Source organism: Comamonas odontotermitis (genome assembly GCF_040396735.1).
Classification (GTDB): Bacteria; Pseudomonadota; Gammaproteobacteria; order Burkholderiales; family Burkholderiaceae_C; genus Comamonas; species Comamonas odontotermitis_C.
This window is the reverse complement of record NZ_JBEBNZ010000015.1, coordinates 55,536-110,106: the sequence shown is the minus strand read 5'-3', so window position 1 is coordinate 110,106 and position 54,571 is coordinate 55,536. Positions and strand designations below refer to the sequence as shown.

55 protein-coding genes (2 of these 55 only partly in view) are annotated in these 54,571 nt (G+C 61.9%); 31 read left to right on the top strand and 24 right to left on the bottom strand.

Annotation, left to right across the window (positions count from 1 at the left end; translation table 11 throughout):
• The 3 genes from ACH2DG_RS14235 to ACH2DG_RS14225 all read right to left on the bottom strand — a co-directional run.
• A protein-coding gene (locus ACH2DG_RS14235; protein WP_395026928.1) for a YcjF family protein crosses the window boundary here: on the bottom strand, window positions 1-537 show its 5' portion. Its footprint begins 522 nt before the window's first position; 537 of the gene's 1,059 nt are visible here — the first part of the coding sequence; the start codon lies at window positions 535-537; the stop codon falls past the left edge of the window.
• Between the two features lie 201 nt (window positions 538-738).
• Window positions 739-2,292 carry a fumarate hydratase gene (locus ACH2DG_RS14230; protein ID WP_395026927.1) on the bottom strand — a complete coding sequence of 518 codons (1,554 nt, stop codon included), beginning with the start codon at window positions 2,290-2,292 and terminating at the stop codon, window positions 739-741.
• 228 nt (window positions 2,293-2,520) lie between these two features.
• On the bottom strand, window positions 2,521-3,063 hold the full coding sequence (locus ACH2DG_RS14225; RefSeq protein ID WP_395026926.1) for a DUF3617 domain-containing protein: 543 nt from the start codon (window positions 3,061-3,063) through the stop codon (window positions 2,521-2,523).
• Window positions 3,064-3,326: 263 nt separating this feature from the next.
• Here ACH2DG_RS14225 and ACH2DG_RS14220 point away from each other — a divergent pair, with 263 nt between their 5' ends.
• Together ACH2DG_RS14220 and fumC are read left to right on the top strand one after the other, a co-directional pair.
• Window positions 3,327-3,569 (top strand): DUF6582 domain-containing protein, encoded by a 243-nt coding sequence (locus ACH2DG_RS14220; RefSeq protein ID WP_395026925.1) that lies wholly within the window; start codon window positions 3,327-3,329, stop codon window positions 3,567-3,569.
• 41 nt (window positions 3,570-3,610) lie between these two features.
• Complete coding sequence (gene fumC / locus ACH2DG_RS14215; protein ID WP_395026924.1) at window positions 3,611-5,002, top strand: class II fumarate hydratase; 1,392 nt, start codon at window positions 3,611-3,613, stop codon at window positions 5,000-5,002.
• 87 nt (window positions 5,003-5,089) lie between these two features.
• Here fumC and ACH2DG_RS14210 read toward each other — a convergent pair whose 3' ends face one another.
• Window positions 5,090-5,989, bottom strand: coding sequence for an alpha/beta hydrolase (locus ACH2DG_RS14210; RefSeq protein ID WP_395026923.1), 900 nt, complete (start codon window positions 5,987-5,989; stop codon window positions 5,090-5,092).
• A 309-nt stretch (window positions 5,990-6,298) separates the two neighbouring features.
• On the opposite strand from ACH2DG_RS14210, the gene ACH2DG_RS14205 reads away from it, so the two are divergent.
• Window positions 6,299-7,186: an alpha/beta hydrolase gene (locus ACH2DG_RS14205; protein WP_395026921.1), complete on the top strand. Its 888-nt coding sequence runs from the start codon at window positions 6,299-6,301 to the stop codon at window positions 7,184-7,186.
• 18 nt (window positions 7,187-7,204) lie between these two features.
• Here ACH2DG_RS14205 and ACH2DG_RS14200 read toward each other — a convergent pair whose 3' ends face one another.
• Both ACH2DG_RS14200 and ACH2DG_RS14195 read right to left on the bottom strand, forming a co-directional pair.
• The gene (locus tag ACH2DG_RS14200; RefSeq protein WP_395026920.1) at window positions 7,205-8,395 is read right to left on the bottom strand and encodes an MFS transporter; all 1,191 of its coding nucleotides are present in this window, start codon (window positions 8,393-8,395) and stop codon (window positions 7,205-7,207) included.
• Between the two features lie 93 nt (window positions 8,396-8,488).
• Window positions 8,489-9,532 (bottom strand): GlxA family transcriptional regulator, encoded by a 1,044-nt coding sequence (locus tag ACH2DG_RS14195; protein WP_395026918.1) that lies wholly within the window; start codon window positions 9,530-9,532, stop codon window positions 8,489-8,491.
• Window positions 9,533-9,779: 247 nt separating this feature from the next.
• On the opposite strand from ACH2DG_RS14195, the gene ACH2DG_RS14190 reads away from it, so the two are divergent.
• Together ACH2DG_RS14190 and ACH2DG_RS14185 are read left to right on the top strand one after the other, a co-directional pair.
• The gene (locus tag ACH2DG_RS14190) at window positions 9,780-10,469 is read left to right on the top strand and encodes a YceH family protein (protein WP_395026917.1); all 690 of its coding nucleotides are present in this window, start codon (window positions 9,780-9,782) and stop codon (window positions 10,467-10,469) included.
• A gap of 139 nt (window positions 10,470-10,608) precedes the next feature.
• Window positions 10,609-11,526, top strand: coding sequence for a Dyp-type peroxidase (locus ACH2DG_RS14185; RefSeq protein ID WP_395026916.1), 918 nt, complete (start codon window positions 10,609-10,611; stop codon window positions 11,524-11,526).
• Window positions 11,527-11,636: 110 nt separating this feature from the next.
• On the opposite strand, the gene paaN is transcribed toward ACH2DG_RS14185, so the two are convergent.
• Window positions 11,637-13,292 (bottom strand): phenylacetic acid degradation protein PaaN, encoded by a 1,656-nt coding sequence (gene paaN, locus ACH2DG_RS14180; RefSeq protein WP_395026914.1) that lies wholly within the window; start codon window positions 13,290-13,292, stop codon window positions 11,637-11,639.
• A gap of 240 nt (window positions 13,293-13,532) precedes the next feature.
• Between paaN and ACH2DG_RS14175 the strand changes: the two genes are divergently transcribed.
• The 14 genes from ACH2DG_RS14175 (at window position 13,533) to ACH2DG_RS14110 (ending at window position 28,256) form a co-directional block, all read left to right on the top strand.
• Window positions 13,533-14,363, top strand: coding sequence for an enoyl-CoA hydratase-related protein (locus ACH2DG_RS14175; protein WP_395026912.1), 831 nt, complete (start codon window positions 13,533-13,535; stop codon window positions 14,361-14,363).
• Between the two features lie 28 nt (window positions 14,364-14,391).
• Window positions 14,392-14,850, top strand: a complete 459-nt coding sequence (gene paaI, locus ACH2DG_RS14170) for a hydroxyphenylacetyl-CoA thioesterase PaaI (protein WP_395026911.1) — start codon at window positions 14,392-14,394, stop codon at window positions 14,848-14,850.
• A gap of 27 nt (window positions 14,851-14,877) precedes the next feature.
• The gene (gene paaK, locus ACH2DG_RS14165; protein ID WP_395026909.1) at window positions 14,878-16,194 is read left to right on the top strand and encodes a phenylacetate--CoA ligase PaaK; all 1,317 of its coding nucleotides are present in this window, start codon (window positions 14,878-14,880) and stop codon (window positions 16,192-16,194) included.
• A gap of 50 nt (window positions 16,195-16,244) precedes the next feature.
• Complete coding sequence (locus ACH2DG_RS14160) at window positions 16,245-18,701, top strand: penicillin acylase family protein (protein ID WP_395026907.1); 2,457 nt, start codon at window positions 16,245-16,247, stop codon at window positions 18,699-18,701.
• 39 nt (window positions 18,702-18,740) lie between these two features.
• Window positions 18,741-19,757, top strand: coding sequence for a 1,2-phenylacetyl-CoA epoxidase subunit PaaA (gene paaA / locus ACH2DG_RS14155; RefSeq protein WP_395026905.1), 1,017 nt, complete (start codon window positions 18,741-18,743; stop codon window positions 19,755-19,757).
• A complete protein-coding gene (gene paaB, locus ACH2DG_RS14150; RefSeq protein ID WP_395026903.1) occupies window positions 19,754-20,050 on the top strand; it encodes a 1,2-phenylacetyl-CoA epoxidase subunit PaaB in 297 nt (98 codons plus the stop codon). Before paaA ends, paaB begins: the two co-directional genes overlap by 4 nt.
• A 14-nt stretch (window positions 20,051-20,064) precedes the next feature.
• Window positions 20,065-20,844 carry a 1,2-phenylacetyl-CoA epoxidase subunit PaaC gene (gene paaC, locus ACH2DG_RS14145; RefSeq protein WP_395026901.1) on the top strand — a complete coding sequence of 260 codons (780 nt, stop codon included), beginning with the start codon at window positions 20,065-20,067 and terminating at the stop codon, window positions 20,842-20,844.
• Window positions 20,844-21,371 carry a 1,2-phenylacetyl-CoA epoxidase subunit PaaD gene (gene paaD, locus ACH2DG_RS14140; RefSeq protein ID WP_395026900.1) on the top strand — a complete coding sequence of 176 codons (528 nt, stop codon included), beginning with the start codon at window positions 20,844-20,846 and terminating at the stop codon, window positions 21,369-21,371. The genes paaC and paaD overlap by 1 nt, the downstream gene beginning before the upstream one ends.
• A 15-nt stretch (window positions 21,372-21,386) precedes the next feature.
• Window positions 21,387-22,472 (top strand): 1,2-phenylacetyl-CoA epoxidase subunit PaaE, encoded by a 1,086-nt coding sequence (gene paaE, locus ACH2DG_RS14135; protein ID WP_395026898.1) that lies wholly within the window; start codon window positions 21,387-21,389, stop codon window positions 22,470-22,472.
• 65 nt (window positions 22,473-22,537) lie between these two features.
• Entirely contained in the window at window positions 22,538-23,146 is a 609-nt protein-coding gene (locus ACH2DG_RS14130) for a TetR/AcrR family transcriptional regulator (protein ID WP_395026897.1), read from the top strand.
• Window positions 23,147-23,294: 148 nt separating this feature from the next.
• Complete coding sequence (locus tag ACH2DG_RS14125) at window positions 23,295-24,443, top strand: ABC transporter substrate-binding protein (protein ID WP_395026896.1); 1,149 nt, start codon at window positions 23,295-23,297, stop codon at window positions 24,441-24,443.
• A gap of 149 nt (window positions 24,444-24,592) precedes the next feature.
• Window positions 24,593-25,621 (top strand): branched-chain amino acid ABC transporter permease, encoded by a 1,029-nt coding sequence (locus ACH2DG_RS14120; RefSeq protein ID WP_395026894.1) that lies wholly within the window; start codon window positions 24,593-24,595, stop codon window positions 25,619-25,621.
• Window positions 25,618-27,510: an ATP-binding cassette domain-containing protein gene (locus ACH2DG_RS14115; protein ID WP_395026893.1), complete on the top strand. Its 1,893-nt coding sequence runs from the start codon at window positions 25,618-25,620 to the stop codon at window positions 27,508-27,510. The genes ACH2DG_RS14120 and ACH2DG_RS14115 overlap by 4 nt, the downstream gene beginning before the upstream one ends.
• Window positions 27,507-28,256 (top strand): ABC transporter ATP-binding protein, encoded by a 750-nt coding sequence (locus tag ACH2DG_RS14110; protein WP_395026891.1) that lies wholly within the window; start codon window positions 27,507-27,509, stop codon window positions 28,254-28,256. The genes ACH2DG_RS14115 and ACH2DG_RS14110 overlap by 4 nt, the downstream gene beginning before the upstream one ends.
• Before the next feature lie 120 nt (window positions 28,257-28,376).
• On the opposite strand, the gene hpaH is transcribed toward ACH2DG_RS14110, so the two are convergent.
• From hpaH to ACH2DG_RS14050, 12 genes are all read right to left on the bottom strand, one after another.
• Window positions 28,377-29,210: a 2-oxo-hept-4-ene-1,7-dioate hydratase gene (gene hpaH / locus ACH2DG_RS14105; protein WP_395026890.1), complete on the bottom strand. Its 834-nt coding sequence runs from the start codon at window positions 29,208-29,210 to the stop codon at window positions 28,377-28,379.
• A gap of 56 nt (window positions 29,211-29,266) precedes the next feature.
• Window positions 29,267-29,695, bottom strand: a complete 429-nt coding sequence (locus tag ACH2DG_RS14100; protein WP_395026888.1) for a 5-carboxymethyl-2-hydroxymuconate isomerase — start codon at window positions 29,693-29,695, stop codon at window positions 29,267-29,269.
• Complete coding sequence (locus ACH2DG_RS14095; RefSeq protein ID WP_395026886.1) at window positions 29,695-30,513, bottom strand: extradiol ring-cleavage dioxygenase; 819 nt, start codon at window positions 30,511-30,513, stop codon at window positions 29,695-29,697. Before ACH2DG_RS14095 ends, ACH2DG_RS14100 begins: the two co-directional genes overlap by 1 nt.
• Window position 30,514: 1 nt before the next feature.
• Entirely contained in the window at window positions 30,515-30,841 is a 327-nt protein-coding gene (locus ACH2DG_RS14090) for an aromatic ring-opening dioxygenase subunit LigA (protein ID WP_395026885.1), read from the bottom strand.
• Between the two features lie 8 nt (window positions 30,842-30,849).
• Window positions 30,850-31,821, bottom strand: coding sequence for a tripartite tricarboxylate transporter substrate binding protein (locus ACH2DG_RS14085; RefSeq protein WP_395026883.1), 972 nt, complete (start codon window positions 31,819-31,821; stop codon window positions 30,850-30,852).
• A gap of 73 nt (window positions 31,822-31,894) precedes the next feature.
• Window positions 31,895-33,352: a 5-carboxymethyl-2-hydroxymuconate semialdehyde dehydrogenase gene (gene hpaE / locus ACH2DG_RS14080; RefSeq protein WP_395026882.1), complete on the bottom strand. Its 1,458-nt coding sequence runs from the start codon at window positions 33,350-33,352 to the stop codon at window positions 31,895-31,897.
• A 42-nt stretch (window positions 33,353-33,394) separates the two neighbouring features.
• Window positions 33,395-34,159 carry a fumarylacetoacetate hydrolase family protein gene (locus tag ACH2DG_RS14075; protein WP_395026881.1) on the bottom strand — a complete coding sequence of 255 codons (765 nt, stop codon included), beginning with the start codon at window positions 34,157-34,159 and terminating at the stop codon, window positions 33,395-33,397.
• On the bottom strand, window positions 34,156-34,815 hold the full coding sequence (locus tag ACH2DG_RS14070; protein ID WP_395026879.1) for a fumarylacetoacetate hydrolase family protein: 660 nt from the start codon (window positions 34,813-34,815) through the stop codon (window positions 34,156-34,158). The genes ACH2DG_RS14075 and ACH2DG_RS14070 overlap by 4 nt, the downstream gene beginning before the upstream one ends.
• Window positions 34,812-35,243: a homoprotocatechuate degradation operon regulator HpaR gene (gene hpaR, locus ACH2DG_RS14065; protein ID WP_395026877.1), complete on the bottom strand. Its 432-nt coding sequence runs from the start codon at window positions 35,241-35,243 to the stop codon at window positions 34,812-34,814. The genes ACH2DG_RS14070 and hpaR overlap by 4 nt, the downstream gene beginning before the upstream one ends.
• A 151-nt stretch (window positions 35,244-35,394) precedes the next feature.
• On the bottom strand, window positions 35,395-36,315 hold the full coding sequence (locus tag ACH2DG_RS14060; protein ID WP_395026875.1) for an NAD-dependent epimerase/dehydratase family protein: 921 nt from the start codon (window positions 36,313-36,315) through the stop codon (window positions 35,395-35,397).
• 18 nt (window positions 36,316-36,333) lie between these two features.
• Window positions 36,334-36,810: a thiol-disulfide oxidoreductase DCC family protein gene (locus tag ACH2DG_RS14055; protein ID WP_395026874.1), complete on the bottom strand. Its 477-nt coding sequence runs from the start codon at window positions 36,808-36,810 to the stop codon at window positions 36,334-36,336.
• Between the two features lie 80 nt (window positions 36,811-36,890).
• On the bottom strand, window positions 36,891-37,457 hold the full coding sequence (locus ACH2DG_RS14050; protein ID WP_395026873.1) for a GbsR/MarR family transcriptional regulator: 567 nt from the start codon (window positions 37,455-37,457) through the stop codon (window positions 36,891-36,893).
• Between the two features lie 262 nt (window positions 37,458-37,719).
• Between ACH2DG_RS14050 and ACH2DG_RS14045 the strand changes: the two genes are divergently transcribed.
• On the top strand, window positions 37,720-38,928 hold the full coding sequence (locus ACH2DG_RS14045; protein WP_395026872.1) for a hypothetical protein: 1,209 nt from the start codon (window positions 37,720-37,722) through the stop codon (window positions 38,926-38,928).
• Window positions 38,844-39,491, top strand: a complete 648-nt coding sequence (locus tag ACH2DG_RS14040) for a C13 family peptidase (RefSeq protein ID WP_395026870.1) — start codon at window positions 38,844-38,846, stop codon at window positions 39,489-39,491. Before ACH2DG_RS14045 ends, ACH2DG_RS14040 begins: the two co-directional genes overlap by 85 nt.
• A gap of 220 nt (window positions 39,492-39,711) precedes the next feature.
• Here ACH2DG_RS14040 and ACH2DG_RS14035 read toward each other — a convergent pair whose 3' ends face one another.
• The gene (locus ACH2DG_RS14035; protein WP_377779330.1) at window positions 39,712-40,236 is read right to left on the bottom strand and encodes a peptidylprolyl isomerase; all 525 of its coding nucleotides are present in this window, start codon (window positions 40,234-40,236) and stop codon (window positions 39,712-39,714) included.
• Window positions 40,237-40,289: 53 nt separating this feature from the next.
• Here ACH2DG_RS14035 and ACH2DG_RS14030 point away from each other — a divergent pair, with 53 nt between their 5' ends.
• From ACH2DG_RS14030 to ACH2DG_RS14020, 3 genes are all read left to right on the top strand, one after another.
• The gene (locus ACH2DG_RS14030; RefSeq protein ID WP_395026869.1) at window positions 40,290-41,444 is read left to right on the top strand and encodes a JmjC domain-containing protein; all 1,155 of its coding nucleotides are present in this window, start codon (window positions 40,290-40,292) and stop codon (window positions 41,442-41,444) included.
• Between the two features lie 136 nt (window positions 41,445-41,580).
• The gene (locus ACH2DG_RS14025) at window positions 41,581-42,012 is read left to right on the top strand and encodes a hypothetical protein (protein ID WP_395026868.1); all 432 of its coding nucleotides are present in this window, start codon (window positions 41,581-41,583) and stop codon (window positions 42,010-42,012) included.
• 203 nt (window positions 42,013-42,215) lie between these two features.
• Entirely contained in the window at window positions 42,216-42,626 is a 411-nt protein-coding gene (locus ACH2DG_RS14020) for a hypothetical protein (protein ID WP_395026866.1), read from the top strand.
• Between the two features lie 386 nt (window positions 42,627-43,012).
• Here the strand turns inward: ACH2DG_RS14020 and bamC are convergent, their stop codons facing one another.
• Together bamC and dapA are read right to left on the bottom strand one after the other, a co-directional pair.
• Window positions 43,013-44,119: an outer membrane protein assembly factor BamC gene (gene bamC / locus ACH2DG_RS14015; protein ID WP_395026864.1), complete on the bottom strand. Its 1,107-nt coding sequence runs from the start codon at window positions 44,117-44,119 to the stop codon at window positions 43,013-43,015.
• Between the two features lie 39 nt (window positions 44,120-44,158).
• Window positions 44,159-45,055, bottom strand: a complete 897-nt coding sequence (gene dapA, locus ACH2DG_RS14010; protein ID WP_224149916.1) for a 4-hydroxy-tetrahydrodipicolinate synthase — start codon at window positions 45,053-45,055, stop codon at window positions 44,159-44,161.
• Between the two features lie 357 nt (window positions 45,056-45,412).
• Between dapA and lgt the strand changes: the two genes are divergently transcribed.
• The 7 genes from lgt (at window position 45,413) to ACH2DG_RS13975 (ending at window position 53,387) form a co-directional block, all read left to right on the top strand.
• On the top strand, window positions 45,413-46,234 hold the full coding sequence (gene lgt / locus ACH2DG_RS14005) for a prolipoprotein diacylglyceryl transferase (protein ID WP_395026863.1): 822 nt from the start codon (window positions 45,413-45,415) through the stop codon (window positions 46,232-46,234).
• A gap of 131 nt (window positions 46,235-46,365) precedes the next feature.
• Window positions 46,366-47,145 carry a transporter substrate-binding domain-containing protein gene (locus ACH2DG_RS14000; RefSeq protein WP_395026861.1) on the top strand — a complete coding sequence of 260 codons (780 nt, stop codon included), beginning with the start codon at window positions 46,366-46,368 and terminating at the stop codon, window positions 47,143-47,145.
• 276 nt (window positions 47,146-47,421) lie between these two features.
• Window positions 47,422-48,090, top strand: coding sequence for a GntR family transcriptional regulator (locus ACH2DG_RS13995; protein ID WP_395026860.1), 669 nt, complete (start codon window positions 47,422-47,424; stop codon window positions 48,088-48,090).
• A gap of 56 nt (window positions 48,091-48,146) precedes the next feature.
• Window positions 48,147-49,577, top strand: coding sequence for a malonyl-CoA decarboxylase (locus tag ACH2DG_RS13990; protein ID WP_395026936.1), 1,431 nt, complete (start codon window positions 48,147-48,149; stop codon window positions 49,575-49,577).
• A 265-nt stretch (window positions 49,578-49,842) separates the two neighbouring features.
• Complete coding sequence (locus ACH2DG_RS13985; protein ID WP_395026859.1) at window positions 49,843-50,865, top strand: Bug family tripartite tricarboxylate transporter substrate binding protein; 1,023 nt, start codon at window positions 49,843-49,845, stop codon at window positions 50,863-50,865.
• Between the two features lie 127 nt (window positions 50,866-50,992).
• Window positions 50,993-51,784, top strand: a complete 792-nt coding sequence (locus ACH2DG_RS13980; RefSeq protein WP_395026857.1) for an enoyl-CoA hydratase/isomerase family protein — start codon at window positions 50,993-50,995, stop codon at window positions 51,782-51,784.
• Window positions 51,785-51,830: 46 nt separating this feature from the next.
• A complete protein-coding gene (locus tag ACH2DG_RS13975) occupies window positions 51,831-53,387 on the top strand; it encodes a malonyl-CoA synthase (RefSeq protein WP_395026855.1) in 1,557 nt (518 codons plus the stop codon).
• 186 nt (window positions 53,388-53,573) lie between these two features.
• On the opposite strand, the gene ACH2DG_RS13970 is transcribed toward ACH2DG_RS13975, so the two are convergent.
• Window positions 53,574-54,017 (bottom strand): universal stress protein, encoded by a 444-nt coding sequence (locus ACH2DG_RS13970; protein ID WP_395026854.1) that lies wholly within the window; start codon window positions 54,015-54,017, stop codon window positions 53,574-53,576.
• Window positions 54,018-54,150: 133 nt separating this feature from the next.
• A protein-coding gene (gene fnr / locus ACH2DG_RS13965) for a fumarate/nitrate reduction transcriptional regulator Fnr (protein WP_395026852.1) crosses the window boundary here: on the bottom strand, window positions 54,151-54,571 show its 3' portion. It continues 302 nt past the right edge of the window; 421 of the gene's 723 nt are visible here — the last part of the coding sequence; the start codon falls outside the window, past its right edge; its stop codon occupies window positions 54,151-54,153.

Genomic DNA, 54,571 nt, shown 5'->3' with positions numbered 1-54,571 from the left:
GCTGGGGCGGCGCTGGTCGGCTCCGCTGGGCAGGGTATCGACAGCTGCCGGGTGCGGAACCGGGCCACTGCCGATGGCAACAGGCACAGCCCCTTCGGGTGCGGCTGCCCTGAGCGGAGCCTCGGCAATGGTTTGGGCCTCGCGCTCAAAAGTCGGGGGCGTCATTGGCGCAGGGCTTGCTGCCGTTGTAGCGGCCGCGCTAGCAGTATTGCCACCGAGCTGCCAGGCTTGCCGCAGCGATGCGAGAAAGGCTTCTTCCTTGGCGCTGGTCTGGCCGTCAGCCTCGCACACGCACACGGCCATTTCGTATGCCAGCTGGCGCGAATCGGCACTGGTGAGCTGTGCTTGCACATCGGCCAATTGCACCCGGCGCAGCAGTACATCCTGGTACAGGCTGGGCAGGTTCACCTGATGGTCACCGGCCAATCCTTCCGCTACCTGGCGGATCTGCTCGCGTTCGCGGTCATGTTTCTCGCCATCGGCAAAGGATGCCAGCAGGCAAATCGTCAATGTAGCGCGGATTTCGTCAGCGGTCATGGGCGGTGATCCTGGTCGTGAAAGAGCCTATTGGACAAGGCGTTGTACCGCAGGTTCCCTCCTGTTGCGTAACCGGGTGCAATTCAGCGTGCTGGCTCTGCGACGGCATGGGCTGGCTGCAGGCGCCTGGCACATCCTCCAAAAAGAACAAAACCGCCCAAAGGCGGTCCTGTTCACTCCGGTGCTGGGCAGCTCAGCGCATCAGGCGCCGGCCAGGGCAATGCCCTTGAACTCGCCCGAGGCGATGCGCTTGCTCCACTCGGCGGGGCCGGTATTGTGGGCGCTGGTGCCGCCGGCATCGACAGCCACGGTCACGGGCATGTCGACCACGTCAAATTCGTAGATGGCTTCCATGCCCAGGTCTTCAAAGCCCACGACCTTGGCGTGCTTGATGGCCTTGGAGACGAGGTAGGCGGCACCGCCCACGGCCATCAGGTAGGCACTCTTGTGGTTTTTGATGGCCTCGATGGCGACCGGGCCGCGCTCGGACTTGCCGATCATCGCGATCAGGCCGGTCTTGGACAGCATCATGTCGGTGAATTTGTCCATGCGGGTGGCGGTGGTGGGGCCTGCAGGGCCGACGACTTCATCACGTACGGGGTCTACGGGGCCCACGTAGTAGATCACGCGGTTGGTGAAGTCCACAGGCAGCTTTTCGCCCTTGGCCAGCATGTCCTGGATGCGCTTGTGCGCTGCGTCGCGGCCGGTGAGCATCTTGCCGTTGAGCAAGATGGTGTCGCCGGGTTTCCAGCTGGCCACTTCTTCCTTGGTCAGGGTGTTCAGATCGACGCGCTTGGACTTGTTGTAGTCGGGGGCCCATTCGATCTTGGGCCACAGGTCCAGCGAAGGTGCTTCCAGGTACACGGGGCCCGAGCCGTCCATCACGAAATGGGCGTGGCGCGTGGCTGCACAGTTGGGGATCATGGCCACGGGCTTGGAGGCCGCGTGCGTGGGGTACATGGCGATCTTGACGTCCAGCACCGTGGTCAGGCCACCCAGGCCTTGCGCGCCAATGCCCAGGGCATTGACCTTTTCGAAGAGTTCCAGACGCAGTTCCTCGACCTGATCGAGCTTTTCACCCCGGGCCGCCTTTTGCTGCAGTTCGTACATGTCCAGGTCTTCCATCAGGCTTTCCTTGGCCAAGAGGACAGCCTTCTCTGCAGTACCTCCGATGCCGATGCCCAGCATGCCCGGTGGGCACCAGCCAGCGCCCATGGTGGGTACGGTTTTCAGAACCCAGTCGACGAGGTTGTCGCTCGGGTTCATCATGATCATCTTGGACTTGTTCTCCGAGCCGCCGCCCTTGGCTGCCACGGTCACGTCGAGCTTGTCGCCGGGCACGATCTGCACATTGATGACGGCAGGCGTGTTGTCCTTGGTGTTCTTGCGGGCGAACTGCGGGTCGGCCACGACCGAGGCGCGCAGCGTGTTGTCGGGGTGGTTGTAGCCGCGGCGCACGCCTTCGTTGATGGCGTCTTCCAGCCCCATGGTGAAGCCTTCCCATTTGACACCCATGCCCACCTTGAGGAACACGTTCACGATACCGGTGTCCTGGCAGATGGGGCGCTGGCCGGTGGCGCTCATCTTCGAGTTGGTCAGGATCTGCGCCATCGCGTCCTTGGCAGCGGGGCTCTGCTCGCGCTCATAGGCGCGGGCCAGGTGCTGAATGAAGTCGGGCGTGTGGTAGTAGCTGATGTACTGGAGGGCGCCTGCGATCGAGTCGATCAGGTCCTGCTGACGGATGGAGGTGGTCATCGTGAAGCTTCTCGGGTTATGGGGGCGCCTGGCTGGCGCGGGAAAACCCGCTAATTATCGGCGCTACTCGGATTCCCGTGCAGACAAAGCCCGACAACTCTTCTATAAGACTGTCAGGAATACATGGCACGAAATGTGGCCTGCGGCGGGCTGCCGGCTGGTATAGGTGACAAAAAAGGACACCCGGAGGTGTCCTGTGCTGTGTCCCGGCGGCGTCTGCCGCGGGCTTCACTGCTTGCCGCCCATGTTCAGCAGGTTCATCTTTTGTCCATTGACGATCACGTCCCCCGGCTTCTGGTCTGCCTTGCAGGGCCCGATCCATTTGGCAGCCATGGTGGTCTTGCTGCCTGAGATGCCGGCCATTGGCGGGCTGAAGGTCGATTCGGCAGTCATCGTGTATTCCTGCTCGAAATCGCCGGACATCACGCTTTTGGATTCCAGCTTGGAAGGTCCCATCTGGCAGATGGAGTGGCCCACATACTTGTTGCCTTCCTTGGCGCTGTCATTTTTCTCGCATTTCATGCCGGCCATCATGCCTGCCCCCATCTTCTGGAGTGCCTGGTCGCTGGCCTTGTCCACACACTGCAGCGTTACCTGCTCGGGGTTCTTGGTGGCCCCGGTGGTGCCATTGGTGGTGATCTGCCACAGGCCCGCCTTGCGGGCGGGGTAGTCGAGTGCGGACGCGGTCAGCGGTATGGCTGCTGCAATCAGACAAGCTGCAACGGCGCGGGCGGTATACCGGGAGGCGATGGATGAACGAGAACTGCGCATGAAATTCCTTGATTTGGGGCTGAGTATGGCTAGTGCCCTAGGGGCAGGTGGTGCAGCCGATTATTCATGGATGACGCCATGCGCAGGTCGAAATTTGTAACCGACGTTGGTCTCCTGGATTGGCGGATGGGAGATCAGTACTGTTTGAATTGACGGCATTTCCTGTCAGGCGGGCTCGCCCAGGACATGGTGCAATGGGAAGGAGTCGCCAGTGGTGATGGCTGCGATAGCTGCCCCGCGGCTCAAGGACCAGGGAGGTTGCCATGAGTGAACTGGATACCAGGCACCGCAATGCGTTGCCCGCTGGCGAATTCGCCTTTTCCCGCCAGCGGAAATTGCCGCTGGAAGACGCATCCCATGTGCGCAACGCGGTTGCCCGTTTCAACCAGGTGGACGATGTCAGCGATGATGAGCGTGACCGTGCATGGTCGCGCATACGGAGTGCGGCCAGAAAGTTCGGTGTTGCCATCAGCGAAAAGAGCTGGCGTGAGTTGGGCAAGGGCTGAGCACAGGGTCAGGAATCATCATTTTCATCAGGAGTCATTTCATGGCGGCGGTTCGGCAGGAAAAAGATACGTTCGGTTTGATTGATGTGCCCAGCAACAAGCTATGGGGCGCGCAGACACAGCGCTCGATCCAGAACTTCAACATCAGTGGTGAACATCAGCCGCGCGAGATCATTCACGCGCTGGCCCAGGTGAAGAGGGCTTCTGCCACGGTCAACCACAAGCTGGGCCTGCTGGACGAAAGGAAAACCCAGGCCATCGTGGCTGCTGCCGATGAAGTGATTGCAGGCCAGCACCCGGATGAGTTTCCGCTGGTGGTGTGGCAGACGGGCTCGGGTACGCAGACCAACATGAATGTCAACGAGGTGCTGGCCAACCGTGCGAGCGAGCTGCTCGGCGGTGAGCGCGGCGAATCACGCCTGGTGCACCCCAATGACGATGTGAACAAGAGCCAGTCGAGCAACGACGTCTATCCCACGGCCATGCATGTGGCGGCGGTGACGGCCATTGAGCAAAAGCTGCTGCCTGCGATTGCGCAACTGCACCGTACACTCAAGGCCAAGAGCACCGAATTTGCCGACATCGTCAAGATCGGCCGCACCCATCTGCAGGATGCCACGCCATTGACACTGGGGCAGGAGATTTCAGGGTGGGTGGCGCAGCTGGAGCACGGCGAGCGCCACATCAAGGCTGCACTGCCGCATTTGTACGAGCTGGCGCTGGGCGGCACGGCGGTGGGCACGGGCTTGAATGCGCCCAAGGGCTATGCGGAAGGCGTGGCCCAGGAGCTGGCGGCCATCACCGGCTACCCCTTCATCACCTCACCCAACAAGTTTGAATCGCTGGCCAGTTGCGATGGCCTGGTGCATGCGCATGGCGCCCTCAAGACTTTGGCTGCCAGCCTGATGAAGATTGCTAACGATGTGCGGTGGCTGGCCAGTGGCCCGCGTAGCGGCCTGGGCGAGCTCTCCATTCCCGAGAACGAACCGGGCTCCTCCATCATGCCCGGCAAGGTCAACCCCACGCAGTGCGAAGCCATGACCATGCTGTGCGCCCAGGTGTTTGGCAACGACGTGGCCATCAACTTTGGGGGCGCATCGGGCAATTTCGAACTCAATGTGTTCCGTCCGCTGGTGGCGCACAACTTCCTGCAAAGCGTGCGGCTGCTGGCCGATGGCATGGTCAGCTTCAATGACCATTGCGCCGTGGGGATCGAGCCCAACCGCGAGCGCATTGCAGAGCTGGTCGGGCGTTCGCTGATGCTGGTGACGGCGCTGAACACCCACATCGGCTACGACAAGGCAGCTTTCATCGCCAAGAAGGCGCACAAGGAAGGCTCCAGCCTGCGTGATGCGGCGATTGCCAGCGGCCATGTGACGGCCGAGCAGTTCGACCAGTGGGTGGTGCCGGAGCAGATGGTCGGCAATCTGTAAGCCCCACTGGGGTGCAGCAAAGGGATCCGGGCCGGATCCCTTTTTGCATGGCCGCTTCAGGTCGGCAAGCCGTTGGGGGCGAGGTGACTATTGGTCTGCCTGCGGGCGACGTACGGTGCGGAACACATACTTCAGCGCATCACCCACGGTGCTTTCCCACACGGGCCATTCATGCTTGCCGTTGACGATGCGCAGCTCCGCAGGCTGCTTGTTCTTGCGCAGCAGGCTGTAGAGCTGGGTGGCTTCGGATTCGATCATGAATTCATCGTCATCACCGCTGTTGATGTACATCGGCACGCTGACCTTTTTGGCCAGGAACTGCTCCCACAGCACCGGGTAGTTGTAGCTTTGCCAAACCGTTCGGCTGTACGCGCCGTCGGTGTTGGGCTCGGCAAATACCTTCACAAACCGGGCTGAGGAATCCGCGGGCGGCTCAGGGTTGTAGATGGCCGGGCTCAGCAGCGCTGCGGCCTGGAACTTCTCGGGGTACTTGAGCACGTAGCGCAGCGCACCGTATCCGCCCATCGACAGGCCGCCAATCACGCGGCCGTCACGGGTCTTGAGGGTACGGTACCTGCCTTCGACATGCGGCACCAGGTCGTTGAAGAAGGCGGTTTCCATCTTTTCCTTCAGATCGACATACCAGGTGGTGCCAGCATCGGGCATCACGATGATGGCGGGCGGAATCTGGCCGGTCTGGATCAACTGGTCGGCCGTCTGCAGCAGGTTGCCTTTGACGGGCCAGTCGTTGCGCGCGCCATCATTGCCGTGCAACAGATACATCACCGGGTAGCGCAGCTTGCTGTTGGCGTCATAGCCGGTAGGCAGATAGACGTTGTAGGTCCAGCTGCGTTGCAAGGTCGGGCTGTTGAAGTCGGCAGCCTCGATGCTGCCAGCCCACACCGGTGCTGCGCACAAAGCAATGCCTGCTGCCGCTATCCATCCAGTGATGCGGTGTGGGCGGTATGAAGGGGATGGGGTGTACATGGTGTCTCCTGGTGATGTGATTGCCAACGCACTGTAGAGCGCGCAACTCCCCCGGCAAGCCCCTCCGGGCGGGCTGCCAGTCGCTCGCGCGACGCGGGGGCCGCCGTCTGGTATCAGTCTGTTGGCGATACCTGCTATTGAATTTGATGCCTCTGCGCTTTCCTAATGGCCGCGGCAGGCCTATTGCTTGATCAAGATCAGTATGGGTCAGGCGTTTTGAGGCGACAAGCTATCCAGGCTGGCATTGGCTGCTTTCCACGGGCGTACAAGCGGCAGATCGGTGACGGGCCTGATCACAAGGAGGTGGATTTGTATCGCTATTTCAGAATGTCGATGGCCGTCTGTGCTGTGGCCGTACTGTCGGCTTGCGCATTGAACGGATCGCTCACCACGCAGGAGTCGTCGTCTCCAAAGCAGGCTACGTCAACGGGCGCCATCCAGGGCTCAGCCTGGGTGCATACCGATGCCAGCCTGAAAGCGGCTGTTGAAAACGCCTGGGTGGTACTGCCTGCTTCCGTAGCCGGTGGTGCGATGTACGAAGGCCTGCTCAAGAGTGCGCCACCAACGCGCGGCAAGGCGCCATTGGTGGTGTTTGTGCATGGCTCCTCGGGGGTGACTGCAGCCGTCAAGACATGGCAGCACTGGCTCGCAGATTCGCTGGGCATTGCGAGCTTGACCGCCGACTCCATGCAACTGGCCGACCGAATGACTTACAAGTCACCCGTCGCGCCGGAAATTTATGAAAAGATTCACGCCATGCGCGCGCAGGAACTGGCTGCTGCGGTTGCTGCCATACCTGGGCTGCCTTGGGCCGATCCGCAGCAGCTGGTGATTGCCGGTACCAGCGAGGGCGCGGTGGCGGTAGCGCGTTACCAGGCAGCATTTGCGCCACAGGAGAAGGGCCGAATGATCTTCAGCTGGAGTTGTGAGGACAACTACCATGTGCAGACCCACCGCTCGCAGTTGCCGCAGGCGCTGCCGGTGCTCAACATCATGAGCAGCACCGACATGTATTTTTCCAAGGCCAACCCATGGTTGGACAACCCGGATGCAAAAGGCCATTGCGCCGAGGCCTTGGCCATGAACAAAGTCTCAAGCATTGTCTTGATTCCGGGCGCGCCACATACGCTGTTCAACTTGCCCCAAGCCCGGCAGGCCCAGGCGGGGTTTTTGCGTGGCGTTCTCGAGTTGCGCTGAGCAACCGCATCGCGCGCCTCACTCGGCCAACGCAGGCTGACGGGCCTGGCGCAGCAAAGAATAGGCCAGCGCTGCCAGCACCAGCAGCATGACCGCGTTGATCGCGGGCCAGCCCAGGGTCTGGACCAGTACGCCGCAACTGAAGGACATGGCCGCCGCACTGCCATTGTTGGCCCATTCCATCAATGGCTGGGCTTGCGGTGCCTCTTGCGGCGTGCAGGCCTGCGACAGCAGGGTCGTGCCTGCAAGAATCATCAGGTTCCAGCCCGCACCCAACAGCAAGGAGCTGACAAGAAACGGAAGGAACGCCTGTCCTGTCAGCGCCACCGTAGCGCTGATGGCCAGCAGTACTGCACCCAGCCAGGCGATGCGACGCGGGCCAAACCGATCCACCGCCTTGCCAGCAACGAGTGACGGCACAAACATGCCCAGCACATGCCACTGGATGACATGGGTGGAGTTTGCCAACGAGTGTCCCGCGCCATGCATGGCCAGCGGTGTGGCGTTCATCACCAGAATCATCAAGCCGTGACCGCAGGCGCTGAGCATGATGGCCTGGCGAATGGCGGGGCGCTGCCACAACTGGCGACGCGAAAGGCTGGTATTGGAGGCAGAGGATGCTGCACCAGCCATAGGCGCTTTCAGGCTGGCGGGAAGAAGCTGCAGCAGCGCGCAAGCCAGCAGTGCGAGGGTTGCAATCGCCACATAGGCACCCGCCATCGGCGTGGAGAGTGCCCCTGAGGCATGAATGGCCAGACTGGGAGCGAGCAGGGCGGCAGCAATGCCGCCGGCCAGTACCCAGGCTGCGGCGCTGCCCTTGTGCTGTGGCTCCATGCCATCGAGCGCCGCAAAACGGTAGAAGCCGGCTGATGCCTGGTAGCAGCCCAGCAGCACCATGGCGCCGCAAAACAGCGCAAAGCTGCCGATGCACACCGCCCAGGCAGCCAGCAGGCCAGCGGCCACACCTATCAGCGCGCCATATTGCAGGCCGCGTGCGCGGCCATGGCGTTGCATCCAGCGCGAGAGGCGGCCAATGGCCAGCAGGTTGCCGGCGACGAGCAAGGTCAGTGGTACGGTGGCGAGCACCGGCCATGGAGCCAGGCGCTGCCCCACCAGTGCTGTAAGCGCAATGCCGATGATGGAGCACGACCAGTACAGCGCCTGGGCAATGCTGAGCGTGAGCAGTTGGGGGTGGCGGCGCACGAGCATACGGAGCTTTCCTTGTTATCAAAAAATGAGCGTTTTGCGCCCTGGTGGTGGGCTCTAAGGCAGGTTTCAGCAGAAAGAGGAAGCGCCAGCCGCCTAGCCTGCGCCAAAACGCTCGGCAAAGGCCTGCGGACTGACTGCCAGCGTCTTGTGAAAGCTGCGGCGCAGGTTTTCCGGGTGACCGAAACCGCACAGTCGCGCCACCGTGGCAATCGACGCCTGCCGCTGGCTCAGCAAGGTGGCAGCGGCCTCGACCCGCACACGCTCCACATACCTGCCGGGCGAGGTTCCCAATTCCTGCTGGAACACGCGGGCCAGGGTGCGCGGCGGCAGGCAGGCCTGGGCCGCGAGTTGCTCGACGCCCAGGTCGTCGCCCAGGCGGCTGGGAATCCATTCCAGCAGGCGCGCGAGACGCGGCGCCTGGGTGGTTTCGGCGGCCAGCAATGGGCTGAACTGGGCTTGCCCGCCCGGCCTGCGCACAAACATCACCAACTGCCGCGCTACGGCGAGCGCCATGGCACGGCCCAGATCAGCCTCCACCAGGCTGATGGCCAGATCAATACCCGAGGTGACTCCGGCCGAGGTGAAGATGTGCCGCTGCTGTGGATGCGCGGCATCGTAGGTGTGGAGCCGGTCACCATCGATATGGATGTCGCGTGCGAGCCCCGCCAGATCCTGCAGGCGACACCAGTGTGTGGTGGCAGGCAGGCCATCGAGCAGGCCCGCGCGCGCCAGTACCAGGGCACCCGAGCACACCGAGCCGAGCCGCTGCACCCTGGGTGCCACGCGCTGCACCCACTGGCGCAGCGCTGCGTTGTGCTGGGCGTCCTCGATGCCGTCTCCGCCAGGAATCAGCACCGTGGTATTGGCCGCAAGGCGCAACTGGCGCAGGCCGTGGCTGGCAACCATCTGCAGTCCGCAAGACAGCATGACCGGCCCCGCATTCAGCCCCGCAAAAGTCAGCTGGTAGAAGGCTGGCATGCCCTGGCGCCTGCGCACATCGTTGGCGGTGGCAAACACCTGCATGGGGCCGGTGATGTCCAGGCTCATTGCGCGCGGGTAGGCCACGCAGACCACGCGGTGGCCTGGTTGGGCGGCACAGGTGGCGGCGTTTGAGGCGGACGGCTGGGGGGAAGGCATGCCGCCAGTGTGCGTAAAAAATGCCTTGGCAGCAATGCCATTGATCGCACAGATTCTGCCATTTTCTGAAAGCAGGTAGGCACAGTTCTGCCGCTGCTCAACAGGGTGACGGCGTTGCAGCGGCCACACACCATCGGAAAAGTGCGGTGAGAAAGAGCCGGTTGGCAATGCCTACAAAGCAGTCGGGTGGAGCAGGAATGGAATCAGAACCTGTTTACGATGTGCGCAATATTTCAGGAAACTCTTTATGCCCTTCGATCACCGCTCAAACCCGTTGACTCCTGTCAAGGCTCGTGTGCTTGCCACCCTGATGGAAAAAGCCCGGACCGTGCCGGACAGCTACCCGCTCACGCTCAATGCCCTGGTCACCGGCTGCAACCAGAAATCCAGCCGCGACCCCGTGATGGAGGTGACCGAAGGCGAAGCCGCAGAGGCGCTGGACGAGCTGCGCCAGCAGGGGCTGGCAGTGCAGATCAGCGGCAGCCGAGCCACCCGCTGGGAGCACAACTTTCCGCGCGGCGTGGGGGTGCCCGATCAATCGGCGGTGCTGCTGTCGCTCCTCATGCTGCGCGGCCCGCAGACTGCCGGGGAGCTGCGCATCAATTCCGAGCGCTGGCACCGCTTTGCAGACATTTCTTCGGTCGAGGCCTTTCTGGACGAACTGCGCGAGCGCAGCGAAGAAAAAGGCGGTCCGCTGGTGCAGCAGCTTCCACGCGCTGCAGGCGCGCGCGAGCAGCGCTGGGCACATCTGCTGTGTGGTCCCATTGATATAGCTGCGCTGCAAAGCGCAGCCGGCAGCGCACCTGCACCTGCCGGCCTGCAGCATCGTGTGGAAACCCTGGAGGCGGAAGTTGCCCAACTGCGTGCCACCGTGCAGCAGCTGTGTGACGCGCTGGGCGTGGAGAGCCCCCCGCAACGCGCGGGCGACGAGGCCTGAATGCTCTATCGACGGTAAGACAGCGCAAAGCCGAAGAAGCCGCTCGTGATGCCAGACTGGTACACAATGGGCGGTTGGAAATCACCACTGCGGGTGTGCACAAAGAGGATGCATGCCGGCCAATTCACTTGAAGATGCCATGAAGCCATTACACCAGCCAGGAATCCTGCAAGATCTGCCAGCGGTCAGCCGCTACCAATTTTGGAACGTGTCCGGTGACGCGGCAGCCGTGCGCACGGCGCTTGGCCAACTGCAGAACTGGGCCGATGGCGTGAATGCCGTGGTGGCCCTGGGCGAGCCGCTGGCGCAATTGCTGGGCGTGCAGGTACCGGGGCTGCGCAACTTTCCCTCCATCAAGGGGCCCAAGGGCGAGTTGCCGCTGACGCCGCACGCGCTGTGCCTGTGGCTGCGCGGCGGTGAGCAGGGCGACCTGCTCAAGGCGTCGCGCGAGGCGGCTGCTTTTCTGGCGCCTGCATTCACCTGCGTTCAGGTGCTCGATTGCTTCCGCCACGGATGGAATGGCAAGGATGTGGTGCGCGATCTGACGGGCTATGAAGACGGCACCGAAAACCCGAAGGATGGCGAGGCCGTGCACGCAGCCATTGCAGATGGCATGGGGCAGGGGCTGGATGGCGGCAGCTACTTTGCGGTGCAGGAATGGCTGCACGACCAGGAAGCCTTTGCACGCATGACGGCCCTGCAGAAGGACCACATGATTGGCCGCCGCCTGTCGGACAACGAGGAGCTGGAAGATGCGCCCGAGTCCGCCCACGTCAAGCGCACCGCACAGGAGAGCTTTACGCCCGAGGCGTTCATTTTGCGGCGCAACATGCCCTGGTGGCGAGTCAAGGCGGATGGCAGCGACGAGATCGGCACCATCTTTGCGGGCTTCGGCCGCAGTTTCTACGCTTTTGAGGCGCAGATGCGCCGCATGGCAGGTGAGGAGGATGGCATTGTCGATGGCCTGTTCCAGATGTCCAATCCGGTGAAGAATTCGTACTACTGGTGTCCACCCATGAAGGATGGCAAGCCGGACCTGCGCGCGCTGGGCCTGTAAGCGCCAGGCAATATGCACCGGCCATCATGGCCGTGATAGCCAAATCAAAAATGATAGCTGCCAGCGCCTGATTAGTGAGCGCTGGCAGCTTTTTTCATTGATAGACCGCGTTACACGTGAGCGCGGCGTTGCACCACCACAAAGCGGTCTGCCACAAAGGCCAGGTTGGTGTAGCTGGCGTTGGCAGCCGGATTGCCGCCGGTGGCATGGAAATCGGAGAACGCCGCCGACTGGTTGACGTAAATGCCCTGTGTCAGATTGATGGACAGCGCCACCCTGCCGCGCAGGCTGACCCGCACGGCTTGATCGATATATGCCGGGTCCTGAGAGTACACGCCCAGCGTGAGCGCGCCATGCTGCTGCAGGGTATTCTGCGCAACGGACAGGGCTGCTGCACCATCCTTGACCGCCACCAGATACGCCACCGGGCCAAAGCATTCCTGGTTGTAGATGGCGCCGTCGGCCTCGGTCAGCGCGACCAGTTGCGGCGTCTGCAATACCGCTTGCGGAAACTGCGGGTGCGCTATCTTTTGTGAAGCGTGTACCACGCGGCCTACTTGCGCAGAAGCCGCAATTCGCTCGGATGTGGCAGGCGATGCAATCGCCCCCAGTACCGCAGTGGCCACGCGCGGATCGTCCAGCAGGGAGGCCAGCGCTGCGCCCAGGTCCTGGCCGATCTGGTCAAAGCTCTTGTGCCCTTCGTTGGTGGCGATACCGTCCTGCGGAATCAGGATGTTCTGCGTGGTGGTGCACATCTGTCCGCTGTACAGCGCCAGCGTGAAGGCGAGGTTCTTCATGGTGGCCGCGTAATCGCTGGCCGATTCGAGGATGACAGTGTTGACCCCAGCCATTTCCGCATACACGCGTGCCTGCTTGGCATTGTCCAGCAGCCAGTTGCCAAAGGCGGTGCTGCCGGTAAAGTCGATCAGCGCCACCGCAGGATTGGTTGCGAGCGCCTGCGTGTCTTCGTTATGGGGACACAGGCCCAGTTGTACCACGTTGGGGTCCAGGCCTTGCTCGCGCAGCACATCACGCAGGATGGCAATGGTGACCGCCATGGGCAGCACGGCATTGGGGTGCGGCTTGACGATGACCGGGTTGCCGGTCGCCAGGCTGGCGAACAGGCCGGGATAGGTGTTCCAGGTGGGGAAGGTGGCGCAACCCAGCACCAGGCCGATGCCGCGTCCCACCACCTCGAAATGCTTTTGCATGACCAGGGGCGGGTTCTTGCCCTGCGGCTTTTCCCAGTGCGCGGATGCAGGAATGTCAGCTTGCGCCATCCATGCATAGGCAATGGCTTCGAGTGCGCGGTCCTGCGCATGCGGGCCACCTGCCTGGAAGGCCATCATCGGGCCCTGGCCACTGGTCAGCATGACGGCATGGGTGATCTCATGCGTGCGCTGGTGGATGCGGGTGAGCGCCTCCAGCAGCAGGCCGACACGGCCTTGCGCGCCCAGCGCCTGCCAGCCGGGCTCCGCCGCCTGTGCCGCAGCCACGAGATCTGCTGGTGCGCAATCGGGGTAGCGCACATCCAACGCCACGCCGTACGGCGATTGCTCGGTCGCCACCCAGCCGCGTGTAGCGGTCTGCTCAAGCGGAAAGTCGCTGTTGAAATATGCCTGGGCGGCGGCCTGGCCGTCAGCCTGCGCCGTTTCGCCATACACCTTGGGCGAAGGGTTTTCGGGAAAGGCGCTCCAGTATTCGCGGGTCTTGGCGGCGCGGACGGCTTGGTCCAGCAAGGCTTGGTGCTTGTCAAACAAGGTCATGCATGTCTCCGGGTGGGTGGTGGTGGGGTGCGAATGCTGCAATGGACGCCAGAAGGCCACCGCATGAGCCAAGGCAAATTATTTGGCGACTGCGGGTTTTCTCTGAGTCTTTTATGACTTGCATCAACACCTGAGAATCAGTATATTATTTACCGAACGGTCGGTCAAAGAGATTTGCTGAATTTTGATCGACATCAACGACAAAAGCCAGCCAGGTACCACGTTGTAGAAAGCACGGACATGCCAGAAGCGAGCCCAACCACGAATCCATCCGGCGAACCGCTGGTGCTGCAGGAGCGCCGGGGCAGCGTATGCATCATTACGCTCAATCGCCCGCAGGCGCTCAACAGCTTCACGCAGGCCATGCACCGCGCGCTGGCCTCTGCCTTGCAGGCAGCGGCTGCCGATGCCGACGTGCGCTGCGTGGTGCTGACTGGGGCCGGGCGCGGTTTCTGCGCAGGGCAGGATCTGGCCGATGAGGGTGCGGCACCAGCGCCCGCAGGCCAGGAGCCTACGGATTTGAGCGTGCTGATCGAGCGCCACTACCGGCCCCTGTGCGAGCAGTTGCGCGCCATGCCTGTTCCGGTGATTGCAGCGGTCAATGGCGTGGCGGCTGGCGCGGGCGCCAATATCGCGCTGTGCTGTGATCTGGTGGTGGCGGCAGAGTCGGCCAATTTCATCCAGGCGTTTACCAAGATTGGCTTGCTGCCCGACAGTGGCGGCACCTGGCTGCTGCCGCGCCTGGTGGGACGCCAGCGCGCACTGGGCCTGGCATTGCTGGGTGACAAGCTGCCCGCAGCCGAGGCAGAGCGCATCGGCTTGATATGGCGGTGTGTGCCGGATACCGCCTTTCTGGCGGAGGTGGAAATCCTTGCCAGCCGCCTTGCTTCCATGCCGACCCAGGCCCTCGTGACCACGCGCCGCGCCATGGATGCGGCGCAAGACCTCGAATTTTCCGCATCGCTCGCACTGGAAGCGCGCGAGCAAAAGCGGCTGGGCAGCGCCCACGACTACCTGGAAGGGGTTGCGGCCTTCATGGCCAAGCGCGCACCTGCTTTCAGCGACCGCTGATGCGTCCTGCTTGTTTTGGAGATTGACCATGGATGCCAACGCTTCCAACATGATGACTTCGCAACAGCTCGCCGAGCGCGTGCGCGACGGGATGTTTGCCCGTGACCGTGCTGCGCAGGGGCTGGGCATGCGCGTCACCCACATGGCGCCGGGCGAGGCCACCATCGAGATGGCGGTGCGCAGCGACATGCTCAATGGCTTTGACATCTGCCATGGGGGCTATATCACGACCTTGGGCGACACCGCCTTTGCCTACGCCTGCAACAGCTACAACGAAATGACGGTGGCATCGGGCCTGTCGGTGGATTTTGTAGCGCCCGGCAAGCCGGGCGACGTGCTGGTGGCCGAAGCCAGAGAGGTTTCACAGGCGGGTCGGACCGGTGTGTACGACGTACGGATCTGCAATGGGGCGGGAGAGGTGATCGCCCTGTTCCGGGGGCGTTCATACCGCATGAAGGGCAAGCAGACCGTACCCGCCCAAGACTGATTGTCAAGATGCCTAGAGGTTCCCAACATGAATGACCGAGTTTCCCCAGCCAGCGTGTTCGACCCCATAGAGACGGCCAGCCGCGACGAAATCGAGGCCTTGCAGCTGCAGCGCCTGCGCTGGTCGCTGCAGCATGCCTATGACAACGTACCGCACTACCGCCAGGCCTTTGATGCCAAAGGCGTGCATCCGTCGGATCTGAAGAGTCTCCAGGACCTGGCCAAGTTTCCATTCACCACCAAGAAAGAGTTGCGCGACAACTACCCCTTCGGGATGTTTGCCGTGCCACGCAACGAGGTGGCACGTGTGCATGCCTCCAGCGGCACGACAGGAAAGCCGACCGTAGTGGGCTACACGCTCAAGGACATCAATACCTGGGCTGACCTGGTGGCGCGTTCCATTCGTGCAGCCGGTGGGCGCCAGGGCGACATGGTGCATGTGGCCTATGGCTACGGCCTGTTCACTGGTGGCCTGGGGGCGCACTACGGATCAGAACGCGCCGGCTGCACCGTGGTGCCCATGTCGGGCGGACAGACGGAAAAGCAGGTGCAACTGATCACCGATTTCAAGCCTGACATCATCATGGTGACGCCCAGCTACATGCAGGTGCTGGTGGAAGAGTTCCAGCGCCAGGGGCTGGACGCTGCCGCCAGCTCGCTCAAGATCGGCATCTTTGGCGCCGAACCCTGGACCGAAGCCATGCGCAAGGATATCGAGCACAAGGCAGGGCTCGATGCCGTGGATATCTATGGCCTTTCTGAAGTGATGGGCCCCGGCGTGGCCAGTGAATGCGTGGAAACCAAGGACGGCCCGGTCATCTGGGAAGACCATTTCTACCCGGAGATCATCAACCCGGATACCGGCGAAGTGGTGGCCGATGGCGAAGAAGGCGAGCTGGTCTTTACCTCCCTGTCCAAGGAGGCCATGCCCATCATCCGCTACCGCACACGTGATCTGACGCGCCTGCTGCCGCCGACGGCGCGCTCCTTCCGCCGCATGGGAAAGATTGTGGGGCGCAGCGACGACATGATGATCATCCGTGGCGTCAATGTCTTTCCCACCCAGGTGGAAGAGATTGTGCTGGCGCACCAGAAGCTCACCGGCGTGTACCAACTGCATATCAACCGCGAAGGGCTGCTGGACACTGTGGAGGTGCATTGCGAACTGGTGCCCGCGCTGCGCGGCATGGCCGATGGCGAGCGCACTGAAATCGCGCAATGGGTGCAGCACCGCATCAAGACGCTGGTGGGCATCTCCACGACGGTGCGGGTGTTCGATCCGGACGGCATTGAGCGCACGCAGACCGGCAAGGCCCGGCGCGTGTTCGACAAGCGGCCCCGTTGATGGCCTGACAGACCATTGTTCAACTCGATTCCCTGCCACAGGCCAGCCCCATGAACTTCACGCTCCGCCGCATTTCCCTGATCACTGCTGCCGCATTGCTGGCCGTGGGCTGTGCCTCGACCGCGATTGCCCCGATGGGCGCTGCAACGACGCATGGCCAGGTCACCATCAAGCGTGATGACTTTGGTGTGCCGCATGTATACGCCAATGACGTGCGTGGACTGTTCCATGGCTTTGGCTATGCAGTGGCGCAAGACCGCCTTTTCCAGATGGAGATGGCGCGCCGCGCTGTACTGGGCACCGTCTCCGAAGTAATGGGGCCTGCCTACGTCGCGCTCGACAAGGGCAGCCGTGCCAGTTTCTCGCCGGAATCGATCAGAGGCCAGATGGCCCGTCTGTCACCAGACGACAAGGCCATCTTCGATGGCTATGCCGCCGGCTTCAATGCCCGCGTGAACGAGGTGCTGGCAGCGCGTGCCACCCTGTTGCCAAGGCAGTTCATCGACGCCGGCTTTGAGCCCAAGGCCGACTGGACGGGCTACGACGTGGCCATGATCTGGGTCGGCACCATGGCCAACCGCTATTCCAATGTGAGCAGCGAGCTCGCCAATCTGCGCCTGCTGGAGCAGTTGCGCAAGGCCAAGGGCGATGTGCAGGGCAGGCAGTTGTTCGACCAGATCCGCTGGGTGGAAGACCTCCTGGCTCCTACCACGGTGCCTCGCATCAATGGTGCCATCCGGCAGGTTGTAGCGAATGACGGGCACCTGGCCAGGCTTGCGCCCGTCTCGCCAGAATTGCTGGCAGCGCGCGACGAAATGGATGCCGCGCACCGAGGCGTTGCGCAGCCCTGGCAGCGCCCAATTGCCAGCAACCTCTGGATCGCCGGCCCCCAAAAGACGAGTGACGGCAGCACGGTCTTCATCAATGGGCCGCAGTTCAACTGGTTCAACCCGTCATACGTGTTTGGCATCGGCCTGCACGGCGCAGGTTTCGATGTGACCGGAAACACCCCCTTTGCGCACCCTGTGGTGCTGTTCGGCACCAACGGCAAGATCGCCTGGGGCGCCACAGCGGGCCCGCTGGATGTGAACGACATGTACCAGGAGCAGCTGAACCCGGCCAATCCACATGAGTACCGTTTCAACGGCACGATGCGGGCCATGGCCAAGCGTACCGAGACCATCAAGGTCAAGGCAGAAGCCGACCAGAGCCTGGATATTTTTTCGACGGTGCATGGCACGGTCACCAACTTCGACATACCCAACGGCGTTGCCTACTCGATGAAGCGCAGTTGGGACGGCTACGAGCTGGAGTCCCTGCTGGGTTGGATCCACTCGATGCGGGCGCAGAACTGGCAGCAATGGCTGGCCCAGGCTTCGCGCGTGGCCATCACCATCAACTGGTATTACGCAGACACCGAAGGGAACATCGGTTACGTGTCGCCCGGTCGCCTGCCGATCCGCCCTGCACACCAGGACATCCGCCTTCCTGCATTGGGCGACGGTTCCATGGAGTGGGAAGGCATCCGGCCCTTCCGCGAGGACCCGCAGGTGCTCAATCCGGAGCAGGGCTATGTGGTGAACTGGAACAACCAGTCGGCACCCGGCGCCGTGAGTGACGGCGGCAACTATTCGGTGGTGGACCGTGTGCACGAATTCAGCGCCAGGCTCAATGCCAAGGCCCGTCTCACCCCCGAGGAGTTGTGGGACCTCAACCGTGCCACCGCCTACGCAGACACCAATGCGCGCTATCTGCTGCCCTTTGTCGCCGAGGCCACGCGCGGCCTGCCGCCCAATGATCCGGCCCGCCGCGCAGCGCAACTTCTGGCTGGCTGGAACATGCTCAATGAAGACCCATCGGAGCGCGGCAGCTATGACAGCCCGGCCACGACGCTGATGATGACCTGGCTGCCGGTTCTTTTCAAGACCGTATTGGCCGATGATCTGCCGCCTGAGGTGTTTGCCGCCTATGCAGGTGGCGGCTATGCAGGCGATACGCAGGTGGCGAGCATTCGGCCAGGCAATGGGCTCAAGCTGGTCTACAACGCGCTCCTAGGTGCCAAGGCGGGTGTGCCGCAGACCTTTGACTTCTTCAATGGCAGGGATAAGAACGCAGTACTGCGCGCTACGCTGGCCGAAGCCGTGAAAGCGTTGGAGCAGCGCCATGGCGCGGATACCGCCGCATGGCGTACGCCTGTCACCCGGCATGTTTTTCTGACCAAGAACTTCATCGGTGCGCCGCAAGCCAATGCCGATGAGTTGCTCACGCTGCCAAGCTATATGAACCGCGGTACCCAGAACGACAAGGTGGTGCTCGGTGCCAAGGGCGTGAGCCTGTGCACTGCTGCACCACCCGGCCAAAGTGGCTTTGTTGCGCCGGATGGCACCAAATCGCCGCATTACGCCGATCAGATGGAGCTGTTCAAGAACTTTGGCTGCAAGCGCGAAGCGCTGACGGCTGCCGAAGTGGATCGCCGCGCCACATCGGTTCAGGTGCTCCGCTATTGAGCAAATCCAGTACGACCCACACACTTGAGGAGGTTCACCATGTACACCCAAGCCATGGACACCATGGGTAAAGAGCCGGGAGACGGCAACAAGCCCGTTCGCTCCGCCCAAGAGGCGCACCTGCAGGAGCGCTTTGATGAGCGCATCGACGCGGGCGAGTTCATCGAAGCCAAGGACTGGATGCCCGACCATTACCGCAAGACCTTGCTGCGCCAGATCAGCCAGCACGCGCATTCGGAGATCGTCGGCATGCTGCCCGAGGGCAACTGGATCAGCCGTGCGCCCACCCTCAAGCGCAAGGCCATTCTGCTGGCCAAGGTGCAGGACGAGGGCGGCCATGGCCTGTATCTGTACGCGGCGGCTGAAACCCTGGGCACCTCGCGTGACCAGATGCTCGACGCGCTGCACAGCGGCAAGGCCAAGTACAGCTCCATCTTCAACTACCCCACGCTGACCTGGGCCGATATCGGCACCATCGGCTGGCTGGTGGATGGCGCGGCCATCATGAACCAGGTGCCGATCTGCCGCTGCTCGTATGCCCCGTATGCACGCGCCATGATCCGCATCTGCCGCGAGGAGAGCTTTCACCAGCGCCAAGGATTTGATGCGCTGCTCACGATGATGAAGAACGGCACCCAGGCACAGAAGGACATGGTGCAGGACGCGGTCAACCGCTGGTGGTGGCCGTCGATCATGATGTTCGGCCCACCCGATGACCAATCACCCAACAGTGCGCAATCGATGCGCTGGGGCATCAAGCGTGTCTCCAATGATGAGCTGCGCCAGAAGTTCATCGACGCGACCGTGGAGCAGGCACAGATTCTGGGCGTGACTCTGCCGGATCCGGAGCTGAAATGGAATGAGGCGCGTGGTGCCCATGACCACGGGCCCATCGACTGGGATGAATTCTGGCGCGTGATCGCCGGAGACGGGCCCTGCAACCAGGAGCGGTTGGGTGCCCGTGTGCAAGCCTGGGACAACGGGGCCTGGGTGCGCGAAGCAGCGCTGGCCCACGCCCGCAAACAACAGAGTCGCGCCATCAAGGAGGCCGCATGAACGACAGCATCAAAAAGGAATGGCCTCTGTGGGAGGTATTTGTGCGCAGCAAGGCAGGCCTGGACCACAAGCACTGCGGCAGCCTGCATGCAGCGGACGCCAGAATGGCCATCCAGATGGCGCGTGATGTGTACACCCGTCGGCAGGAAGGCTGCAGCGTGTGGGTGGTGCAGTCCGAACAGATTGTGGCGAGCGATCCCGGTGACAAGGACATGTATTTCGATCCTGCGGAAGACAAGGTGTATCGCCACCCCACCTTCTTCCAGTTGCCCAAGGAAGTGGATCACATGTGATCCCGGGAGAAACCATGCCTGCTGAATCCATACAACTTGCCCTCACGCCCGCGACGCAATACCTGCTGCGCATCGGTGACAGCTGTCTGATCCTGGCCCAACGCATCAGTGAATGGTGTGGCCATGCACCGGTCCTGGAAGAGGACATCGCCATGTCCAACATTGCGCTCGATCTGATCGGGCAGGCGCGCGCCGTGCTCACACGGGCCGGGCAGGTGGAAGGGGGTGGCCATGACGAAGACCAGTTGGCTTTCCTGCGCAATGAACGCGATTACTTCAATGTGACGCTGGCCGAGTTGCCGCGCGGGGATTTTGCATTCGCCGTGTTGCGCAACACCATGCTCGCCACGTGGCTGAAGCTGCTGTGGGAGCGGGTGAGCGTGGAGAGCTGCGATGAAGAACTGCGTGCCATTGCCGCCAAGGCCGTGAAAGAAGTGCGCTACCACCAGCAGCACTCCGCAGACTGGGTGGTGCGGCTGGGTGATGGTACGGACGAGTCACGCACCCGCATGGAAGCTGCGATCAAGCAACTGTGGCGCTATGCGCCAGAGCTGTTTGATACCGACGCAGCTGACGAGGCCGCCGCAGATGCTGGCTGGGGCCCGCGCTGGTCCGCATTGAAGGATGACTGGTATGCACAAATGCGCGAAGTGCTGGCTGAGGCACAGTTGGCAGAGCCTGCAGCGACGCAGTTTCTGAGCGAAGGCAAGCGCGGTCGCCACAGCGAACACATGGGCTTCATCCTGGCCGATATGCAATATCTGCAGCGCGCCTTTCCCGCAGGAGCATGGTGATGCAGGCAACTGAGCTTGCGCAGGACGCCCGGGTGAGTGCCGCCTGGAAAGTGCTCCACACCGTGCTGGACCCCGAGGTGCCTGCCGTATCGGTGTGCGATTTGGGCATTGTGCGCGACGTGGTTGCCGGGGAGGCGGGGCTGGAGATCGTGCTGACGCCGACCTACTCGGGCTGCCCTGCGACCGAGGTGATCGAGAGTGATGTGCTGGCCGCCATCGATGCCGCAGGCCTGGGCCCCGCGTGGGTGACCTTGCGCCGCGCACCGGCCTGGACGACGGACTGGATCAGTGCAGAAGGCAGGCGCAAGCTGGCCGAGTACGGCATCGCGCCGCCAGGCATGGTGGACAAGGATGCCGCAGTGCCGATCCGGTTCTTCGGCCGCAGCATGAATACCGCAGCACCCGCATGCCCGCGCTGTGCAAGCGCACAGACAGAGCGGCTGTCCGCCTTTGGTGCGACTGCCTGCAAAGCCTTGTACCGCTGCCTGGCTTGCCGCGAACCCTTTGAGCACTTCAAGCCTATTTGAGTTGAGGAATCCACTATGAGCATCAGTTTCCATCCGTTGCGCGTGCGCAAGATCGAGCCGGATACGCAAGAGGCGGTGGTGGTGTCGTTTGACGTGCCAACGGACCTGCGCGAAGTATTTGGCTTTACCCAGGGCCAGTACCTGACCTTGCGCGCGAATATCGATGGCCAGGACCTGCGCCGTTCCTATTCGATCTGCGCAGGCGTGGATGACGGCGAGTTGCGCGTGGGCGTGCGCAAGGTGCGCGGTGGCGTGTTCTCCAACTGGATCAACGAACACCTGCAGCCTGGTGACACCATCCAGGTGATGGCGCCGCAAGGGCGGTTCTTTGTACCCATCGAAAGCGATGCCGCCCGCCACCATGTGGGCATTGCCGGTGGCAGCGGTATCACGCCAATTCTCTCGATCATGAAGACCGTGCTGGCGCGCGAGCCCGCGAGCCGGTTCACCCTGATCTATGGCAACCGCGCATTGCGCTCGACCATGTTCAAGGAAGAGATCGAAGACCTCAAGAACCGCTACATGTCGCGTCTGGTGCTGCAGCACGTGTTCTCCGACGAGCACACCGATGCGCCGATCAACAGCGGTACGATGAACCGTGAAAAGATCGGTGAATTTCTGGCAAGCGTGGTGCCGGCTGGTCGCATCGACCATGTCTATGTCTGCGGCCCTTTCCAGATGAACGACGAGGCCGAAGCTGCCTTGCTGGCCGCAGGGGTTGCGGAAGAGCGCATCCATATCGAACGCTTCGGCGTGGCGCTGCAGGCTGCAGGCACCGTGGGCGCTGTGGTGCACGAAGCCAAGCCAGGAGACGCCGAGGCCGCGCGCATTGTGATCATCCGCGATGGCCTGTCGCGCGAGATTCCGTTTACCAAAGGGCAACCCAGCATTCTCGATGCGGCATCTGCTGCTGGCATGGAGGTGCCGTATTCATGCACATCCGGTGTATGCGGCACCTGCCGGGCCAAGCTGGTGGAAGGCGAGGTGCGGATGGAGCGCAACTTCGCCTTGGATAAAAAGGAGGTGGCCGATGGTTTCATCCTCACCTGCCAGGCGCACCCGTTGACAGAGCGCGTTGTGCTCTCATTTGATGAGCGCTGACACCCCGTAGGGGGGAATGGTTTGAGGCATGATGAGCGCCACCACCATCAACAAGGAAAGACGCCATGGCTCGAGGACGGGCACCCGGTTACGAAGACCAGAGAGAACATATCCTGCACCAGGCTGCGGAGCTGTTTGCCCGCGCAGGCTACGCGGCGACCTCGATGAATGAGGTGGCGAGTGCCTGCGGCCTGTCCAAGCCGGCGCTCTACCATTACTTCAAGGACAAGAATGCGTTGTTGCTCGAGATTTGCGATGCGCATATCACGCGGCTGATTGCGCTGGTGGACGGGGTGGATCAGCAACTGCCTGCCGAGCCTCGCCTGCGCTTGTTGATTGAGCGCTTTGTACAGGAGTATGCCCATGCCATCAACGAACACCGGGTGCTGACCGAGGATGTGCGTTTCTTGAATGAAGAGGATCAGGAGCGGATTCTGAACGGTGAACGCCAGGTGGTGGAAAGCGTGGCACGCGCTGTGCGTGAGCTGCGCCCCCAGACGGACCAGGCCGGGCTGACCAAGGCGCTCACCATGCTGTTGTTCGGCATGATGAACTGGATGTTCACCTGGCTCAAGCCCCATGGCGCCTTGAGCTACGACACCATGGCACCTGTTGTGGCCGATCTGTTTCTGGGAGGTGTGGGGGCAGTGCAAACCCCAGGTCAGAAACGCTGAAAAATACTGGTGAAAAATTATTTAATAAGTTAAATTGTTGTGCCGTTGTGATAGCCATGGATCTCGCACCGACATTGCCCATTGCATCGCAGCCATCATCGCAATCGTAGGGGTCGTTTAGTAAGAGCCATCTTCAAGGAGACAATATATGAAGCGCTTTGCAAAACTGGGAATTGTTGCTGCTGCACTGGCTGCAGCGTGGGGTTCGGCCTGGGCCGACATCAATGTGGGTGTGGTGCTGTCGGCAACCGGCCCGGCTGCATCACTGGGCATCCCGGAGAAAAACACGATTGCGCTGATGCCGCAGACCATCGGTGGGCAGAAGGTCAACTACATCATTCTCGATGATGCGTCCGACACCACCGCAGCCGTCTCCAACACCCGCAAGCTGATCAGCGAGAGCAAGGCCGACATCATCATCGGCTCCAGCATCACGCCCAATTCGCTGGCAATGATCGACGTGGTGGCAGAAGGCAAGACACCCATGATTACCCTGGCTGCTTCGGCGAAGATCATCGAGCCGATGGATGACAGGAAGAAATGGGTCTTCAAGACGCCCCAGAACGACGGGCTGATGGCTGGCGCCATTGCAGACCATATGGCCAAGAGTGGCGTCAAGACCGTCGGCTACATCGGCTTCAACGATGCCTATGGCGAGAGCTGGTTGCAGGAATTCAAAAAGGCCGCTGAAGCCAAGGGCCTGAAGATCGTGGCGACCGAGGCCTTCTCGCGCGCCGACACGTCCGTGACCGGTCAGGCATTGAAGCTGATGGCTGCCAAGCCCGATGCGGTGCTGGTGGCGGGCTCGGGCACACCAGCGGCCCTGCCCGAGAAAACCCTCAAGGAGCGCGGCTACAAGGGTAAGTACTACCAGACCCACGGTGTGGCCAATGCCGATTTTCTGCGCGTAGGCGGCAAGGACGTGGAAGGCACCTTCCTGCCTGCGGGCCCGGTGCTGGTGGCCGATCAATTGCCTGACAGCAACCCGGTCAAGAAAGAGGGCGTGGATTACGTCAAGGCCTATGAAGGCAAGTATGGCAAGGGCACTGCGGCCACTTTTGGCGCCCATGCATGGGATGCAGGAAAGATCCTGTTCGCTGCTGTGCCCGAGGCGCTGAAAAAGGCGCAGCCTGGTACACCGGAGTTCCGCGCGGCGTTGCGCGATGCCCTGGAGCAGACCAAGAATGTGCCTGGTGCACACGGTATTTTCTCCATGTCACCCACTGACCACCTCGGCATCCAGAATGGTGTGGTGATGGTCAAGATCGAAAACGGCACCTGGAAGTACCAACCCTGATATACGCCTGCAACGCATGAAACAGGCGCGGCCCCATCTGCGAGACGGTCAGCAAGAGCCGTTTTGCTGATGGGGCCGCAGTTTCCCTTGCGGTGCGCCGCAAGGCGGCTCCGGGGTGTTTCATCTTTCCGCGTTTTCGAAAGTCGACTATGGATTTGCAAATTGCCTTGCTGCTGGGGCAGGACGGCATCGTCAATGGCGCCATCTACGGGCTGATGGCGGTGGCCCTGGTGCTGGTGTTTTCAGTTACCCGCATCATTTTCATTCCGCAGGGAGAGTTTGTTGCCTATGGCGCGCTCACCATGGCCATGATGCAGGCGGGCAAGACGCCGTCCACGTTGTGGCTGCTGTTGGCGATGGCTGCCGTTGCGCTGGTGGCGGAGCTGTGGCGTGCCCGCTCCGGCCAGGGCGGCAGTTGGCCCGCAACCCTGCTGTGGTGCGTAGGCTTTCCCGCCGTGGCGGCGGTGCTGGCTTTGGGCGTCAAGCCCAGTTCGCTGCTGCTGCAGTCGATCACTGCCTTGGTGCTGGTGATGCCCATGGGCCCGTTGCTCTACCGTGTGGCGTACCGGCCGGTGGCAAATGCTTCCGTGCTGCTGTTGCTCATCATTTCGGTCGCGCTTCATGGCGTGCTGGTGGGCCTGGGTCTGCTGTTCTTTGGTGCAGAGGGCTCGCGCACCACGCCCTTCTCGGAATCCAAGTTCGACATTGCGGATATTTCCATTTCGGGCCAGTCCCTGGTGGTGCTTGGTGTTGCGCTGGTACTGGTGATATCGCTGTTCGTGTTTTTTGAACGATCAATGCTCGGCAAGGCCTTGCGCGCAACAGCCATCAACCGGGTAGGCGCGCGCCTGATGGGCATTCCAACCGCATTGGCGGGTGATCTGAGCTTTGCCCTCGCTGCCTTGATCGGCGCCATCTCTGGCTTGCTGATCGCACCGCTTACCACGGTGTATTACGACACCGGATTCATGGTAGGGCTCAAAGGCTTTGTGGCGGCCATCATTGGCGGTCTTGCCAGCTATCCGCTGGCACTGGCAGGCGCGCTGCTGGTGGGCCTGCTGGAGTCCTTTTCCACCTTCTGGGCCAGCGCTTACAAGGAGGTGCTGGTGTTTGCGATGATTATTCCGGTGCTGTGGTGGAGATCGCGCAACAGCCGCCATGTGGAGGAAGAAGAATGAGCGCGCCAGTACCGAAATCTGGCCCCATGGCCAGCTCCGCGCCCGCAGGCTCTGCAGGTATCGTTACTCCCCGGATGCTCACCGCCGCCGCCATTGTGCTGTTTGCACTGGCCTGGGGATTTTTGCCCGATTTCACCGTGGTGATCCTGAGCTACATCGGTCTCTATGCCATGGTGGCCGCAGGCCTGGTATTGCTGACCGGGGTGGGCGGCATGACATCATTTGGACAGGCCGCCTTTGTCGGCATTGGCGCCTATGCCACGGCATGGGCCTGCACGTCGCCGGTGGCGGTACAGTTCTTCAGCAGCGCCGTGGGCGCAGTTGGCTTGCCGTGGGTGGGTCTGTTGCTGGGCTTTGTGATCACTTTCGTCGTTGCCTGGGTGCTGGGGTCCGTCACCGTCAAGCTCCAAGGGCACTATCTGCCGCTGTGCACCATTGCCTGGGGCTTGAGCCTGTACTACCTGTTTGGCAACATGGAATTTCTGGGCGGCCAGACCGGCATCACAGGCATTCCACCATTGGTGATTGCAGGCGTCTCCTTTGCGTCGCCCCGGGTCATGGGTGTGCTCGTCTGGGCCGTGCTGCTGCTGGCACTGTGGCTGCTGAGCAATCTGCTCGATTCGCGAGAAGGGCGGGCGATCCGCTCGCTCAAGGGCGGGCAGGTGATGGCCGAGTCCATGGGCATCAACACCGCGCGCCACCGCGTCAAGCTGTTCGTGCTGGCCGCGCTGCTGGCTACCCTGTCTGGCTGGCTGTATGCGCACATGCAGCGCTTTGTGAGCCCCGCGCCCTTCAACCTGAACATCGGTATCGAGTACCTGTTCATGGCGGTGGTGGGTGGCGCGGGTCACCTCTGGGGTGCCGTGCTGGGCGCTACCTTGATCACCTTGCTGAAGGAGAAGCTGCAGGACATTCTGCCCGCCGTGCTGGGCACCAGCGGCAATTTTGAAGTGATCGTGTTCGGGCTGCTGATGGTGCTGGTGCTGCAGCGCTTCGACCAGGGGCTGTGGCCCACCTTGCAGCGCCTGACTGCGCGCTGGATCAAGCAGCCCACAGGCAGGCAGGTCCAGGCCACATCTCATCCGCTGGACCAGCGCACGGCTCCTGCGGCAGGCACGACCTTGTTGGCAGCCGAGCATGTGACCAAGCGCTTTGGCGGCTTGGTAGCGAACAACGACGTGTCCATGTCGCTGAAGGCCGGTGAGGTGCATGCATTGATCGGGCCAAACGGCGCAGGCAAGAGCACCTTCTTCAACATGATCTCGGGCGTGGATTCGCCCACCGAAGGCCAGGTGCAATTGATGGGCCAGGTAATGGCCGATGCGCCATCGCGCAGGTTTGCCGCACTGGGCCTGGGGCGTACGTTCCAGCATGTGCGACTGCTTGGCCAGCGCACGGTGCTGGAAAACGTGGCCTTGGGCGCCCATCTGCGTGCGCACAAGGGGTGGTTGGCGTCCATGCTGCGGCTGGACAGACACGAGGAGGCGTCGTTGCTGGCCGAGGCACGCAGGCAGATCGAACGCTGCGGCCTGGGCGCGTTTGCCGATGTGCCTGCTGGCTCACTGGCTCTGGGTCAGCAGCGCATTGTCGAAATCGCTCGCGCCCTGGCGGGACAGCCCGCAGCCTTGCTGCTGGATGAGCCGGCGGCGGGCCTGCGGCACCTGGAAAAGCAATCGCTCGCCCAGTTGCTGCGCCAGTTGCGCGCCGAAGGGCTGGGTATTCTGGTGGTGGAGCATGACATGGAGTTTGTGATGAACCTGGCCGACCGCATCACGGTACTGGAGTTCGGCACCGTGATCGCCACGGGAACGCCTGCCGAGATTCAATCGAACCAGCGCGTGCTGGATGCCTATCTGGGCGGCGCCGATGAAGACGAGGTGGCCGCATGAGCAGCACCCCTCACTTGTTGCAGCTGTCGCAGTTGTGCGTATCGTACGGGCCGGTGGAAGCCGTGCACCAGGTCGATCTGCATGTGGCGGCAGGAGAGATTGTGACCGTGATCGGCCCCAATGGCGCGGGCAAGACAACCTTGCTGTCGGCGGCCATGGGTCTGCTGCCCTCCAAGGGTCAGGTATCCCTGTCGGGCGGCGTGATCGCTCGCCCCACGGTGGAGGCCATGGTGTCGCATGGCGTAGGGCTGGTGCCGGAGAAGCGTGAACTGTTTGGCGAGATGTCGGTGGAAGACAATCTGCGGCTGGGCGGATTCTCGCTGTGGCGCAAGGGCGAGCGTGACCAGGGAGCGCGCCTGCAGGAGGTGTTTGACATCTTTCCGCGCCTGCAGGAGCGCCGTGCGCAGATGGCATCCACGCTGTCGGGCGGCGAGCGGCAGATGCTGGCCATTGGCCGCGCACTGATGGCCAAGCCGCGCCTGCTGATGCTCGATGAGCCATCGCTGGGCCTGGCACCACTGATTGTGCGCGAGGTGCTGCAGGTGGTGGCATCGCTGCGTGATCGCGGCGTATCGGTGCTGCTGGTGGAACAGAATGCGCGCGCTGCGCTGAAGGTGGCAGACCGCGCCTATGTGCTGGAGATGGGCGCCGTTGCACTCAGCGGCAATGCACGCGATCTGCTGCACGACCAGCGCATCATCGATACCTATCTGGGCGCGGGACGGCAGGACGCTGTCGCACATTGATCGGCTGATCCTTCGATCCGCTGATCCATTGGTGTGCGGTTCCGATCCGTTGTCAAGAATCCCCAAAAAAAGGGAGAGCTGGCCGCGCACGCTGCCAGCTCTCTGCTTTTTACTATCTGCTTATACGAAGCGGAATTCCAGCTTGCCCAGTCTTCCGTAGTCGGCTTCGAACACATCTCCCGCCTTGGCCGCAACAGGGCGGGTAAAGGAGCCGGCCAGAACGATTTCGCCAGCGTTCAAGAATTCGCCCCACGGTGCCAGCTTGTTGGCGAGCCAGGCTACGCCCACCGCAGGGTGGCCTTGCACGCCTGCTGCGAGGCCCGTCTCTTCCACTGCGCCGTTCTGGCGCAGAATGGCGCCGCACCAAGGTAGATCCACGTCTGTCGGTGCGGCTCGCCCGGCACCCATGACGATACCGGCATTGGCAGCATTGTCGCTGATGGTGTCGTACACCTTGCGCATGGCCTTGGTGTGGCGGTCCAGCTGTTCGATGCGCGCGTCAATGATTTCAATGGCCGGCGTCACATAGTCGGTGGCATCGAGCACGTCGGCAATGCCAAGCTGCCTGCCATCCACAAGCCCCGGCCCCTTGAGCGGCTTTTTCAGCACAAAAGCCAGCTCCACCTCTACACGCGGTGCGATGAAGTTCCGTATGGGGATGTCCAGTACCTGGCCGTTGCTGCAGGTGTAGAGCATGTTGTCGAGCAGGGTGCCGTAGTCGGGCTCGTCGATCTGGCTGGACAGCTGCATGGCACGCGAGGTGAGGCCGATCTTGTGGCCGATGACCTTGCGGCCGCCTGCGATCTGCAGACGCACCCATTCGCGTGCCACGCGGTAGCCGTCGTCCACGGTCATGCTGGGATAGCGTTTGGAGAAGTGCTCGACCTGCACGCGCGTTCTCTCGCTGTGGTCAAGTTCCTGGGCCAGTTGGGAAAGAAGCTCTTGGGTAAACATTTCAGTTGTTCGTTGCTTGAATGCGTGACATGGAACCAGCGAAACCGCTCAGGGCGCTATCTGAAAAGAGGGTGGAGGCTGCTGTGCTTGCCGTCATAAACCTGGCCGGGGCTTTCGTCGACCTGCACGGTCAGGCCCATGTGCCGTTCATCCAACAGGGTGGCAAAGTGTGCTTTGGCGCAGGCGAGCAGCGCGTCACCTGCCTGGGTCTTGACGGCGTCTGATCGCCCCTTGCCCATGCGCAGGTTGATGTAGACAAAGTGGTAGTCGCCATCGCCGCCTGCTGCCTTGCCCGCCGCCCCGCCATCGGCCACGGCATAGTGCGGCGCCGGGTAGGCGAGCACGCGCGTGCCGCCGGTGGGGAAGACCTGGCTGCCGTCCTCGGCGTGCACGGTGAGCATGGTGTCGGCGAGGCTGCGGCACAGGGCCGTCATGTCACTGCGTTGGTCGAGATTGCCGGTGTAGAGCACGACGACATGGGGCATCACCGCACCTCCATGGTGGCGGCAGTACAACTTACCGCAAAGATGGGAATGGGCTCACAGTACAGCACCTGGCCCGGCCCGCGTGCGGCGGCTGCCACGCTGATGAAGGTACGGATTTCGAAGCCGCCCTGGCCTCCGTCGCGGTAGGTTTCGGCATCGGTGTAGCCAAGCATGGCATCCTTGTCGTTGCGGCACCAGCGATCCATGAATTGCTGGTCCCATTCCCAGTTGATCTTGCCCGAGTCGGGCGTGGCCGGCCAGTGCGAGATGCCGCCAGTGCCGATGATCGCAATGCGCTCAGGTGCCTTGTCGCAGGCGCGGCGCAGTGCTTCGCCAAAGGCCCAGGCGCGGTGCAGCGGTGTCAACGGCGGCCCCTGGCAGTTGATGTTGACGGGGATGATGTCCGTGTCGAAATGCGGGGTGAGAAAGTGCAGCGGCACCATGATGCCGTGGTCGAATCTCCACTCTTCGGCAAAGGCGGTATCCACGGTCTGCAGCACTTCGGTGACGATGCGGCGAGACAGATCGGGGTTGCCGGGGATCGTGCGCTTTTCAATGCCCAGCCACTGTGGATCTTCAATTGGCCCCTCGTACTGCGCAGCCATGCCGATGGCATAGGCGGGCATGTTGTTCATGAAGAAGTTCGCAAAATGCTCGGCCGCGATGACGATGACCGCATCGGGCCGGGCTGCTGCCAATTGCGCCCCCATGCCGTGGAATGCGGCGTGGAACGCATCCTTCACCGCCGGATCGGCCAGATGGGCGCGGCCGGTAATCCCGGGGGCGTGGCTGCATACGCCTGCAAAAACCAGACTCATATCAAACCCCTGCTACTTTCTCGTCGACTGCCGTTGTCATCGCATACACGCCGGCGCGCACCGGGCCGTACTTTGCAACTCCGTCGCGCATGGCCTGCAGGTAGTCGGCCCAGGCCAGACCCAGCAAGGGGGCAAAGTGCATCAGCAACTGGCCGTTGCAACCCAGCACATACAACTTGCCGATATCTCCGAGGTGGATGGCATCGCGCTCCTCATCGGTCAACGGGTAGCTGGCGAGCAGCGCTTCGCGGTCTTCGCGGTAGCGGCGCTGCACTTCGGGTTCGCGGTTCAGGTGGAAGAGGAACTTCTGCATTGCGTACAGGCTCATGAGACCTCCTAGCCGATGCTGATGTTGGCGGCGCGGATGATCCTGGCGTATTTATCTTCCTCGCTGCGGATGAAGGCTGCAAACTGTTCCACGCTGCCGGCCTTCGAGACAATGCCGCCCTCCTGGAATGTCTTGATGACGGCGGGGCTTGCCAGTGCCAGGTTCACATCCTGGTTCAGGCGCTGCACGATGGCATCGCTGGTTCTGGCCGGTGCCAGCAGGCCTTGCCAGGAATTGGATTCCAGCGCCGCACCTTGTTCCGCAAGGGTGGGTACATCGGGTGCAAACTGCGATCGCTGCGTGGTTGCCATGCCCAATGCCACCAGCTTGCCGCTGGCAATCTGGCCCCGGAACTCGGGCCAGTTGCCAAACATGACGGTGACCTGTCCGCCGATCAGGTCTGCCATGGCCGGGCCCTGGCCCTTGTAGGGCACATGCACCATGTCGATGCCGAGCATCTGGCAGAGCAGGGCGCCCGATAGATGCGCAGATGTACCGTTGCCAAACGACGCGTAGCTGAGCGAGCCGGGCTTGGCCAGTGCCGCCTTTTTCAGGTCAGCAAGGGTCTTGAGCCCACTGGCTGGATGGGTGGCCAGCACATGCTCCGACAGCCCCATCAGTGCCACGGGGCGCAGGTCCCTGGCGCTGTCGTAGGGCAGGCTTTTGATCAACGTCTTGTTGGCCGTGAAGCTGTTGGCGATGGTGCCGAAGGTGTAGCCGTCGGGCACGGCCTTGGCCACGGCATCCACGCCGATCACGGTGCCTGCACCCGGCTTGTTCTCCACAACCACCGATTGCCCCAGGCTTTTGCCCAGTTCATTGCCGACCAGGCGCGTCACCACGTCCGTGGTTCCCCCTGGCGTGAACGGAACGATGATGCGCAGCGGGCGACTGGGCCAGCTGTCTGCATGGGCGAATTGCCATGCAGGCAGCGTGGCAATCGCGCTGGCGGCGGATTGGATGAATTGGCGGCGTTGCATCTATGTCTCCTTCGCTTTTATGTCGGGTGCGCTCTGCGATTGCGTTGATCGCTATTCTTTGATGGCGTACTGTTCAGACCCCCCAGTGAGGAATGTGGTGTGAACCCATGGAGACAGCCACATTCTTGGGTTCGCAGAACACCTCGTAGCTCCAGGTGCCGCCTTCGCGGCCCGTGCCCGAGGCCTTGGTGCCCCCAAACGGCTGGCGCAGGTCGCGCACGTTCTGGCTGTTGACAAAGCACATGCCTGCCTCGATGGCCGCAGCCACACGGTGGGCCTTGCCGATGTTTTCGGTCCATACGTAGCTGGAGAGCCCGTACTGGGTATCGTTGGCCAGGCGTATGGCCTCAGCCTCATCGCTGAACGGGATGATGCAGGCCACCGGGCCGAAGATCTCGTCCTGTGCAATGCGCATGCGGTTGTTCACCTCGGCAAACACGGTGGGCAAAACGTAATTGCCATTTTTCACGCGGTCTGGCACCACAGGTGCGTCCAGGCCGCCGCACAGCATGCTGGCGCCCTCCTGGAGGCCCAGCTCGATGTAATGGCGTACCTTGGCCAGATGGGCCTGGCTGATCATGGGGCCGACGATGGTTTTTTCGTCGAGCGGGTCGCCCACTGTGATGCGCCGGGCCCGCTCGGCGAAGCGGTCGGCGAACTTCACATAGATGCTCTTTTGCACCAGGATACGGCTGCCAGCCGTGCAGCGCTCGCCATTGTTGGAGAAGATCATGAATATGGCGGCATCAAGTGCGCGGTCAAAGTCGGCGTCGTCGAAGACCACAAAGGGGCTCTTGCCGCCCAGCTCCATGCTGAACTTCTTGAGGCCGGCGGCCTGCACGATGCGGTTGCCGGTCTGCGTCGATCCGGTGAATGAGACGGCCCGCACGTCGCGGTGTGCCACCAGCGGCTCGCCTGCATCCTTGCCGTAGCCATGCACCAGGTTGAGTACACCCGCAGGAATACCGGCTTCGAGGGCCAGCTCGCCCAGGCGTGCAGCCGTCATGGGTGAGAGCTCACTCATCTTGAGCACGGCGGTGTTGCCGAAGGCCAGGCATGGCGCGACTTTCCAGGTGGCCGTCATGAAAGGAACGTTCCACGGCGAGATCAGCGCACACACACCCACCGGGTGGAAGAGCGTGTAGTTCAGGTGCGTAGGCGTCGGGTAGGTGTGGCCATCGACCCGCGTGCACATTTCGGCAAAGTAGTAGAAGTTGTCGGCCGCGCGTGGCACCAGTTGCTTGCCGGTTTGCGCAATCACCTGGCCGCAGTCGTTGGTCTCGGACTCGGCGATCTCGGGCACATGCTGGGCGATCAGGTCGCCGAGCTTGCGCACCAGCCTGGCACGCTCTGTGGCGGGCGTGTTCGCCCACTTGGGAAATGCCTCCTTGGCTGCTGCAACCGCAGCATCGGCCTCGGCGGCACCGCCCGAAGCCACCTCGGCCAGCACTTCCTGCGTGGCGGGGTTGATGGTTTCGAAATAGTCTTTGCCGGCAACGTTCTTGCCGTTGATCAAATGGTCAATACGCATGCTTTTGTCTCCTGCGGTGGTTTTCAGAACGTGTTTGCGTTCTCAGTGCCCGCTTAACAGTTCATCACCACCAATGAAATTCACGAGGCGGCCAACGCCTTCGATCTCGGTCACGATTTCGTCGCCCACCCTGGAATCGGCCACACCATCAGGCGTTCCCGTCAGGATCAGGTCGCCGGGGTTCAGGGTCATCATGCTCGACAGGTGTGCGATCAGCGAGGGGATGCTGTGCACCATGTCGGCTGTGCTGCCATCCTGCTTCAGCTCGCCGTTGACCCAGCTGCGCAGGCGCAGATTCATCGGGTCTGCGATATCGGCCGCATCCACCAGCCAGGGCCCCACGGGCGTGGCGCCGTCGCGGTTCTTGACGCGCAGATTGGGGCGGTAGTAGTTCTCCAGGTAGTCGCGGATTGCATAGTCGTTGGCCGTGACGTAGCCGGCAACCACGCTGTACGCATCTTCCTTCTTGACGTTGCGGCAGGTCTTGCCGATCACTACGCCCAACTCGCACTCGAAGTGCATATAGGTGACGTCGGACGGTCGGCATGTGTGGCAGAGGTGGCCGTTGAGCGCATTCGGGCCCTTGAGGAACACCAGCGGTTCCTCGGGGGCCTTGTTGAAGGCGATTTCCTTGGCGTGGTCGGCGTAATTCAGGCCCAGCGCGAAGATGGTGCCGAAATCCATGGGTGGAAGCCACTGTACAGCGGTCTCTGCGACGATGCTGCCATCAGGCAGTTGCACGCGGCCGTCTGCGCTTTCTGTCACGGCCATGGCCTGGCCTTGGTAGATCACACGTCCGTGCTTCATGGCTGCGCCTCCAGAGCCACGGTGTGGCAAAGCTCGCCCAGGCCGGGCACCATGATGCGCACCGTATCGCCTGGACGGGCCACCGGAGATCCTTCGCCCGGGCCCAGCAGCAAGATGTCGCCTGCAGACAAGGACATGAACTCGGTCACATCGGCAATCAACTGGGCTGCCGGGCGTACCAACTGGTCAAAACCGCGCTCGTACACCGGTTGGCCGTTGATCTCGATATGCAGCGTTGCTTGATTCACCGCAAAATCGCTGGCCGCTACCGCCTCGCCCATGGGGCAAAAGCTATCGCGGTCGCGCTGACGGATGGCGGGGCGGTAGTAGTTCTCGTGCGGCAGGGTGACATCGCTCACCACCGCATAAGCCGCCACATGCTCCATGGCCTTGCTTGCGGATACGCGGGTGGCAGTGCTGCCGATCACCAGGCCGATCGTGGCATCGATGCGCACTTCGCCGGGATCGGCGGGAATGGCCACCGCAGCGTGGTTGCCTGCAAAGGTGTTGCGTGGCTTGATATAGAGCACCGGCGCACGTGGCGCTGCCTTGTAGGGCGCGCTGTCGAATTGTGGCGCAAGGCGTTGCAAGGTGGCGCGGTCATTGAGAAGCACGCCGTACACCGTGGCGCGTGCAGCAGGAAAGCTGGCGATCATGAATGCTCCAGTGCAATCAGCTCATCGAGCAGTTGGTACAGCGCTTCGAGCTGGTCCTTGCCAAAGGCCTGCTCCAGCCCCAGGTAGTGGCGGGCAATGTCCTTCGAGAGCTGGTGTGCCAGCTCCAGCCCGTGCGGGGTGGCGCTCACCACCGAGCGTCGCTGGTCCGCCGGGTCCTTCTGGCGCTCTATCAGGCCGTCGCGCTCCATGCGGCTGAGCACGCCAGTCAGGCTGGGGCCGAGGAGAAAGGCCTGCTGGGCTACTTTGCCCGTTTCCAGCGATTCGCCATTGCCCAGCACGCGCAGTACACGCCATTGCTGATCGGACAGCCCATGCGAGCGCAGAAACGGCCGCGTATGCCCCATGATCGATTCCCGTGCCTGCAAAAGCAGGCTGGGCAGGTTGCGGTGTTTGAGTGAGGTCTTCATTTATTTAATAGGTTAAATAAATTTCGATCCAAATGCAAACGGTATTTATGCGGATAAACCAGAGGTATCGGCTGAAAGCCTGGCAAGGCCAAGGTCGCGGAGCGAGGAGGTAGCGTTTGGCGATTGGTGAATAAGCGCTGCTGGCCGGTTTCTAGCTGCGTTCAGAGCGAATGGCAGCCAGCATCTGCGCTGGGGATGTGGGCGTGCGACCCAGCCAGTGCGTCATGGAGGCGGGGTCGCAGCTGTTGTCGTGCGAAGCCAGTTCCAGCGATGCGCTGCACCAGGGGCTTGAGGCAAACGCATCGCCCAGCCGTGCGCTGGCAAGGGTGGCAAAGCGGGGCAGGGTGATGGTGACAGGCGCCGCATGCCCGGCTTGCTGGCGCAGGCTGGCAACCATGGCGGCCATGGTCAACTGTACCGGGCCGCCGAGTTCCACCACCCCGGTGGTGGGCGACAGCAGCAGCCGCGCCATGGCCTCGGCGAGTTCGCTGGCAACGACCGGCTGAATCAGGCGCTCTCGCATCACCGCTGGCAGCACCAGCACTGGCAGTCTGGCCAGATTGAGAAACAGCTGGGTGCTTGCGCCACGCGCGCCCATCACAATGCTGGGCCGCACGACGAGGCCATCAAGCAGGCCTTGCGCCGTCAGCCGCAGCAGATGGGCGTCGGCCGCGCGCTTGGTACGGGCATAGTCGGTATCGTTGCCCTCCACGCCCAGGGCGGACAGCTGCAGCACGCGCCGCACGCCTGCCTGTGCGCAGGCATCGAACAGGGCCTGGGGCGCGATGTGGTGCAGCGTCTTGAGATCTGCGCCGCCAGCACCGGGCTGGTTGCGCAGGCACCCTACGGCATTGATGACCATCTGGACGTTCTGCAGGTGCGGCAGCCAGTCGAATGCATTGCGCATTGCTGCATAATTGATAGCATTCTGCGCGCTTCTGCTGGCCGCTATGACATGAAATCCTTGCAAGCGCAGTTGCGCGGCCAGCGCCTGGCCGATAAAACCCTGGGCACCACACAGCAGCACCGTCTGGTCTGTGGGTGGAGGAGATGGGTGGTGGCTGTTGCTCATGAGATTCTCCTGAGTGATTCAGTGCTGTGGTCGATCCGTATCGCATGTACCGCCAGCGCAAGCGGCGCTGCGGGTGGCGGCACGTTGCGCGGCGCGGCGCATGGCGCGTTCGAACACCCACACGATGGGTGTTTGCGGCAAGCGGTAGCGATTGCGTGCAATCCATGGATAGAGCTTGCGTGCAGCCGTCGCCATGCCTGGCAGGTTCACCAGATTCGGCACCCACGCCCAGCCAATGCCCAGGTAGGCGCGGACGAGGCAGTCCACACCGATGTAGACCCTGCCGTCTGCGGCCACGCCATGGATGGCGCGCATCAACGCGTCCTTGGTGGCTGGAGCATCATGCAGATCGGCGCTGCTCGCGTCCACAAAAATGAGCCTGCCCGCATCGTTGCGCAGCATCAGGTTGGTCATCTCCGCATTGCACATGCGGCAGCTGGCGTCGTAGTAGATCGTCAGCGGGAACTGTGTGGGAGCAGATGCGGATGCTGGCATAGGTTTCTTTCGATATTTCTGTCTAAACAGAAATTAAAGATGGTAAAAAAGGCCTGCGCTCTCCGTGGCAGGCCCGTGCATCAGGGTTGGCTGGTGCTGGCCTCCAGGTTTTCGACAGGGGCAGGCGCGCCGCGCACAAAGCGCTGCACAGTGGCGCCCAGCGTCAGAATCCTGTCCAGCGTGGCGGGTGACAGGCGCAGCATCTCTTCGCTCCACGCCCCGAGCTTGTGCATCAGTTCCATAGTGGCGCGGATGCGGTCCTGTGCGTCGGCGCTCTCGCGCTCGAAACCAGGGCTTGCCACCAGTGACTGCAGCAGCCGGGTGGTCGGATCGAATTCGCGCTCCTTGCGTTCGCGCACAATGGTGCGGAAAAGCTCCCAGACATCCACGCTGGTCTCGAAGTAATCGCGCCGGTCGCCCAATGCGTGGGTGACCCGGATCAGGTTCCAGGCCTGCAATTCCTTCAGGCTGTTGCTGATGTTCGACCGCGCCACGTTCAAGGTTTCGCTCAGCTGCTCGGCGTTCAGCGGTTTGCCGTGTACAAACAGCAGCGCATGGATCTGCGCTACCGTGCGGTTCACGCCCCACAGCGAACCCATCTCGCCCCAGTGCAGTACAAATTGTTTTTGGATGTCGGACAGTTGCATGTTTTTGATTTTAGATATTCATTTATTTCTGTCAATACAGAAATTGATTCCCAAAAATAGGCCTGGCGTGTAAATGGATGTCTGCTCTGGCAGTATGGGTCGGACTGGCAATCCGCCCCTTTCATCGAATGTGGCCTGCAGTACGCAACGGGCGCAATCCTGCAGCTGCGCGTGGGGTACATCCAACATGCCTGGCTGCCGGCCCTCGCAGCTGTGGCACAGTGCTTTGCAGGTTTCTACAGATCGCAATGGATCCCATGTGATGAACACCCGCACCCGTCATTTTTCCCTTCGCACTTCCGTTCTGGCTGCATGCATGGCAGTTGTTTGCCCGTTGCATGCTGCGCAGGCCTCGCCCGCGCCAGTACCCGATGTGCAGGCCGAAGCACCTGCCTTGGTGCTGCCCGATGGCGGTAGGTACTACGGCCCGCTCAAGGGGGGCTTGCTCGAGGGCACGGGCCGGCTGGTGTGGAACGAGCTGCGGCGCTACGAAGGCGCCTTTCACCAGGGGCGCATGGAAGGGCAGGGCACGCTCACCCTGGCCTATGGCGTGTACCAGGGTCTGTTCAAGGATGGCGACCTGAACGGCGCGGGGCGCTACACCAGCAAGGATGGCGAGGTGTACGAGGGACACTTTGTCGATGGCGAATACGACGGGCAGGGCGTGCTCTCGGCCTCCAACGGCAACCGCTACGAAGGCCGGTTCGAGAAGGGCCATTTTGTACATGGCACCTTGATCGAAGCCGGTGGCCAGACCATGACAGGGCCGTTCAAGAACTTCCAGGCTGATGGCCTGATGGAAGTGACCTATCCCGGAGGCGTGGTCTTCAAAGTGGAAATGCGTGACGGCCAGGCCAAGGGCAGGGGCGAGTTGCAGCTGGCCGACGGCAAACGCATCCGTGCGGATTTCGACGGCTCCAGTGCCGACGAAGGCGAGATCGACTACCCCAACGGAGATCGCTACACCGGCGCACTCTACGCGGCTGCGGCCTATGGCAAGGGGCGCATGGTATATGCCAATGGCGATGTGTACGAAGGCCAGTTTGCCAAAGACCAGCCGCATGGCCGCGGCACCTTGACCTTCGCCAAGAGCGGCAAGCCTGTGCAGACCGGCCAATGGCGGCGTGGCAAGCTGGTGGGCGCTGGCGAGGCGGGTGTGCCCGAAGACAACAGCCCCGAGCAGGCCGCCCGCAATAACAGCAGGCCCTGTATGCGCAAAATGCCCTGCTGGCCCAGCAGATGGCAGCGCTGCAGCCCAGCGGTGGTACGGCTGCGCAGATGTATGCGCTTTTCATCGCGGGTGATGGCACGCAGGAGGTGTTCCGCCGCGAGGCCGAATACGTCAGCCAGGAATTTGCCCAGCGTTATGGAACGCAAGGGCGCAGCATGCTGCTGGCCAACAGCCGCAGCTCCGTCGCCCGTCTGCCGCTGGCCACCACGGCCAGCATCGAGCGTGCCTTGGGGGCTCTAGGCCAGAAGATGAACAAGGAGCGCGATCTGCTGTTTGTGTACCTGACCAGCCATGGCTCACGTGAGCACGATCTGCAGTTGGGTATGCGTGGCCTGCAGATCCCGCAACTCTCGGCCAGGCGCCTGGGCGAGCTGCTGAAGGCATCGGGCATCCGTCGGCAGGTGGTGGTGGTTTCGGCCTGCTATTCGGGCGGCTTCATCGAGCCGCTGCAGGGCCCCACCACCTGGGTGCTGACGGCGTCGCGCGCGGACCGCACGTCATTTGGCTGCGCCGATGAGAACGATTTCACCTATTTTGGGCGGGCCTTGTTCAAGGAAAGCCTGCCGCAAGCGGCCAACCTGAGCGATGCCTTCGCCCAGGCCAAAACCCTGGTGGAACAGTGGGAGGCCAAGCTGCCCGCTGCGGCGGAGGAGCCTGCACGGCCTGCGCCTGTTGCTGGTGATGCAAAACCGCCGATGGACCAGCCTGCTGCGACGGTGGAGCATTCCGAACCGCAGATGGCGGTGCTGCCTGCGTTTCAGAAGGACGTGGACGCGTGGTTTGCCGCGCGCAGCAAGCGGTAAGGTCAGTGAATACCGAAGTGAGGTAAGTCGTTAAATAGGCTGTAGCTCTCTTGAGGCTACCGCCACCGGTCACGGCCAAGGTCTGCTTGGTGGCCGTATTTGCTATGGATATTGATGGGCTGCCGCCCGCAGGGCGGGCTCCCAAGGCTAAAACCATCAAAAAAGCCGCAATCCGGGCGCCCGGTTGCGGCTTTTGCCTTGATGCAGAAAACAGTGTTGCTCAGTGCAGCAGGTTGTTGCCTGGCGCTTGCGGCTGCACCTTGAAAAAGCCGGTGCCACAGGTGCCGTTGCCGATTTCCTCTTCGGTGGCTTCGCGCACGGCTTCCACCTTGATGTCCAAGCGGATCGCAATGCCCGCAAGCGGGTGGTTGCCGTCCAGCACCACATGCTCGGGGTACAGCTCGGTCACGGTGTAGAGCATGTCACGCGGCGCATCAGGATTGGTGCCCTGGGGCAGGGCGTGGCCGTCGATGGTCATGCCTTCTTCCAGGTCTTTGGGGAAGAGGGCGCGAGGTTCCAGAAAGACCTTTTCCTCGTCATAGTCGCCAAAGGCGTCTTCGGGTTCCAGGTGCAGTTGCAGGCGGTCGCCCACCGTGTGGCCTTGCAAGGCCTGTTCCACGCGGGAGAGCAAATCATTGCCGCCGACGAGGAATTCCACGGGCTCGTCGAGCACGTCCAGCTCTTCGCCCAGTGTGTCTTTGAGGGTCCAGGTCAGCGCGACCACGCATTGATCAGTGATTTCCATAGGACAATTGTCGCAGTTTGGCCGTCTGGTGCCATCGCAATTCCGGGAAATCCATGCAAATCGAACAAGCACTGCCGCTGCTCGGCGGACTCTCTCCAGCCCAGTTCATGCGCCGTTACTGGCAGAAGAAGCCGCTGCTGGTGCGCGGCGCCGTGACCGACTGGAAAAATCTGCAATTGCCACTGCCGCGTGCAGAACTGTTTGAACTGGCGGGGCAGGAGGGCGTGGAGTCGCGCTTGATTCAGCAGAAGGGCGGCGCCTGGAGCATCAAGCACGGCCCGTTCAGCCGCCGCGCGATCCCCTCGCTCAAGACCGAGGACTGGACCTTGCTGGTGCAAGGGGTCGATCTGCACAATGCTGCGGCGCATCAGTTGCTGCAGCGCTTTGCCTTTGTTCCTGCGGCCCGCCTGGACGATCTGATGATCAGCTATGCGAGCAACGGCGGCGGTGTGGGGCCGCATTTTGACAGCTACGACGTGTTTTTGCTGCAGGCACATGGCAAACGCCGCTGGCGCATCGGCAAACAGAAGAACCTGGCGCTCAAGGATGGCATTCCCCTCAAGATACTCGCCGAGTTCGAGGCGGAGGAGGAGTACCTGCTGGAGCCGGGTGACATGCTGTACCTGCCGCCGCGCTACGCCCACGATGGCGTGGCCAAAGGCGAGTGCATGACGTACTCCATCGGTTTCCGCTCGCCTGCGCAGCATGAACTGGCGGGCGATCTGCTCATGCGCCTGTCGGATGTGGACGATCTGGACGACTGCGATAGCAATGCGCGGGCTGCCACGCCCATCTACAAGGACCCCAAGCAGGCGGCGGTAGGGACGCCTGGCGCCATTCCACCCGAGATGCTGGAATTTGCCCGCATCGGTCTGGAAAAGCGCCTGGCGGAGCCGCTGGCGCTGGCCCGGGCGCTGGGCGAGTCGCTCACCGAGCCCAAGGCCAACGTCTGGTTCGAGCCTGAAGGCAATCCTGCGATGCTGGAAGCGGTAGCCCTGGATCGCAAGACACGCATGATGTACGACGGTCACCACATCTTCATCAATGGCGAGAGCTACCGGGCGGGCGGCAAGGATTTCACCCTGATGAAGAAACTTGCCGACACCCGCCGCCTTGATCGCCGCGATGTGAACGGGGCCAGTGACGACGCACTGTCGCTGCTGTCGCAGTGGTGCGAAGACGGCTGGGCCCACGCTGTCTCTGAATGACGCCTTCGCCATTACGGACATGCAGAAGCCTTCGCCTCCACCACCCGTATCCGGTGCCGCATCAGCTCCAATTGCAGCTGCGGCTGCGGCATGCGAAGGCCGGTTCGAGGGGCGAGCTGCATTCGATAACCATGTGTTGCATTTCTTGCAAAGGGCTGCGGACGAGGGGTGGCCTGAGCTGATCGTGGCCGATCCGAATTTCGCCGACTGGCCATGGGGAACGCGCGCGGCTATTGACCTGCTGCAGCGCTGGGCCCGGCACGGGCGTCTGATGACTGTGCTGGCCTACCGCTTTGATGCATTGCCGCGCCGCCATCCGCGCTGGATGCAATGGCGCACGGTGTGGGATCACAAGCTGCAATGCCGTCAGTTGCAGGCTCGCGATGTGTCGCTGGTGCCCAGTGCGCTGTGGTCGCCGCAATGGGTGGTAGAGCGGCTTGACGTGGAGCGCTGCATTGGCTTGGCCAGTGCAGGACGTACGGCCGTCGTGCCCCGGGGTGAAATGCTGCAGGAGTGGATCAGGCATCAGAGCACTCCGGCGCTGCCGGCGAGCGTGCTGGGCTTGTAAGCGGAGTTCGTCAAGTTCGATAAATTGTTGCTAAGCAGCAACAATAACGGCAACACAGGCATAGTCGGTGTTCGGGGGTAATCCCTATAATCCCACGACGAGTCTGGTGCGTTAAAAGCCTAGTGCTGTGCACGCTCTGCCTGGGGTAAATCGTTTGCCTCTGATTTGAATCACAAGAATCCACCGTGGTTAGGAATATCCAAATGAAGAAGTCCGTTGTTCTCGCTTCGTTGATCGCTGCTGTTGCACTGGCCGCTTGCGGCAAGAAGGAAGAAGCTGCTGCTCCTGCACCAGCGCCTGTTGAAGCTCCAGCACCTGCTGTTGAAGCCGCCAAGGATGCTGCCAACGCTGCCGCTGATGCTGCCAAGGACGCTGCTGCTGCTGCTGGTACCGCTGCTTCGAACGCTGTTGACGCAGCCAAGGATGCTGGTGCTGCCGCTGCTGACGCCACCAAGGATGCTGCCAAGGACGCCGCTGCTGCTGCTGGCAACGCTGCTGACGCTGCCAAGGATGCCGCCAAGGACGCTGGCGCCGCTGCTGCTGACGCTGCCAAGGCTGCTGCTGATGCCGCTTCGAACGCTGCTACCGCTGCCAAGGATGCTGCCACCAAGTAATTGATGGTGTTGTCTGTGGCCCTGTGCCGCAGGTGGCTTCGGTCAATCCACAAAGCCCGCGCTTCGCGCGGGCTTTTGCTTTTTGGGATTTGGATGTTTACGGATGCGGGCGGTGCAAGGGAACGCAAGAAGGTGCGTTGCCTAGTTGGCATTATTTGCTATTGAAAAAAGAGCAAAAAATGCATAACAGTCGTGCGCTGGAGGTGAATCTCTTTTAGACGCAAGCAAAATGCAGGCGCTGGCAGTGTTGCGGCATCCCTCGCTGCGCGAGCAAGCTGGAGGTCCTTCTGGAGCCAGCAAGGATTGGGAGCGCAGGCAGTTCCGCCCATGAAAAAGCCACTGTGGTGAGGCAGTGGCTTGGGGTTGGTTGCGGCGGCTTTGACGGCTTACTTCATGTCGTCAGCCAGCACCTTCACAATGCGTTGGGCATTGGCTGAGGTGTCTGCCTGGCCGCTGGCGCTCAGCACGGAAACCACGCTGGTGGCGTTGTCGCTCTTGACCTGGATGCGGTACTTGATCGGCTCGGGCGCATCGGGGTTGCGGTTGAAGATCTTGGCAAAGAAACCATCGGGCTTCTTGTTCAGATCGGTCGGATCGATGTAGCGCACATAGTAGATGCCCTGGCTGCGGTCGCGATCCTCGACGGTAAAGCCCGTGCGATCGAGCGCAAGGCCAACGCGGCGCCATGTGCGGTCGAACGGATCGGCCACTTCCAGCACCGGGGCGCCATTTTGCGTGGCGATCTTGGATGTGGTGACAGGCGCCAGCGGAGCTGCCGCAATCGCCTTGGATTGCTCTTCACTCACGCCCAGCTTGACCATGATGCGGCGCAGGAACTCGGTCTCCAGTTCCGGATCGGCCTTGCGTGGCTGCCAGATGGTGCTGTCTTTTTCCTTGTTGGAATAGACTTCTTCCATGCCGCGGTGGCTCACATAGATTTCGGTCTTGCCATCGGGGCGGCGCTCGATGCGGGTGCGGAACTTGTCCTGCTCGCCGGTCGAGTAGATCGAATCAAAGATCTTGCCGATGGATTTGCGGATGAAATCCTGTGGCAGCTTGGCGCGGTTTTCGGCCCAGTCGGTTTCCATGATGCCGATGTCCGGGCGATCGATGGTCAGCGAGAAACCGCTTTCCTGCCAGAAGTCCTTGACGGGTTCCCACACCTTGTCGGCGGAGCGGTCGATCACCAGCCAGCGCTGGTTGCCATCGCGCTCGATCTGCACATCGCCGATCTTGCTGACGGCGGCGTTGACCTGCCCCTTGGGCTTGTTGTCCTGCTGCACTTGGTAGGCCGCCGCAGACACGGTGCCGCCAGGCACTACGTAGCGGGTGTCCTTGGACAGCTGGGTCAGGTCGGGAGGCACTTCCAGCGTCGGGCCCTTGGAGGCACTCTTGTAGTCGATCTTGTCACCAGAGAGCAGGTCGCTGGTGCTGCTGCAGGCAGCCAAAGTGATCGACAGGCCGAGGACGCTAAGTTTTGCGAGGGAATTCACGTTCAAATCCTTAACAGAGACAACGCGTGGAAAGCCTTGTTACAGCAGGCCGACTTCACGCATCGCAGCTTCCACCGTGCCATGCAGGCTGGGTGAGAGCTCAGTCATTGGCAGGCGCAGGGTTGGGCCACACAGCCCCATCTTGTTGGCCGCCCACTTTACAGGAATGGGATTGGCCTCCAAGAACAGGCTCTTGTGCAGCGGCAGCAGTTTATTCTGAATTTCCATAGCCCGACGCACATCCTTGGCAATTGCGGCCTCGCACAACTGGCTCATCAGCCGTGGCGCGACGTTGGCGGTCACGCTCACATTGCCGTGGCCGCCGCACAGCATCAGGGCGACTGCGGTCGGGTCATCGCCCGAGTAGATGCCGAAATTTGCCGGCGCATCCTTGATCAGCCACTGCGCGCGCTCGATGTTTCCGGTTGCTTCCTTGATGCCGACAATGCCGGGCAACTCGGCCAGGCGCAGCACGGTCTCGTACTGCATGTCGGCCACGGTGCGGCCGGGTACGTTGTACAGGAAGATGGGCAGATCACCCACCGCCTCGGCAATGGCCTTGAAATGCTGGTACTGGCCTTCCTGCGTAGGCTTGTTGTAGTAGGGGACGACCTGCAGCTGGCTGTCAGCGCCCACGCTCTTGGCATACTTGGCCAGCGTGATGGCTTCATGGGTGGAATTGGCGCCGCAGCCGGCCATGATGGGGACGCGCTTGTCGGCTTGCTCCACTGCCACACGGATGATCTCCATGTGCTCTTCCACGGTCACCGTGGGCGATTCGCCGGAAGTGCCGACCACGCCGATGCAATTGGTACCCTCGGCAATGTGCCAGTCGATCAGTTTTCGCAGGCTGCCGTAATCCACGCTGCCATCGGCTTGCATGGGGGTGATCAGGGCAACAATACTACCGGTCAGAGGAACGCTGGTGGATGTCATGGCAATGTGTACGCTCGTGGCGGAAAAAGGATTCTAGCGAGTGCCGGACTGCATTCGCCCGGGCAGTATATCGCCCGCAGGAAGCTTTTCTGACATATTGCATTGAAAATTAAACTCAATGAATTCAAATCGTCGAAAATGACGATTGAAAATTGTCAAAACGGCGAAAATAAAAGCGACAAAACATTGCCGGTGATTGTGTAATCGAATGCGCTGGCCCTGGCGGATTCCTGCCGGCACCCGGATGCAGGCCATATTCCACTGTACCGAATCCGCCTGCTGGCGCCAACGCAGTTGCGCCGGGATCGTAAACACGTTCTCACAGGGCGGCCCAGGTTCTACGGCACAATGCCTGCCATGCTGATGTATCCCCAATTCGATCCCATCGCCATCAAGATCGGTCCGCTGGCCGTGCACTGGTATGGCCTGACCTATCTGGTTGCCTTTGGCCTGTTCCTGCTGCTGGGCATTCGGCGCCTCAAGGACCAGCCTTTTGCATCGATCACCACACCGTCGCGCTGGGTGCGCAAGGACGTGGAAGATATTCTGTTCTATGGCGTGCTGGGTGTGATTGCAGGGGGCCGCCTGGGCTACTGCCTGTTCTACAAACCGGGTTACTACCTGAGCCATCCGCTGGAGGTATTTGCCATCTGGCAAGGCGGCATGAGTTTCCACGGTGGGCTGATCGGCGTGATCGTGTCCATGCTGCTGTTTGCCCGGCTCAAGGGGCGTCCCTGGCTGCAGGTGGCCGATTTTGTAGCGCCTTGCATCCCATTGGGCCTGGCATCGGGCCGCATCGGCAACTTCATCAATGGCGAGTTGTGGGGCCGCTTTGCCAGCCCCGAGCTGCCCTGGGCCATGGTGTTTCCGCAAAGCGGGTCGATGCTGCCGCGCCACCCTTCGCAGATCTACCAGTTTCTGCTGGAAGGCGTGCTGCTGTTCATTCTGCTTTGGTGGTACTCGCGCAAGCCGCGTGGCGAGGGTCAGGTGGCAGGCCTCTTCATGGTGGGGTACGGCGTGCTGCGCTTCACGGCCGAGTACTTCCGCGAGCCGGACGATTTTCTGGGCCTGCTGTCGCTGGGCATGAGCATGGGCCAGTGGCTGTGCGTACCCATGGTGCTGTTTGGCCTCTTCCTGTGGAACCGCGGCCGTAGCCAGCCTATTGCGGCAGCCGTGTGACAAACCCCTGACGGGGGCCTGGCCGGCACTATACTGACCGTTTGTTTCAAACAAAGGCTGCCACGCGCGCCCGTCAATGGCTGCGCCTGTGGCACGGCCTCCCTCATCCGTCTAGTTCTTGGAGTCGTGGAATGAAGAAAGTTTTGGCTGTTACCCTGGCCGCCTGTGCGCTGATGGGCCTGTCTGCAAAGGCGTTCGCCCAGCAGGACCTGAAGGTGGCCGTCGATCTATCGTACGAGCCCTTCACCTACAAGCTTCCATCGGGCCAGCCCGCTGGCTTCGATATCGACATCGCCAATGCAGTGTGCGAGCAGATCAAGCGCAAGTGCGTGTTTGTCGAGCAGGTGTGGGACGGCATGATTCCCGGACTGCAGGCCAAGAAGTACGATGTGATCATCAGCTCCATGGCCAAGACCGAAGACCGTGCCCGCGTGGTGGACTTCACCAACAAGTACTACCACACCGGCGCTCGTGTCGTGATGCCCAAGGGCTTCAAGTACACCGGCCCCGAATCGCTCAAGGGCAAGAAGATTGGCGTGCTCAAGGCCAGCATTCAGGAAAAATGGGCACTGGCCTATCTGAAGCCCGCAGGTGCCGATGTGGTGTCCTACCCTGGCCGTGACCCTGTTTACCTGGACATCAATTCGGGCCGCCTCGACGGCTCCGTGGCCGACAGCGTGGAAATCGCCTATGGCTTCCTGAAGAAGCCGGAAGGCCAGAAATTCGAATTCGTCAGCGACACGCTGGTCGACAAGAAGATTTTTGGCGAAGGTGCCAGCATTGCCTTGCGCAAGGGCCAGCCGGAGTTGAAGAAGGAGCTGAACGACGCGATCGCTGCAATCCGCGCCAACGGCACCTACAAGAAGATTGCCGACAAGTACTTTGACTTTGATCCGTACGGCAAGGACTGATCCTTCACCGCTCCACACCAAGCAGGCCTTTGTGCCTGCTTTTTTATTACCGGATTATTTCAAGGCCATAGGCAAGCTGCGGGCAGGGCCTGTGAGGCAATGGTAACAAAGCGGACTTGGTGTAAATACGCAATACGAAATGCTGTGTTATTTCTCATAATTACAGACAACTGCACGGGGTGGGAACCCAGCGAGGTATGCGATGCATGTCGTCTGCATATTTTGGCGAGGGTTCTTGCAGATGCAGGTTCTGCATTGTCTTGAGGAAGCATGTGAATGGCCACAGCCGCACAACCCTTGCATGACACCGTCGCCACCCAGGTCCGCGACCTCATTTTTGCGGGCGAGCTGGAGCCCGGCGAGCTGCTGGATGAAAAGGCCCTGTGCGATCAGCTGGAGGTATCGCGCACGCCGCTGCGCGAGGCGCTCAAGCTGCTGGTCTCGGAGGGGCTGCTTCGCCACGAGCCGCGCAGGGGTTGCTTTGTCGAAAAGATCACCGACCGTGACCTGGACGACATCTTTCCGGTGATTGCCCTGCTCGAGGGGCGGGCGGCGTTCGAAGCCACCCACAAGCTGACCGCTGCTGATCGCGCCGTGCTCGACGTGATGCACGAGCAGCTCACGCATTGCGCCCAATCGGGCGATATTGCGGGTTATTACCGCATGAACCACCAGATTCACGAAGCCTTCATCACGCTGGCCGATAACCGTTGGCTGGCACAGACCATTGCCGATCTGCGCCGCATCCTGCGGCTGGCGCGTCTGCAGCAACTCAGTGCGCCCGGCCGCCTGGCGGGCAGCCTGCAGGAGCACCTGAACATTTACGAAGCCATGGTGGCGGGCAAGCCAGATGCTGCCGAGCAAGCCATGCGCCACCATTTGCTGCAGCAGCGCAAGGCTTTGCAGCGCATGACCACCCTGTCCCTGTCGAGAATCGCCTTATGACCAAGACCTCTGAATCCAACGAAACCGCAGCAAGCGCTGCCACCGATATCGGGTCGATGGCCTCCGGCTGGCTGCAAAAAAGCGCGGCCTGGTTGCGCTCGGTCGGCATTCCTGCCGAGTTGGGCAGCGATACTTCTGAAGGGGTGCGCAACACGACCGAGCGCCTCAAGGCCACCTTGCGCCGTGGCGCCGAGGCCTTGTCTCCGCGCGAACTGCGCCGCGTTCTGGCTGACCTGCAGGGGGCGGCTGCCAGCGAGGTGAGCGATGTGGAAGGCGGGCGCCTGGCCGAGCAGGTGATGCAGTGGTATGCCGGCGCAGCTCCCGCAGAGCGGCAGGACCTGTGGCGCCTGCTGTGCGAACAGTTTGTCCCCGATGTGGCCAAGATTCAGCAGGCGCGCCAGCGTTATGAGGATGCGCTGGGTACCTCCGGCATGGGCGCTGCCGAAAAGCATTTGCGCCGCGCCTTGCAGACCCCGCGTATGCGGCTGCTGCAGCGCTTTGCAGTGCCGCCCCAGGGCATGCGTTTTTTGCTGGATCTGCGTGCCGATCTGCTGCCCCTGCTCAAGACCGAGGAGTGGCTCGGTACGCTTGATGCCGATCTGGAGTACCTGTTCTCCACCTGGTTTGATGTGGCGTTTCTGGAAATGCGCAGCCTCAACTGGGATTCGCCCGCCTCGCTGCTGGAAAAACTCATCAAATATGAAGCCGTGCATGACATCCGCAGCTGGGCCGATCTCAAAAACCGGCTCGACAGCGACCGCCGCTGCTATGGCTTCTTCCACCCGCGCCTGCCGGGCGAGCCGCTGATCTTTGTGGAGGTGGCGCTGGTCGGCAAGATGTCCGATTCCATCACCCCGCTGCTGGACGAGGCCGCCGCCGCCGCCGACCTGACCAAGGCGGGCACGGCCATCTTCTATTCCATCAGCAACACCCAGACCGGCCTGCGCGGCGTGAGCTTTGGCGATTCCCTGATCAAGAACGTGGTGGAGCAATTGCTGCAGGAGTTTCCCAAGCTGCGCACCTTTGCCACCCTGTCGCCCATTCCGGGCTTTCGCCACTGGCTGGGCAAGCATGCAGAGACTGTCTGGGAAGGCGCCGACAAGCGCCTGCGTGCGGACCTCGCCAAGGAGCTGGGCAACGAAACCATGGATGGCGCGCAATGGCTGGCCGTTTATGACAAACCCACCGAGCTTGCCGCCGACAGCGTGCAGGCCAGGCTGCTGACCCATGCCGCCGCCGTCTACCTGGGCAAGACCCTGGTGCAGGGCCGGCCTGTGGACCCTGTGGCGCGTTTCCATCTGGGCAATGGCGCGCGGGTGGAGCGGCTCAACTGGGCGGGCGACCCTTCTGCCAAGGGCGTCAAGCAATCCTACGGGTTGATGGTGAACTACCTGTATGACTTGAAGCGCCTGGACAAACACCGCAGCCTGCTGGCTCAGGGCAAGGTGCCGGTGTCATCGGCGATTGAATCGCAGGCCAAGGTTTGAGCAGGCCTTCGGAAACAATAGCTGGTTGCGCCTGTCTTTATTCGGTTTTCGATGGAAAAGACCTTGAAAACCAATAGCGACAGGCGCCTGCAGCTCTTATTGACGAGTGATTGGTTGCAATTTGCCGCCCTACGGCAGTGAAGAAGGAGCATCGACGCTGGCCCATCCGTCTGCCGGGCCGGTTTGGTAGTGCAGGAGACAGGCTGCAGCAGAGAACCGGAACAGGTTTCACCCCGCCGCAGCAAAAAATAGCAAGGAGACAAACATGAGTAAGCGCAATCCTGGAATTTCTTTCCACCCCTTGCCGCGCCGGCATTTCCTGGGCCAGATGGCCGCAGGCATGGCGGCGGGCGGTCTGCCGCTATGGGCCATGGCGGAATCCGCCAAGGACTGGCCGAGCAAGCCGGTGACCTGGGTGGTGCCTTTTCCTGCGGGCGGCGGTACGGACGCATTCGCGCGCCCGCTGTCCTCGCAGTTCTCCAAGACCACCGGAAAAACCCTGGTGATCGACAACAAGGGTGGCGCGGGAGGAACCCTGGGCGCCAGCTACGCGGCGCGCCAGCCGCACGATGGCTATACCTTCTTCATGGGCGGCACGCACCACGTGATCGCACCTTCGGTCTATCCCAAGCTCGATTACGACATCCAGAAGGATCTGGTGCCGCTGGCGTTGCTCGCGACGGTGCCGCAGGTGCTGGTCATCAATCCCAAGAAACTGCCCATCAAGAACATGCAGGAGCTGCTGGCCCAGCTCAAGGCCAACCCCGGCAAGATGACATTTGCATCGGCGGGGGCTGGCTCCAGCCACCATCTGGCAGGCGAGTTGTTCAAGATACAGAGCAAGACCGATATCCTGCATGTGCCCTACAAGGGGGCGGGGCCGGCGTTGCAGGATTTGATAGCGGGCAATGTGGACATGCTGTTTGATGGCCTGGGCTCATCGGCGGCGCACATTGCTGCGGGCCGCATCAAATGCCTGATGGTGGCCGGTGACAAGCGCAACCCCTCACTGCCTGATGTGCCCTGTGCTGCCGAAGTGGGGCTGCCCGATTACAACGTCACCACCTGGTACGGCCTGTGGGCCGTCAAGGGAACGGCACCCGAGGTGCAGGCGCGCATGGTGGAAGAAGTCAAACGAATGGGGGCTTCCGAAGAAATCAAGGCGATCTGGGCGAAAAATGGAGCGGACTATGGCAGCATGACGCAGCCACAGTTTGCCGCCTTTGTGAACGACGAGGTCAAGCGCTGGGCGGCGGTGGTCAAGGCCTCGGGCGCCAAGATCGAATAAAGGCATGCATTTCGTTTCTTCATCAACCGATGGTGAAAAGGCAAGGCGCAGGCCTGGAAGACATTCCGCCTGCGAAGCTGGCCAGCCATTGACGGATGCAGGAATCGAATCACATGGGAGCGGGGTGATGGCAGGTCAGATCAGGCAGGAGGCGTGGGTGGCGGCGGATGGCCGGGTCCATGCGCATATCGTGCGCGTGGTGCTCAGCCACCCGGGCAAGCTCAATGCCATGTCGCGCGACATGTGGCGGGCGCTGCGCTCTGTTTTTGAGAGCTTGCAGAACAATCCGGATGTGCGCTGCATCGTGATTGAAGGTGAAGGGGATGCGTTCTGCGCCGGTGGCGATATCTCGGAGTACGAGAGCTTTCGCTTCGCCCCTGACACCCTGGCAGCGTTTCACGAAGGCGAAGTCTGGACAGGCCTGGATGCCATGCTCCGCTGCGACATTCCCGTCATCGCGGTCATCCGTGGCGCCTGCATGGGCGCCGGGGTGGAGATTGCCAGTTGCTGCGACATCCGCATTGCCGCCACCAATGCCAAGTTTGGCGCACCCATTGCCAAGCTGGGCTTTCCGATGGCACCCAGGGAAGCTGCGCTGGTAGCCAGCCAGGTCGGCGCGATGAAAGCTCGGCAGATGCTGCTCGAAGCTGCGGTGTTTGGCGCAGACCAGATGCAGGCCGCCGGGTTTGTCAGCCGCTGCATGGAACCCGACCTGCTGGCCGCGCACGTTGCCGAAACTGCGGCGCGCGTGGCGAGTCTGGCTCCGCAGGCGGCAAGGCTCAACAAGCAAACCCTGCGTGCACTGGCGGCAGGCGACATGGCGGCGCCTGCTTTGTCGCAGCCCTACGCCTACGCCGATTCCGCAGAGCACCGCGAAGGCATCGCAGCCTTTGTGGCCAAGCGGACTCCCCAATTCTGAGGGCGCCTGTCAAGACGCCCAGAACCTAACCAACCCAGAGACAGACATGAAAAACGACAACCTGTTTTGCGCGCTGCGCGCAGCCTTTCCCAAAGACCTGGATGCCGTCGCCGTGGAGACCACATCGGCCAGCGGTGAGCCGCTGAACTACAGCTGGCGTGATCTGGACCGCATGAGTGCCCGCATTGCCAATCTGCTGGGTAGCCTGAAGATACCCGCAGGCAGCCGTGTGGCGGTACAGGTCGAGAAATCGGTGGAAGCCATGGCGCTGTACCTGGCCACCCTGCGAGCAGGCTACGTTTTCCTGCCGCTGAACACCGCCTACCAAAGCGCCGAGATCGAATATTTCATCACCAATGCGGAACCAGCCGTGGTGGTGTGCTCGCCGCAGAACTTTGGCTGGGTGTCCAAAATCGCCTTCCAGTGCGGAACGCAAAGCGTTTTCACGCTGGGTGATGACCGCAGCGGCACCTTGCTGGAGCGTGCCGTGCACTGTGCCGATACGCATGAGCCTGCCGTCAGGCAATCCGATGACATGGCCGCCATTCTGTACACCAGTGGCACCACCGGCCGCAGCAAGGGGGCCATGCTGAGCCATGGCAACCTGCTGAGCAATGCAGTGATGCTGAAGGACTACTGGGGCTGGAAGGAGGGTGACGTGCTGATCCATGCACTGCCGATCTTCCATGTGCACGGCCTGTTCGTCGCCATCCATGCGGCGCTGCTCAATGGCAGCAAGATGGTCTGGTTCTCCAAGTTCGAGCCCAAGGCCGTGATCGCTGCGATGGAGCGTGCTACGGTCTTCATGGGTGTTCCCACGCTGTATGTGCGCATGCTGGCTGAGCCCACGCTCACGAGGGCCGCCACCCGGAACATGCGCCTCTTCATCTCCGGCTCCGCGCCACTTCTGATCGAGACCTTCCGCGAATGGCAGGAGCGCACCGGCCACACCATCCTGGAGCGCTACGGCATGAGCGAAACCATCATGCTTGTCTCCAACCCCTACTGCGCCGACAGCCGCTACGAGGGGCAGGGCGAGCGCCGGGGCGGCACCGTCGGCTTTCCGCTGCCGGGAGTAGGCGTGCGCGTACAGGGAGACGATGGACAGCCGGTACCGGCTGGCGAGATCGGCAACATCCAGGTGCAAGGCCCCAATGTGTTCAGCGGCTATTGGCGCATGCCCGAGAAGACTGCCGAGGAGTTCACGAAGGACGCTTGGTTCAAGACCGGTGATGTTGGCAAGGTGGACGCGCGCGGCTACGTGACGATTGTGGGCCGCAGCAAGGACTTGATCATCTCTGGCGGCTACAACGTCTACCCGGCAGAGATCGAAGGCTTCATCAACGAGCTGCCCGGTGTGGCCGAAAGTGCCCTGATCGGCGTGCCGCACCCTGACTTTGGCGAAGTAGGGGTTGCCGTGGTCATTGCCAAGCCGGGCCAGGCGGCAGATGCCGAAGGCATCATTGCCACGCTGAAAAAGCAGCTGGCCAATTTCAAGATTCCCAAGCGCTGCTTTGTGGTGAACGAGCTGCCGCGCAACACCATGGGCAAGGTGCAAAAGAATCTGCTGCGGGCGCAATACCAGGATCTGTTCAAGGGTTGAGGCCCGCAGCGCCCTTCAGTCAAGCCCTGAACCAGGGTTGCTGGAGACCGTTAAGCAAAAGAGAAGGCCCTAAGCCTTCTCTTTTTTTATGAGCGGTCGGCACTCAAGCCTGCCGTTTGCTTTGCTGCTGAAAACAAGGCGGCTGTCCTTGGCCCGCGTGCGCTGCAGGCCGGATTTGCCAGAAACTCAGCGCAGCACCAGCACCGGAATCGTTGCATGCGTCAATACATGCTGGGTTTCGCTGCCCAGCAGCAGGCGCTTGATGCCGCGATAGCCATGCGAGGCCATGACGATCAGGTCGCAGTGTTCCTTTTCCGCGGTCTTGAGCAGCGATTCGGCCACCAGGTCGGATTGCAGAACGATGCCCTTTACCGGCACGCCCACTGCAGTTCCCTGGGCAACGACCTTGTCGACCACGGCCTGGGCAGCGTCCAGCCAGCTTTGCTGAATACGTTCCACCTCCTTGAGGTCGATGACCGCGCTGCCTTCAAAGTAACTGCGGGGGTAGTTGGGCGAGATATTGACCACGGTGATCTGGGTCTGTCCCAGCTTGGCCAGAGCAAGCGCGTGCTGCACTGCTTTTTCGGACAGCTCGGATCCATCGGTGGCGAGCAGGATATGGTTGTACATCTTCAGCTCCTTTCGAAGGTGCAACCGGGGCGGCTGCATGTTTGCACCTTAGCGCATTGGCGCAAAGGCTGCCATGCCCTGTGTCAGAGCCGGCAATGGCAGCATGTGTTTGCCGGGAGCGCGGTGGGTCCGCTCAGACCGTGCATTGCTGGCTGTTGATCAGGGCCTGCAGCTTGTCGGTATCCAGGATGCGCACATGGCGCTGCTTGACTTCGATGATGCCGTCTTCCGCAAACTTGGAGAAGGTGCGGCTTACAGTTTCCAGCTTCAGGCCCAGATAGCTGCCGATTTCTTCCCGCGTCATGCGCAGTATCAGTTCGGACTGCGAGAAACCTCGCGCGTGCAGGCGCTGCACCAGATTGAGCACGAATGCGGCCAGGCGCTCCTCGGCACGCATGCTGCCCAGCAGCAGCATCACACCGTGTTCGCGCACGATTTCGCGGCTCATCACCTTGTGAACGTGGTGCTGCAGGGCATTGACTTCGCGCGACAGCTCTTCCAGCTTGGAATAGGGCATCACGCAGACTTCCGCGTCTTCCAATGCAATGGCATCA

Excerpts from the sequence above, each read along its gene's own strand:
- ACH2DG_RS14230 (WP_395026927.1), bottom strand. The coding sequence starts at position 2,292 with ATGACCACCTCCATCCGTCAGCAGGACCTGATCGACTCGATCGCAGGC.
- ACH2DG_RS14225 (WP_395026926.1), bottom strand. The coding sequence starts at position 3,063 with ATGCGCAGTTCTCGTTCATCCATCGCCTCCCGGTATACCGCCCGCGCC.
- ACH2DG_RS14220 (WP_395026925.1), top strand. The coding sequence starts at position 3,327 with ATGAGTGAACTGGATACCAGGCACCGCAATGCGTTGCCCGCTGGCGAA.
- fumC (WP_395026924.1), top strand. The coding sequence starts at position 3,611 with ATGGCGGCGGTTCGGCAGGAAAAAGATACGTTCGGTTTGATTGATGTG.
- ACH2DG_RS14210 (WP_395026923.1), bottom strand. The coding sequence starts at position 5,989 with ATGTACACCCCATCCCCTTCATACCGCCCACACCGCATCACTGGATGG.
- ACH2DG_RS14200 (WP_395026920.1), bottom strand. The coding sequence starts at position 8,395 with ATGCTCGTGCGCCGCCACCCCCAACTGCTCACGCTCAGCATTGCCCAG.
- ACH2DG_RS14195 (WP_395026918.1), bottom strand. The coding sequence starts at position 9,532 with ATGCCTTCCCCCCAGCCGTCCGCCTCAAACGCCGCCACCTGTGCCGCC.
- ACH2DG_RS14190 (WP_395026917.1), top strand. The coding sequence starts at position 9,780 with ATGCCCTTCGATCACCGCTCAAACCCGTTGACTCCTGTCAAGGCTCGT.
- ACH2DG_RS14185 (WP_395026916.1), top strand. The coding sequence starts at position 10,609 with ATGAAGCCATTACACCAGCCAGGAATCCTGCAAGATCTGCCAGCGGTC.
- paaN (WP_395026914.1), bottom strand. The coding sequence starts at position 13,292 with ATGACCTTGTTTGACAAGCACCAAGCCTTGCTGGACCAAGCCGTCCGC.
- ACH2DG_RS14175 (WP_395026912.1), top strand. The coding sequence starts at position 13,533 with ATGCCAGAAGCGAGCCCAACCACGAATCCATCCGGCGAACCGCTGGTG.
- paaI (WP_395026911.1), top strand. The coding sequence starts at position 14,392 with ATGGATGCCAACGCTTCCAACATGATGACTTCGCAACAGCTCGCCGAG.
- paaK (WP_395026909.1), top strand. The coding sequence starts at position 14,878 with ATGAATGACCGAGTTTCCCCAGCCAGCGTGTTCGACCCCATAGAGACG.
- ACH2DG_RS14160 (WP_395026907.1), top strand. The coding sequence starts at position 16,245 with ATGAACTTCACGCTCCGCCGCATTTCCCTGATCACTGCTGCCGCATTG.
- paaA (WP_395026905.1), top strand. The coding sequence starts at position 18,741 with ATGTACACCCAAGCCATGGACACCATGGGTAAAGAGCCGGGAGACGGC.
- paaB (WP_395026903.1), top strand. The coding sequence starts at position 19,754 with ATGAACGACAGCATCAAAAAGGAATGGCCTCTGTGGGAGGTATTTGTG.
- paaC (WP_395026901.1), top strand. The coding sequence starts at position 20,065 with ATGCCTGCTGAATCCATACAACTTGCCCTCACGCCCGCGACGCAATAC.
- paaD (WP_395026900.1), top strand. The coding sequence starts at position 20,844 with ATGCAGGCAACTGAGCTTGCGCAGGACGCCCGGGTGAGTGCCGCCTGG.
- paaE (WP_395026898.1), top strand. The coding sequence starts at position 21,387 with ATGAGCATCAGTTTCCATCCGTTGCGCGTGCGCAAGATCGAGCCGGAT.
- ACH2DG_RS14130 (WP_395026897.1), top strand. The coding sequence starts at position 22,538 with ATGGCTCGAGGACGGGCACCCGGTTACGAAGACCAGAGAGAACATATC.
- ACH2DG_RS14125 (WP_395026896.1), top strand. The coding sequence starts at position 23,295 with ATGAAGCGCTTTGCAAAACTGGGAATTGTTGCTGCTGCACTGGCTGCA.
- ACH2DG_RS14120 (WP_395026894.1), top strand. The coding sequence starts at position 24,593 with ATGGATTTGCAAATTGCCTTGCTGCTGGGGCAGGACGGCATCGTCAAT.
- ACH2DG_RS14115 (WP_395026893.1), top strand. The coding sequence starts at position 25,618 with ATGAGCGCGCCAGTACCGAAATCTGGCCCCATGGCCAGCTCCGCGCCC.
- ACH2DG_RS14110 (WP_395026891.1), top strand. The coding sequence starts at position 27,507 with ATGAGCAGCACCCCTCACTTGTTGCAGCTGTCGCAGTTGTGCGTATCG.
- hpaH (WP_395026890.1), bottom strand. The coding sequence starts at position 29,210 with ATGTTTACCCAAGAGCTTCTTTCCCAACTGGCCCAGGAACTTGACCAC.
- ACH2DG_RS14100 (WP_395026888.1), bottom strand. The coding sequence starts at position 29,695 with ATGCCCCATGTCGTCGTGCTCTACACCGGCAATCTCGACCAACGCAGT.
- ACH2DG_RS14095 (WP_395026886.1), bottom strand. The coding sequence starts at position 30,513 with ATGAGTCTGGTTTTTGCAGGCGTATGCAGCCACGCCCCCGGGATTACC.
- ACH2DG_RS14090 (WP_395026885.1), bottom strand. The coding sequence starts at position 30,841 with ATGAGCCTGTACGCAATGCAGAAGTTCCTCTTCCACCTGAACCGCGAA.
- ACH2DG_RS14085 (WP_395026883.1), bottom strand. The coding sequence starts at position 31,821 with ATGCAACGCCGCCAATTCATCCAATCCGCCGCCAGCGCGATTGCCACG.
- hpaE (WP_395026882.1), bottom strand. The coding sequence starts at position 33,352 with ATGCGTATTGACCATTTGATCAACGGCAAGAACGTTGCCGGCAAAGAC.
- ACH2DG_RS14075 (WP_395026881.1), bottom strand. The coding sequence starts at position 34,159 with ATGAAGCACGGACGTGTGATCTACCAAGGCCAGGCCATGGCCGTGACA.
- ACH2DG_RS14070 (WP_395026879.1), bottom strand. The coding sequence starts at position 34,815 with ATGATCGCCAGCTTTCCTGCTGCACGCGCCACGGTGTACGGCGTGCTT.
- hpaR (WP_395026877.1), bottom strand. The coding sequence starts at position 35,243 with ATGAAGACCTCACTCAAACACCGCAACCTGCCCAGCCTGCTTTTGCAG.
- ACH2DG_RS14060 (WP_395026875.1), bottom strand. The coding sequence starts at position 36,315 with ATGAGCAACAGCCACCACCCATCTCCTCCACCCACAGACCAGACGGTG.
- ACH2DG_RS14055 (WP_395026874.1), bottom strand. The coding sequence starts at position 36,810 with ATGCCAGCATCCGCATCTGCTCCCACACAGTTCCCGCTGACGATCTAC.
- ACH2DG_RS14050 (WP_395026873.1), bottom strand. The coding sequence starts at position 37,457 with ATGCAACTGTCCGACATCCAAAAACAATTTGTACTGCACTGGGGCGAG.
- ACH2DG_RS14045 (WP_395026872.1), top strand. The coding sequence starts at position 37,720 with ATGAACACCCGCACCCGTCATTTTTCCCTTCGCACTTCCGTTCTGGCT.
- ACH2DG_RS14040 (WP_395026870.1), top strand. The coding sequence starts at position 38,844 with ATGCTGCTGGCCAACAGCCGCAGCTCCGTCGCCCGTCTGCCGCTGGCC.
- ACH2DG_RS14035 (WP_377779330.1), bottom strand. The coding sequence starts at position 40,236 with ATGGAAATCACTGATCAATGCGTGGTCGCGCTGACCTGGACCCTCAAA.
- ACH2DG_RS14030 (WP_395026869.1), top strand. The coding sequence starts at position 40,290 with ATGCAAATCGAACAAGCACTGCCGCTGCTCGGCGGACTCTCTCCAGCC.
- ACH2DG_RS14020 (WP_395026866.1), top strand. The coding sequence starts at position 42,216 with ATGAAGAAGTCCGTTGTTCTCGCTTCGTTGATCGCTGCTGTTGCACTG.
- dapA (WP_224149916.1), bottom strand. The coding sequence starts at position 45,055 with ATGACATCCACCAGCGTTCCTCTGACCGGTAGTATTGTTGCCCTGATC.
- lgt (WP_395026863.1), top strand. The coding sequence starts at position 45,413 with ATGCTGATGTATCCCCAATTCGATCCCATCGCCATCAAGATCGGTCCG.
- ACH2DG_RS14000 (WP_395026861.1), top strand. The coding sequence starts at position 46,366 with ATGAAGAAAGTTTTGGCTGTTACCCTGGCCGCCTGTGCGCTGATGGGC.
- ACH2DG_RS13995 (WP_395026860.1), top strand. The coding sequence starts at position 47,422 with ATGGCCACAGCCGCACAACCCTTGCATGACACCGTCGCCACCCAGGTC.
- ACH2DG_RS13990 (WP_395026936.1), top strand. The coding sequence starts at position 48,147 with ATGGCCTCCGGCTGGCTGCAAAAAAGCGCGGCCTGGTTGCGCTCGGTC.
- ACH2DG_RS13985 (WP_395026859.1), top strand. The coding sequence starts at position 49,843 with ATGAGTAAGCGCAATCCTGGAATTTCTTTCCACCCCTTGCCGCGCCGG.
- ACH2DG_RS13980 (WP_395026857.1), top strand. The coding sequence starts at position 50,993 with ATGGCAGGTCAGATCAGGCAGGAGGCGTGGGTGGCGGCGGATGGCCGG.
- ACH2DG_RS13975 (WP_395026855.1), top strand. The coding sequence starts at position 51,831 with ATGAAAAACGACAACCTGTTTTGCGCGCTGCGCGCAGCCTTTCCCAAA.
- ACH2DG_RS13970 (WP_395026854.1), bottom strand. The coding sequence starts at position 54,017 with ATGTACAACCATATCCTGCTCGCCACCGATGGATCCGAGCTGTCCGAA.